The organism is Lacticaseibacillus suihuaensis (genome assembly GCF_054785075.1).
In genome coordinates this window covers 57,672-113,225 of the sequence record NZ_BAAGBJ010000005.1, presented here as the reverse complement: position 1 = coordinate 113,225, position 55,554 = coordinate 57,672, and the positions used below count along the sequence as shown (strand labels likewise).

The 55,554-nt window shown below is 64.0% G+C and carries 51 protein-coding genes, 1 tRNA gene and 1 pseudogene (2 of these 53 running past the window's edge); 16 read left to right on the top strand and 37 right to left on the bottom strand.

Annotated elements, in window-relative coordinates; all coding sequences use genetic code 11:
* Together ACYVRZ_RS06155 and ACYVRZ_RS06150 are read right to left on the bottom strand one after the other, a co-directional pair.
* Positions 1-313, bottom strand: partial view of an RNA degradosome polyphosphate kinase gene (locus tag ACYVRZ_RS06155; protein WP_461225676.1) — the start only. Its footprint begins 1,862 nt before the window's first position; 313 of the gene's 2,175 nt are visible here — the first part of the coding sequence; its start codon is at positions 311-313; its stop codon lies beyond the left edge, outside the window.
* The gene (locus tag ACYVRZ_RS06150; RefSeq protein WP_461225674.1) at positions 313-1,842 is read right to left on the bottom strand and encodes a Ppx/GppA phosphatase family protein; all 1,530 of its coding nucleotides are present in this window, start codon (positions 1,840-1,842) and stop codon (positions 313-315) included. The genes ACYVRZ_RS06155 and ACYVRZ_RS06150 overlap by 1 nt, the downstream gene beginning before the upstream one ends.
* 337 nt (positions 1,843-2,179) lie before the next feature.
* On the opposite strand from ACYVRZ_RS06150, the gene ACYVRZ_RS06145 reads away from it, so the two are divergent.
* Positions 2,180-3,097, top strand: a complete 918-nt coding sequence (locus ACYVRZ_RS06145) for an aldo/keto reductase (protein WP_461225672.1) — start codon at positions 2,180-2,182, stop codon at positions 3,095-3,097.
* A gap of 65 nt (positions 3,098-3,162) precedes the next feature.
* Here ACYVRZ_RS06145 and lepB read toward each other — a convergent pair whose 3' ends face one another.
* From lepB to trpS, 5 genes are all read right to left on the bottom strand, one after another.
* Complete coding sequence (gene lepB / locus ACYVRZ_RS06140) at positions 3,163-3,771, bottom strand: signal peptidase I (RefSeq protein WP_461225670.1); 609 nt, start codon at positions 3,769-3,771, stop codon at positions 3,163-3,165.
* A complete protein-coding gene (locus tag ACYVRZ_RS06135; protein ID WP_461225668.1) occupies positions 3,768-5,156 on the bottom strand; it encodes an MATE family efflux transporter in 1,389 nt (462 codons plus the stop codon). Before ACYVRZ_RS06135 ends, lepB begins: the two co-directional genes overlap by 4 nt.
* 1,210 nt (positions 5,157-6,366) lie before the next feature.
* The gene (locus tag ACYVRZ_RS06130; RefSeq protein ID WP_461225666.1) at positions 6,367-7,209 is read right to left on the bottom strand and encodes a TPM domain-containing protein; all 843 of its coding nucleotides are present in this window, start codon (positions 7,207-7,209) and stop codon (positions 6,367-6,369) included.
* Positions 7,210-7,217: 8 nt separating this feature from the next.
* Positions 7,218-7,805, bottom strand: coding sequence for a LemA family protein (locus ACYVRZ_RS06125; protein WP_461225664.1), 588 nt, complete (start codon positions 7,803-7,805; stop codon positions 7,218-7,220).
* A 163-nt stretch (positions 7,806-7,968) separates the two neighbouring features.
* Positions 7,969-8,985: a tryptophan--tRNA ligase gene (trpS, locus tag ACYVRZ_RS06120; RefSeq protein ID WP_461225663.1), complete on the bottom strand. Its 1,017-nt coding sequence runs from the start codon at positions 8,983-8,985 to the stop codon at positions 7,969-7,971.
* Positions 8,986-9,750: 765 nt separating this feature from the next.
* Between trpS and ACYVRZ_RS06115 the strand changes: the two genes are divergently transcribed.
* Both ACYVRZ_RS06115 and helD read left to right on the top strand, forming a co-directional pair.
* Positions 9,751-10,989: a glycosyltransferase family 2 protein gene (locus ACYVRZ_RS06115; RefSeq protein WP_461225661.1), complete on the top strand. Its 1,239-nt coding sequence runs from the start codon at positions 9,751-9,753 to the stop codon at positions 10,987-10,989.
* A gap of 720 nt (positions 10,990-11,709) precedes the next feature.
* Positions 11,710-13,998, top strand: coding sequence for an RNA polymerase recycling motor HelD (gene helD / locus ACYVRZ_RS06110; RefSeq protein WP_461225659.1), 2,289 nt, complete (start codon positions 11,710-11,712; stop codon positions 13,996-13,998).
* Between the two features lie 41 nt (positions 13,999-14,039).
* Here helD and ACYVRZ_RS06105 read toward each other — a convergent pair whose 3' ends face one another.
* The 4 genes from ACYVRZ_RS06105 to ACYVRZ_RS06090 all read right to left on the bottom strand — a co-directional run bounded on the left by ACYVRZ_RS06105 (position 14,040) and on the right by ACYVRZ_RS06090 (position 17,360).
* Complete coding sequence (locus ACYVRZ_RS06105; RefSeq protein WP_461225657.1) at positions 14,040-14,525, bottom strand: helix-turn-helix domain-containing protein; 486 nt, start codon at positions 14,523-14,525, stop codon at positions 14,040-14,042.
* Between the two features lie 202 nt (positions 14,526-14,727).
* A complete protein-coding gene (locus ACYVRZ_RS06100) occupies positions 14,728-15,384 on the bottom strand; it encodes a B3/B4 domain-containing protein (RefSeq protein ID WP_461225655.1) in 657 nt (218 codons plus the stop codon).
* Positions 15,385-15,480: 96 nt separating this feature from the next.
* On the bottom strand, positions 15,481-16,155 hold the full coding sequence (locus ACYVRZ_RS06095) for a CPBP family glutamic-type intramembrane protease (protein WP_461225653.1): 675 nt from the start codon (positions 16,153-16,155) through the stop codon (positions 15,481-15,483).
* A gap of 791 nt (positions 16,156-16,946) precedes the next feature.
* The gene (locus ACYVRZ_RS06090; protein ID WP_262315635.1) at positions 16,947-17,360 is read right to left on the bottom strand and encodes a MarR family winged helix-turn-helix transcriptional regulator; all 414 of its coding nucleotides are present in this window, start codon (positions 17,358-17,360) and stop codon (positions 16,947-16,949) included.
* A gap of 68 nt (positions 17,361-17,428) precedes the next feature.
* Here ACYVRZ_RS06090 and ACYVRZ_RS06085 point away from each other — a divergent pair, with 68 nt between their 5' ends.
* From ACYVRZ_RS06085 to ACYVRZ_RS06075, 3 genes are all read left to right on the top strand, one after another.
* Complete coding sequence (locus tag ACYVRZ_RS06085) at positions 17,429-18,070, top strand: HD domain-containing protein (RefSeq protein ID WP_461225650.1); 642 nt, start codon at positions 17,429-17,431, stop codon at positions 18,068-18,070.
* A gap of 84 nt (positions 18,071-18,154) precedes the next feature.
* A tRNA-Thr gene (locus ACYVRZ_RS06080) sits at positions 18,155-18,227 on the top strand.
* A gap of 95 nt (positions 18,228-18,322) precedes the next feature.
* On the top strand, positions 18,323-20,839 hold the full coding sequence (locus ACYVRZ_RS06075) for an excinuclease ABC subunit UvrA (protein WP_461225648.1): 2,517 nt from the start codon (positions 18,323-18,325) through the stop codon (positions 20,837-20,839).
* Between the two features lie 245 nt (positions 20,840-21,084).
* Here the strand turns inward: ACYVRZ_RS06075 and ACYVRZ_RS06070 are convergent, their stop codons facing one another.
* From ACYVRZ_RS06070 to ACYVRZ_RS06060, 3 genes are all read right to left on the bottom strand, one after another.
* Complete coding sequence (locus tag ACYVRZ_RS06070) at positions 21,085-22,077, bottom strand: aldo/keto reductase (protein ID WP_461225646.1); 993 nt, start codon at positions 22,075-22,077, stop codon at positions 21,085-21,087.
* A 77-nt stretch (positions 22,078-22,154) separates the two neighbouring features.
* On the bottom strand, positions 22,155-22,964 hold the full coding sequence (locus ACYVRZ_RS06065) for a Cof-type HAD-IIB family hydrolase (RefSeq protein WP_461225644.1): 810 nt from the start codon (positions 22,962-22,964) through the stop codon (positions 22,155-22,157).
* A gap of 384 nt (positions 22,965-23,348) precedes the next feature.
* Complete coding sequence (locus ACYVRZ_RS06060) at positions 23,349-23,693, bottom strand: hypothetical protein (RefSeq protein WP_461225642.1); 345 nt, start codon at positions 23,691-23,693, stop codon at positions 23,349-23,351.
* Positions 23,694-23,873: 180 nt separating this feature from the next.
* Between ACYVRZ_RS06060 and ACYVRZ_RS06055 the strand changes: the two genes are divergently transcribed.
* On the top strand, positions 23,874-24,128 hold the full coding sequence (locus tag ACYVRZ_RS06055) for a DUF2187 domain-containing protein (protein ID WP_461225809.1): 255 nt from the start codon (positions 23,874-23,876) through the stop codon (positions 24,126-24,128).
* 76 nt (positions 24,129-24,204) lie between these two features.
* Here ACYVRZ_RS06055 and brnQ read toward each other — a convergent pair whose 3' ends face one another.
* The 3 genes from brnQ to ACYVRZ_RS06040 are packed head-to-tail and all read right to left on the bottom strand — an operon-like array spanning position 24,205 to position 27,108.
* Positions 24,205-25,536 carry a branched-chain amino acid transport system II carrier protein gene (gene brnQ, locus ACYVRZ_RS06050; protein WP_461225640.1) on the bottom strand — a complete coding sequence of 444 codons (1,332 nt, stop codon included), beginning with the start codon at positions 25,534-25,536 and terminating at the stop codon, positions 24,205-24,207.
* Positions 25,529-26,275: a histidine phosphatase family protein gene (locus tag ACYVRZ_RS06045; protein ID WP_461225638.1), complete on the bottom strand. Its 747-nt coding sequence runs from the start codon at positions 26,273-26,275 to the stop codon at positions 25,529-25,531. Before ACYVRZ_RS06045 ends, brnQ begins: the two co-directional genes overlap by 8 nt.
* 23 nt (positions 26,276-26,298) lie before the next feature.
* On the bottom strand, positions 26,299-27,108 hold the full coding sequence (locus ACYVRZ_RS06040) for a Cof-type HAD-IIB family hydrolase (RefSeq protein WP_461225636.1): 810 nt from the start codon (positions 27,106-27,108) through the stop codon (positions 26,299-26,301).
* Between the two features lie 106 nt (positions 27,109-27,214).
* Between ACYVRZ_RS06040 and ACYVRZ_RS06035 the strand changes: the two genes are divergently transcribed.
* Positions 27,215-27,688 (top strand): ribonuclease H family protein, encoded by a 474-nt coding sequence (locus tag ACYVRZ_RS06035; RefSeq protein WP_461225634.1) that lies wholly within the window; start codon positions 27,215-27,217, stop codon positions 27,686-27,688.
* A 63-nt stretch (positions 27,689-27,751) separates the two neighbouring features.
* On the opposite strand, the gene ACYVRZ_RS06030 is transcribed toward ACYVRZ_RS06035, so the two are convergent.
* A complete protein-coding gene (locus ACYVRZ_RS06030; RefSeq protein ID WP_262315625.1) occupies positions 27,752-28,651 on the bottom strand; it encodes a LysR family transcriptional regulator in 900 nt (299 codons plus the stop codon).
* Positions 28,652-28,780: 129 nt separating this feature from the next.
* Between ACYVRZ_RS06030 and ACYVRZ_RS06025 the strand changes: the two genes are divergently transcribed.
* From ACYVRZ_RS06025 to pepT, 3 genes are all read left to right on the top strand, one after another.
* The gene (locus ACYVRZ_RS06025) at positions 28,781-29,968 is read left to right on the top strand and encodes an aminotransferase-like domain-containing protein (protein ID WP_461225631.1); all 1,188 of its coding nucleotides are present in this window, start codon (positions 28,781-28,783) and stop codon (positions 29,966-29,968) included.
* A gap of 249 nt (positions 29,969-30,217) precedes the next feature.
* Complete coding sequence (locus ACYVRZ_RS06020; protein WP_461225629.1) at positions 30,218-30,586, top strand: DUF6483 family protein; 369 nt, start codon at positions 30,218-30,220, stop codon at positions 30,584-30,586.
* 1 nt (position 30,587) lies between these two features.
* A complete protein-coding gene (gene pepT, locus ACYVRZ_RS06015) occupies positions 30,588-31,820 on the top strand; it encodes a peptidase T (protein WP_461225627.1) in 1,233 nt (410 codons plus the stop codon).
* A gap of 61 nt (positions 31,821-31,881) precedes the next feature.
* Here the strand turns inward: pepT and ACYVRZ_RS06010 are convergent, their stop codons facing one another.
* From ACYVRZ_RS06010 to ACYVRZ_RS05985, 6 genes are all read right to left on the bottom strand, one after another.
* Positions 31,882-33,351 (bottom strand): MFS transporter, encoded by a 1,470-nt coding sequence (locus tag ACYVRZ_RS06010; RefSeq protein ID WP_461225625.1) that lies wholly within the window; start codon positions 33,349-33,351, stop codon positions 31,882-31,884.
* Positions 33,352-33,908: 557 nt separating this feature from the next.
* Positions 33,909-34,559, bottom strand: coding sequence for a DNA alkylation repair protein (locus tag ACYVRZ_RS06005; protein WP_461225623.1), 651 nt, complete (start codon positions 34,557-34,559; stop codon positions 33,909-33,911).
* Entirely contained in the window at positions 34,552-34,863 is a 312-nt protein-coding gene (locus ACYVRZ_RS06000) for a hypothetical protein (protein WP_461225621.1), read from the bottom strand. Before ACYVRZ_RS06000 ends, ACYVRZ_RS06005 begins: the two co-directional genes overlap by 8 nt.
* A 325-nt stretch (positions 34,864-35,188) precedes the next feature.
* Positions 35,189-35,998, bottom strand: a complete 810-nt coding sequence (locus ACYVRZ_RS05995) for a putative ABC transporter permease (RefSeq protein WP_461225618.1) — start codon at positions 35,996-35,998, stop codon at positions 35,189-35,191.
* Between the two features lie 11 nt (positions 35,999-36,009).
* Positions 36,010-36,747, bottom strand: a complete 738-nt coding sequence (locus ACYVRZ_RS05990) for a sulfite exporter TauE/SafE family protein (protein WP_461225616.1) — start codon at positions 36,745-36,747, stop codon at positions 36,010-36,012.
* Positions 36,748-36,881: 134 nt separating this feature from the next.
* Entirely contained in the window at positions 36,882-38,171 is a 1,290-nt protein-coding gene (locus ACYVRZ_RS05985) for a hypothetical protein (protein ID WP_461225614.1), read from the bottom strand.
* A gap of 139 nt (positions 38,172-38,310) precedes the next feature.
* Here ACYVRZ_RS05985 and ACYVRZ_RS05980 point away from each other — a divergent pair, with 139 nt between their 5' ends.
* Positions 38,311-38,529, top strand: a complete 219-nt coding sequence (locus ACYVRZ_RS05980) for a hypothetical protein (protein ID WP_461225612.1) — start codon at positions 38,311-38,313, stop codon at positions 38,527-38,529.
* 156 nt (positions 38,530-38,685) lie between these two features.
* Here ACYVRZ_RS05980 and fusA read toward each other — a convergent pair whose 3' ends face one another.
* The 3 genes from fusA to rpsL form a co-directional block, all read right to left on the bottom strand.
* Positions 38,686-40,773, bottom strand: coding sequence for an elongation factor G (gene fusA, locus ACYVRZ_RS05975; RefSeq protein WP_461225610.1), 2,088 nt, complete (start codon positions 40,771-40,773; stop codon positions 38,686-38,688).
* 93 nt (positions 40,774-40,866) lie between these two features.
* Complete coding sequence (gene rpsG / locus ACYVRZ_RS05970) at positions 40,867-41,337, bottom strand: 30S ribosomal protein S7 (RefSeq protein WP_225048035.1); 471 nt, start codon at positions 41,335-41,337, stop codon at positions 40,867-40,869.
* Positions 41,338-41,385: 48 nt separating this feature from the next.
* Positions 41,386-41,808, bottom strand: a complete 423-nt coding sequence (gene rpsL / locus ACYVRZ_RS05965) for a 30S ribosomal protein S12 (RefSeq protein WP_225048034.1) — start codon at positions 41,806-41,808, stop codon at positions 41,386-41,388.
* Positions 41,809-42,179: 371 nt separating this feature from the next.
* Here rpsL and ACYVRZ_RS05960 point away from each other — a divergent pair, with 371 nt between their 5' ends.
* A complete protein-coding gene (locus ACYVRZ_RS05960; RefSeq protein WP_461225607.1) occupies positions 42,180-42,584 on the top strand; it encodes a hypothetical protein in 405 nt (134 codons plus the stop codon).
* Here the strand turns inward: ACYVRZ_RS05960 and ACYVRZ_RS05955 are convergent.
* Entirely contained in the window at positions 42,566-43,465 is a 900-nt protein-coding gene (locus ACYVRZ_RS05955) for a DMT family transporter (protein ID WP_461225605.1), read from the bottom strand. The genes ACYVRZ_RS05960 and ACYVRZ_RS05955 overlap by 19 nt on opposite strands.
* A gap of 238 nt (positions 43,466-43,703) precedes the next feature.
* The gene (locus tag ACYVRZ_RS05950; protein WP_461225603.1) at positions 43,704-44,564 is read right to left on the bottom strand and encodes a hypothetical protein; all 861 of its coding nucleotides are present in this window, start codon (positions 44,562-44,564) and stop codon (positions 43,704-43,706) included.
* A gap of 123 nt (positions 44,565-44,687) precedes the next feature.
* Between ACYVRZ_RS05950 and ACYVRZ_RS05945 the strand changes: the two are divergent.
* Positions 44,688-45,725: pseudogene (locus ACYVRZ_RS05945) on the top strand (LLM class flavin-dependent oxidoreductase); the annotation flags it as partial.
* 175 nt (positions 45,726-45,900) lie between these two features.
* A complete protein-coding gene (locus tag ACYVRZ_RS05940) occupies positions 45,901-46,587 on the top strand; it encodes an NADPH-dependent F420 reductase (RefSeq protein ID WP_461225601.1) in 687 nt (228 codons plus the stop codon).
* 59 nt (positions 46,588-46,646) lie between these two features.
* Here ACYVRZ_RS05940 and ACYVRZ_RS05935 read toward each other — a convergent pair whose 3' ends face one another.
* The 6 genes from ACYVRZ_RS05935 to ACYVRZ_RS05910 form a co-directional block, all read right to left on the bottom strand.
* The gene (locus ACYVRZ_RS05935) at positions 46,647-47,345 is read right to left on the bottom strand and encodes a hypothetical protein (protein ID WP_461225599.1); all 699 of its coding nucleotides are present in this window, start codon (positions 47,343-47,345) and stop codon (positions 46,647-46,649) included.
* Entirely contained in the window at positions 47,342-47,653 is a 312-nt protein-coding gene (locus ACYVRZ_RS05930; protein WP_461225597.1) for a hypothetical protein, read from the bottom strand. The genes ACYVRZ_RS05935 and ACYVRZ_RS05930 overlap by 4 nt, the downstream gene beginning before the upstream one ends.
* Positions 47,643-48,167: an RNA polymerase sigma factor gene (locus tag ACYVRZ_RS05925; protein ID WP_461225595.1), complete on the bottom strand. Its 525-nt coding sequence runs from the start codon at positions 48,165-48,167 to the stop codon at positions 47,643-47,645. The genes ACYVRZ_RS05930 and ACYVRZ_RS05925 overlap by 11 nt, the downstream gene beginning before the upstream one ends.
* A gap of 343 nt (positions 48,168-48,510) precedes the next feature.
* Positions 48,511-50,058, bottom strand: a complete 1,548-nt coding sequence (locus ACYVRZ_RS05920) for a DEAD/DEAH box helicase (protein ID WP_461225593.1) — start codon at positions 50,056-50,058, stop codon at positions 48,511-48,513.
* Between the two features lie 589 nt (positions 50,059-50,647).
* Positions 50,648-52,036, bottom strand: coding sequence for a UDP-N-acetylmuramoyl-tripeptide--D-alanyl-D-alanine ligase (locus ACYVRZ_RS05915; protein ID WP_461225591.1), 1,389 nt, complete (start codon positions 52,034-52,036; stop codon positions 50,648-50,650).
* 104 nt (positions 52,037-52,140) lie between these two features.
* The gene (locus tag ACYVRZ_RS05910) at positions 52,141-52,884 is read right to left on the bottom strand and encodes a hypothetical protein (protein WP_461225589.1); all 744 of its coding nucleotides are present in this window, start codon (positions 52,882-52,884) and stop codon (positions 52,141-52,143) included.
* A gap of 461 nt (positions 52,885-53,345) precedes the next feature.
* Between ACYVRZ_RS05910 and ACYVRZ_RS05905 the strand changes: the two genes are divergently transcribed.
* Complete coding sequence (locus tag ACYVRZ_RS05905) at positions 53,346-53,936, top strand: SMI1/KNR4 family protein (RefSeq protein WP_461225587.1); 591 nt, start codon at positions 53,346-53,348, stop codon at positions 53,934-53,936.
* On the opposite strand, the gene ACYVRZ_RS05900 is transcribed toward ACYVRZ_RS05905, so the two are convergent.
* Positions 53,923-54,579, bottom strand: a complete 657-nt coding sequence (locus tag ACYVRZ_RS05900; RefSeq protein WP_461225585.1) for a hypothetical protein — start codon at positions 54,577-54,579, stop codon at positions 53,923-53,925. The genes ACYVRZ_RS05905 and ACYVRZ_RS05900 overlap by 14 nt on opposite strands.
* A 355-nt stretch (positions 54,580-54,934) precedes the next feature.
* Positions 54,935-55,554: the 3' portion of a hypothetical protein gene (locus ACYVRZ_RS05895; RefSeq protein ID WP_461225583.1), read on the bottom strand. 469 nt of this gene lie beyond the right edge of the window; 620 of the gene's 1,089 nt are visible here — the last part of the coding sequence; the start codon falls outside the window, past its right edge; the stop codon is at positions 54,935-54,937.

Below are 55,554 nucleotides of genomic sequence, written 5' to 3'. Positions count from 1 at the left end.
GCGACCAGGTGGTGTACTGCTTTTCCACCATCGCGTGGGCGGCCTTGGCGATGTGTTGCAGCTGCGTCGCCGGGGTCATCCCCGCCGCGTCCGGCGTGTTGTAGGCCACCGCGACCATTTTGCGCAGTGAGGCGACCCGGACGTTGAAGAACTCGTCCAGGTTGCTTTGGGTGATGCCCAAAAACCGCACCCGCTCCAGCAGCGGGTTGTTGTGGTCCCGGGCCTCTTCCAGCACCCGGTCGTTGAAGGCCAGCCAGGACAGCTCCCGGTTGGTGTAGTACTTGGGGTCGGTGTAAGTCGCTTGCTTTGCCATTAGACGCGCGTCCTTCCTTTCAGTTCGATCGGCAGCCCGAACACCGCGGCGAAGAACTGGCCCTTGCGCCGCAGCGTCCACTTCTCAAGCGCCACGTCGTCGTTGGCCGTGGCCGACAAAAGCACCCGCGTCGGCTGCACCGACACGCGGATCTTTTGGATTTTCTGCTGGCGGGAGGCGTCCAGCGAATCGGCCACCCGCAGCAGCGCCGAGAGCTTGGCGATCACCAGCCGCCGCCTGGAGTTGAGCTCGCGCAGATCCGACAGGTCGGTCTGCGGCGTGTCGCTCGAGTGGTACCGCGCGATGGTCGCGACCATGCGCTGCTCGGCGGCGGTCAGCCCCATCAGCTCGGAGGCCTGAATGATGTAATCGGAGTGTTCGTAGTGCTTGTGGGTGTCGACGTAGCTGCCGATGTCGTTGACCGTCGCCGCAATCTGCAGCAACAGCCGCTCGCGCCGGACCAGCCCGTGGAGGCGGCGCAGCCGATCAAACAGCTGCAAGGCGAAGGTCACCGTCGAGTCGCGGTGCTTGATGTCGACCTGGTAGCGCTCCGACAGGTTTTGGGCCGAGATTAGGATTTCCTTGGTCGGGTCGATGGTCACCGCCGGGCTGTTGGCGGCGACGGCGGTGTTGATCTCAAGCCCGTCGATCAGCTTGAGGTTGGAGATCCAAAGCCGCGACGACTTGAGCACCTGCACCAGGCGGTAAACCAAAAGCACCGTCGGCAGCACCTGCGCCGTTTGCGTCGGCGTCAGGTCGTACTGGTCGCTCAGGTACTGATCGGAGGCGTGGGTGACCTCGTGGTAGATCAAGGCCAACCCCTCCGAATCGGTTTCCACCGTCACGTCGCCGGTGGGAATCAGGGTCTCAAACATCGACAAGGCGCTGCCCATCAGCACCAGGTTCGGGTAGTGAATGTCTTTGGGCAGCAGGCGCATGAAGTCGACCAGCCGCGAATCGATGTAATCGCGCATCACCGCCACGTAATTGGGAACGCTGCGCTGCAGATCGCTCATCACCTCAAACACGCGCAGCGGTCCGATCGACAGGTTGCGCGAGAAGCCGAACTCGCCTTGGGTGAAGGCGGTCAGTTCCACCGAACCGCTGGAGATGTCGATCAACAGCGTCCCGTCTTGGGTCACCGCCTCGAAGTTCGGGAACTTCGCCAGCACCGCCTGGGTGCGGTAAAACGACTCCTGAGACAGTGTCAGGGGCTGCAGCTGCCAGCCGGTGCGGCTGAGAATCTGATCCCGCACGAACTGCGCGTTATGCGCCTCGTAGAAGCTGTGCGAGCCGACCACCGACAGCTTGGTCACGCCGTAATCGGCGAAGACCCGCGCGATGGCGGCCAAGGCGGCCACCAGCGTGTCGACCGTGTCCGGCTCGATCTGGTGCGTGGCGAAGATGTCCTCGCCGATTGCCACCGGGTACTGCCCCCGCTCGATTGTCTCCATGGTGCGAAGGTTCGTGATGCTAAAAAGTGTGCTTTGGGCGCCAATCACCACAAAGCCCTGCTCAGTCGCTGCCATATTGCCCCTCCTATCTAACTAAAGCCATTCTACCACGCATTGCCGCCGTGCGTCGGCCCCAGGTGACGCCCGGCGCTGTTGGGCGACCACCTACGCTGAGCGGCCACTGGCGCTGTTGGGCAACCGGTGACGCTGAGCGGCCACTGACGGTCGCCGGGCCCCACCGAGCGTGGCCCGGTCGCGACCGCGTTCGGCGAGGTCGTTGCAGCGCCTGACCGGCCGGGTGACTTGAGTGGTCGGGGCATCACAACTTTTGGTGGCGGCCGCCGCAACCTGCGCCACCGGCGTCTTGCACCCGTTTTCACGTTGTGCTACGCTAGCCGCGAGGTGATAACTTATGAAAATGATCGACCTGGGCCAAAGCGGCCTGAAGGTATCCGCCATCGCGCTGGGCGTGATGCGCATCACCGGCCTCGACTTGGCCGGCGCCACCAACCTGCTGGAAGCGTCCCACGACGCCGGCATCAACTTCTTTGACAACGCCGACATCTACGGCGACGGCAAGTCCGAGACCTTGTTCGGCCAGGCGCTGAAGAGCGCCAACTTCAAGCGCGAGGACGTCATCGTCCAAAGCAAGGCCGGCATCGTGTCGGGTCAGCGTTACGACTGGTCCCACGACCACATCATCGAGGCCGTCGACGGCAGCCTGCAGCGCCTGGGCGTCGATTACCTCGACGTGCTGCTGCTGCACCGGCCGGACGCCTTGTTCGAGCCCGAAGAGGTCGCGTCTGCCTTCGACGAGCTGCACAACAGCGGCAAGGTTCGCAGTTTTGGCGTGTCCAACTGCAACCCAAGCCAGATTGAGCTGCTGAAGTCGGCCGTAAGCCAGCCGCTGGTCGCCAACCAGCTCCAGTTCTCCCTGATGCACACCGGCATGATCGACTCGGGCATCCACGTCAACATGACCGACGACCGCTCCATTGACCACGACGGCGGCATCCTCGAATACAGCCGCCTGCACAACATGACGATTCAGGCTTGGAGCCCTTACCAGTACGGGTTCTTCGAAGGCGTCTTCATCGACTCGCCGAAGTTCCCGAAGCTCAATGCCAAGCTGCAGGAGCTGGCCGACGCCTACCACACCAACAAGAACGCGATTGCCTCCGCCTGGCTGGTGCGGGTGCCTGGCACCCAGGTGATTGCCGGCACCACCAACGCCCACCGCATCCAAGAAATCGCCGAGGCCGGCAACATCCGGTTCAAGGCGCAGGAGTGGTACGACCTGTACTTCGCGGCCGGCAACGACCTGCCGTGATGGTTGGAACCAGGCATCAAAAGAGCCTCAGCTGCCGCTGAGGCTCTTTTTTGGTCCGGTCAGCTCTACCACGTCTGCACCTTGTTCAGTGGCCAGTAGCGCCACTTGACGACGCCGATGATGCCGGCTTGGGTCACGAAGCCGAAGTTGCGGCTGTCGTAAGACACGCGGCGGTTGTCGCCCATCACGAAGTAGGCGCCGGCCGGCACGGTGGCGCGGTGGGTCGCCTTCAGGGTGGCCAGTGTGAAGTCATCGGTGAAGTGGCCGCTGGTGGTCACGTGCTGCTGCTTGGCCCAAAGCCGCACCGAGGCGGCCATGAACTTGGCCTTCAGGTACGGCTGGGCGACCTGCTTGCCGTTGATGTACAGCCGCTCGTTTTTGACCCAAACGAAGTCGCCGGGCAGGCCGATCACCCGCTTGATGTAGGTGCGGTCCGGGTCATCCGGCCCGTGCAAAATCACGATATCGTTGCGCTTGATGGTCGCGCGTCGCACCGCCACCACGCGGTCGCCGGGGTGCAGCGTCGGCTCCATCGAGGTGCCGTCGATCACGTTGTTGGTGAGAAAATGACCCAGCAGCGCCTGGCCGCCCAGAATCACCAGGGTGACCAGAATCAAAACCCCCATCAGGCGCAGGAGGGCAATCAGCTGCCGCCAGGCCTTCTTGTCCGTCACGGTCGCGCCTCGGGGCGGTCGTCTAGACCCGCTTCCAAGGCGCCGCGCTGCGCGTCCTCTTTTTGCCTAATGGTTCGCATCGTGCGGAAGTACATCGTGATCAACACGCAGACGGAGCCGATCCAGGCCAGCGGGTTGGCCATCGAGGCGCCGGCGAAGCCGAACTGGCCGACCAGCACGATGCCGGCGAAGGCCCGCATCGCCAGCTCGAAGAACCCGGCGACGGTCGGCACCAGCGTGTGGCCCAGCCCCTGCAACAGGTTGCGCATCGTGAACAGAATCGCGAGCAGCCAGTACATGCTGGCGTTGTAGTGGAAATAAGTCTGCGCAAGCGCGGTGACCGCCGGCTGGTTCGGGCCGAGAAACAGGTTGACCAGAGGCTTGCCGAACACGATGATGAGCGCCCCGAGGGCCGCGGAAATACCGACGTTCAAGGCCAGCGTCTGGTGGACGCCCTGGCGAATGCGGCCGTACTCCCGGGCCCCGAGGTTTTGGGCCGCGTAGGTCGCCATCGCCACCCCGAAGGACGACGCCGGCAGCGTGGCGAGCTGATCGATCCGCCCCGCCGCGGTGTAGGCCGCCACGGCGTTGGTGCCCAAGGTGTTGAGCATCACCTGCAGGATGACGGAGCCGATGGCGATGATCGACATGGAAAAGCCCATCGGCAGGCCGACCACCAGGTGGTGCTTGATCTCGTGCCAGTCGATGGCGAGGTCCTCGCGCCGCAGGTTCAGCATCGGGATTTTCTTTTTAATGTAGACCCAACACAGGATGGCCGAGACCACCTGCGCCGTCACCGTCGCCCAGCCGGCACCGGCCACGCCCCAGTGAAAGCCCAAGATGAAGAGGAACTCCAGCGCAATGTTGATGATGGTCGCGATGATCAGGAAAAACAGCGGCGTTCGCGAGTCGCCGAGGGCACGCATCATGTTGGACAGCAGGTTGAACGCCATCGCCGCGATGATGCCGTAGAAAATCACCCGGATGAAGGCCACCGAGTCGTTCAAAATCTCCGGCGGCGTCTGCATCAAAGTCAGGATCGGCCGGGTCAGCCCGGCGGCCAGCACGGTCAACAGCAAAGAGATTCCAAGCGTAATCCAGACGCTGGTGCCGAAGCTTTTCCGCACCGCCTTGGCGTCCCTGGCCCCGTAGGCCTGCGCCGTCAGCACGGACAGCCCCGCCGTGGTGCCTTGGGCAAAGCCGATGATCAAGAAGTTGACGCTGCCGGTCGCGCCGACCGCGGCCAGCGCCGCCTTGCCGATGGTGCGACCGACGATCAAGGCGTCCATGAAACTGTAAAGCTGCTGAAAGACGTTCCCAATCAGCAGCGGAATGGTGAAGAAGAATACCAGCTTAAGGGGGTTCCCCTTGGTCAAAGTACGCAACGCTTGCCCTCCTGTGTGTGACGTCGCGAGGTCTTGCCTCGCCTGAAAGATTCGATTCTCGGTACACCTTATCACACTTGACCGAACCAAGGGACCCCCTGCCGCCAAAAAGATTGCAATTGTCGCGCGGCTAGGCGGTTGGTGGCGCTGCCGCAAGGACGACACCGGCCGCGGGGCGGCCGGCTGGTGATTGGCGGCTGGCGGGGTGGTCTAGGGCGGATACCCAACCGCTGAGCCGTTCTAGGGGGCAAATGCCACCGCACCACGACTTCGCAATCGCACAAAAAAAACGCCCGGCACAATCGCTTGTGCCGGACGCGCCGAAGCCACCGCAGACGTGAAATCCGCGGCAGCCTCGGTCTTCTTGCTAATCACTTGCGTCCTTGTGCTGTCGTCCCCCGTCAACCGCATTGCTGCGCGGTACCTTGGGACAAGCCCCCTGTCAGTCGGTGCCGCAGCTACCTCGCAAGCGAGTAGGCACCGGACTGTGCGGCAGGCGGATGGTGGTCCACACCCTGGTGGTCGGCCTCAATCGGAGGAGGCCGTTGCACGAAAACGTCGACGTTGTTGCCTGGTTCGGCATGGCATGGGTGGGGGTACTGGGAATGCTTATGTCCCGGACCTTCCCCCTAAGCAGTAGAGTTGCAAGCGCTGCGGCCGCGGCGTTTTCCCTGCCCGTTGACAATCATCTGAGTCTAGTGTAAGCCCTGCCAATTTGGCCGTCAAATTTTATGCTCACGCTGCAGGCGCGATTTTCCCCGTCCCGCTAAATACGCTCGGCTTGGCTCCGGGTCGTCGAGCTCCGCCGAGCAACGCGGGAGCGGCTAGCTACGCCGCGTCACTTGGGGCTAAGTGCGGGTCCCAAGCGCCACGGCTAGGCTACCCGTCCCGCTAAATACGCTCGGCTTCGCTCTGGGTCGTCGAGCTCCAGCCGGCAACGCGAACACGCCTAGCTCGGGCCGGCACTCGGGGCCAAGCCCAGGCCCCAAGCGCCAACCCAACGCTACGCGGTTCGCTAAATGCGCCGGCTTACGCTCTGGGTTCGTCGAGCTCCAGCCGGCAACGCGAACACGCCTAGCTCGGGCCGGCACTCGGGGCCAAGCCCAGGCCCCAAGCGCCAGCCCAACGCTACGCGGTTCGCTAAATGCGCCGGCTTACGCTCTGGGCACCAAAAAGGACCCATCCGTGGATGAGTCCTTGGCTGTCTCAATCAGACGTCTGCGCCGCCACCGCCGGAGCTGCCACCGCCCCAACTGGAGCCGCCCCACGGGCCACCGCCGCCGCGGCGCGAGCTTGACAGCAGAGTGTCCAGCAGCCACCACAGCCACCAGCCGGAACCGGAGCCGCGGCCACCACGGCCCCCGCGACCGCCACCGCCCAGGCCGAGGAAGATTACGACCAGCACGACGATGAAGAATAAGCCGATGATTCGCACCAGCAGGTTGGATCCGCTGTCGCTGCCGCGGTCCGCTGTCGCCTGGCGGTAACTGGCCATGCGCGCGTCGGACACCGTGTTTTGGTCCTTGGGGAACTTGTACTTCTTGTCGATCACGGTCGCCACGGCGTTGAAGACGTTGGTGATGGCCTTGTTGACGCGGCTGTCGGACTTGGCCTTGATGTCCTTGAGGTTCTGGTTCAGGATGCGGCCGGCCAGCGCGTCGGTCAGCGTGTCTTCCAGGCCGTAGCCGACCTCGATGCGCATGTTGTGAGCCCCGTCGTTGTCGGCAAAAACGATCAAGACGCCGTTATCCGCGCCCTTTTTACCGATACCCCACTTGGCGAACAGGTCCGGGGCGTACGCACCGACCGCGTCGCCGCCGGTCGACTTCACCACCGCCACGCCGATCTGCGGCCGTTGGCTGGTGGTCTGGTAATACTGGTTCTTCTGGTCGATCAAAGACTGGTTGGCGGCGTCCAACAGCCCCAGCCCGTCGTAGTAATAATGCGCCGCCGGGCGAGCCGGCAGCGTCGCCGCCTGGGCCGGCTCCGGCCGCAACAGCCCAAGCGCCAGCGGCAGTAACAGCAACCAAAGCCACCACGCGCGTTTTGTCATCGCGGGCCTCAGTCGGTCAGGTCAACCGTCGGCGCCTTGTACGCGCTCGGGTCGGCCTTGAACGTCGCCTTTTGGCCCAGGCCCATCATGTTGGCGAACAGGTTCTTCGGGAAGGTGACGACGCTTGAGTTGTAATCGCGGACGTCATCGATGTAGCGCTTGCGCTCGACGGCGATGCGGTTCTCGCTGCCTTCAAGCTGCGTCATCAAGGTCGAGACGTTGCCCGAGCTCTTGAGGTCCGGGTAACTTTCCTGAATCACGTTCAGCAGGGTGCCGACGCTTTGGTTCAGCTTGGCATCGGCATCGGCCTTGGCCTTGGTGGAGCTGGCGCTGCTGTATTCGCTACGCGCCTTGGCGATGTCGTCGAACACCTGCGTCTCGTGTTTCATCTGCCCCTTGACGGCGGCCACGAGGTTCGGGACCAGGTCGGCGCGGCGCTGCATCACGTTTTCGACTTGGCTCCACTGCGCTTCCACGGTCTGGTTCTGCTTGGCCAGCCCGTTGTAGGTGGTGACGCCAAAAATCGCCACGAACAGCGCGATGACCCCGATCACAATGCCGGTCACGGCGACCGGACTGAGCTTTTTGTTTTGCATACTTTTCTCCTTATTGGTCCTCAAGTATCCCCATTGTATCATGCCGCCGTGACCCGGCATCAGTCCCAAGCATGATTTGCGGTCAGCAAAGCCGGCCCCCGACGCTGGAAACGGCGTCGAAAGCCGGCGAGAGGGTCGCGGTCACCCGCCAAGCGAGTGCTCGCTACTTGAAGTAGTTGAAGCCGATGGCGTCTCGCACCTCGGCCAGGGTCTGGTTGGCGACCTCGTTGGCCTTGGCCGTGCCGTCGATCAGAATCTGGGCGACCTGATCCATGTCCTTGGCGTAGGTCTCGCGCCGCTCGCGAATCGGCGTCAGGATGCCGTCCATCACCTCGTTGAGGTAGCGCTTGATCTTGACGTCGCCGAGGCCGCCGTGCTGGTACTGGGCCTTGAGCTCGGCCACCTTGGCTTTGTCCGAATCGAAAATGTCGAGGTAAGTGAACACCATGTTGCCCTCGACTTGACCCGGGTCCTCGACGTGGATGTGGTTGGGGTCGGTGTACATCGACATGATTTTTTGCCGCACCACGTCGGCAGAGTCGGCCAGGTAGATGCCGTTGTTCAGCGACTTGCTCATCTTGGCGTTGCCGTCGATGCCCGGCAGGCGGCCCTGGCCCTTCGGCGGGAAGTAGCCCTCGGGCTCAACCAGCACCTCTTTATTGTAGGTACGGTTGAAGGTGCGAACGATTTCGCGGGTCTGCTCGAGCATCGGCTCCTGGTCGTCGCCGACCGGCACGGTGTCGGCCTTGAAGGCGGTGATGTCGGCGGCCTGCGAGACCGGGTAGATCAGAAAACCGGCCGGCACGGACTCGCCGAACGCCTTTTGCTTGATCTCGGTTTTGACCGTCGGGTTGCGGTTCAGGCGCGACACGGTGACCAGATCGAGGTAGTACATGGTCAGCTCGGTCAAGGCCGGAACGCCGCTTTGCACCAGAATGGTGGACTTGGCCGGGTCGATGCCGACGGCGAGGTAGTCCAGCGCGACTTCCATCAGGGAGTTGCGGATTTTCTCCGGATTGCGGGCGTTATCGGTCAAGGCCTGGGTGTCGGCGATCATGATGAAGTTGTTGTACGCGCCCGAATTTTGCAGCGCGACGCGGTTTTGCAGGCTGCCGATGTAGTGGCCGATGTGCAGGCGGCCGGTCGGGCGATCGCCGGTCAGAATCGTATGTTTGGTCATGTTTTCTCCTCCTATTTGCAAAAAAGGCCGCCCTATCCCAAGGATAGGGCGGCTGAGCGCGGTACCACCTATCTTGCCGCATTGCGGCCTCTAAGGCTTAAGGCGCTCCCACCGTGTGTCTCACGCGAGCCAATTCACCCAAGCGTTGCGTCGCCTTCCCAGTCCCGGCGGCTTCCTGACCAACCACTTGCGCTACTCATCGCGTTCACTGACGTCTGCCTTCATTCTAAGGGGGGCAGCCGGAGGTGTCAAGCGCTGCCATGGCCGACCCGGGCGGCCCGACGCGCCGGCAACGTCGGGGCGTGGCGGCAACGAAAACGGCGACCCGGGGCGTGGCGGCGGCGAGAACGGCCGGCCGGCCCATCGCCGCGGCGCCGCCGGGTGATGCCGCACGGGTCGGCCGCGGCTTGCCCCCCCGCCCCTGCGGCCAGTGCCGCCATCGCTCACGGCCTGAACGACCTACCTTAGCGCCGGTCAGTTGGCCGGTCCAGGCGTTAATTGGCCGGGCCGCCGTCGAATTTCTTTCGGCGGCGGCATTAAATATTTTATAATTACTTATGAAGTCAATAATCACCGTCAAAGGAGGACCCTATGCCCCTGTCGCTTGCCCCAGGCCCGGCCAATCCGTTCCCCATTCCCGGTGGCATCATCAGCCCCTGGCTCGAATCGCTCGGCCTTGCGCTTTTGCTGATTGCCGTAGCCTCGTTTTTGATCCTACTCATCACATCCCGCGGGTCTTAGACCGCCAACTAAGGAGATGGTGCCATGTTCCACCTCATGATTTTGTTCGTCGCAGGTCTTGCAACCTTCAACTTCGCCCGGATTTTCACCTCGCTGGCCGTGGCCAACTTCGCCAAGGCCAAAAAACTCCGCGCCGCCAAGCGCCAAACGCTGCCGACCGCCGGCATCGCCGTGGTCATCCCCGCCTACAACGAGGAGAAGGACATCGAAAAATGCGTCCGGTCCGTCGTCGCCAACCCCTACCCGCACAAGCAGGTGATCGTGGTCGACGATGGCTCGACCGACGCCACCGCCGCCATCCTCGACCGGCTGGTCCAGGAGTTCACCGACCTGGTCGTGGTTCACCAGCCCAACGCCGGCAAGGCCCGGGCCCTGAACAACGGCATCATGAACTACGCCGAGCACGAGCTGGTGATGGTGCTGGACGGCGACTCCGCGTTGGCCCCCGGCGCCTTGGCGGCCATGGTCGCGCATTTTGAGGCCGACCCGACGCTGATCGCCGCGGCCACCAACGTCGTGATCGAGGCCGCCCACAACGTGATCGAATACACTCAAAAGCTCGAGTACCTGATCGGCAACAAGTACAAGGAGGCCGAACCGGCGCTGAACCTCGAGTACATCGTCGGCGGCATCGGCTCGACCTTCCGCAAGAGCGCGTTGAAGGAAGTCGGCGGCTACAGCACCGACTCGATCACCGAAGACATCGACCTGTCGATGAAGCTGATTCACCACTTCGGCAACCAGCACTACCGCATCGATTACACCGACGACGTGGTCTGCTACACCCCGGCCGCTCACAGCTTCGCCGACCTCAAGACCCAGCGGCTGCGCTGGAAGTACGGCCGGTTCAAGGCGCTGGCCAAGAACCGCCGGCTCTTTTTCTCCCGCGACTTCGCCAAGTACAGCCCGACTTTGACCTGGTGGAAGCTGCCCAAAATCGTCTTTTTCGAGGAGCTGATGATGCTCTTGGAGCCGGTGTTCTTGTGCCTGATGGCCTACCTGCTCTACTTGTACAGCGACCTGACCACGATGTCCGGCACCGCCATCGTCTACGCCTTGGTAGCGTTCACCGCGATCTTCGCCGATGCCCACCTGCCGCGCCGCGAACGGCTGCAGCTGTTGGTCACCGCGCCGTTCACCATCTGCCTGCTGTACATCGTCAACGTGGTCGACTTCGTGTCCTTGATCAAGTGCCTGGGCAAGTCGCGCGAAATCGTCTTGAACACCAACCAAACCTCGGCGTGGGAACACATCGAACGCTGACCAGACGCCTGCAGAAATGCGGGCGTCTTTTGGTACCCAGAGCGTAAGCCGGCGGGTTTAGCGGGACGGCTAGCGCAGGGCTGGGGCTTGAGGCCCGACCTTGGCCTCAGGCACCGGCCCTAGCTGGACGCTCCCGCGTTGCCGGCTAGAGCTCGACGACCCAGAGCGGAGCCGAGCGTATCTAGCGGGACGGGTAGCCTAGCCGTGGCACTGGGGACCCGCACCTGGTCCCAAGTGACGCGGCGTAGCTAGCCGCTCCCGCGTTGCTCGGCGGAGCTCGACGCCCCAGAGCGTAAGCCGGCGGGTTTAGCGGGACGGCTAGCGCAGGGCTGGGGCTTGAGGCCCGACCTTGGCCTCAGGCACCGGCCCTAGCTAGCCGCTCCCGCGTTGCCAGCTGGAGCTCGACGACCCAGAGCGTAAGCCGGCGGGTTTAGCGAACCGCGTAGCGTTGGGCTGGCGCTTGGGGCCTGGGCTTGGCCCCGAGTGCCGGCCCGAGCTAGGCGTGTTCGCGTTGCCGGCTGAAGCTCGACGACCCAGAGCGTAAGCCGGCGGGTTTAGCGGGACGGGTAGCCTAGCCGTGGCGCTGGGAACCCGCGCCTGGTCCCAAGTGCCACGGTTGGCGACGCAATCGCGATTCCGCTTTACATCTGCGCCCAAAACGCCTAGACTTGATGAACCAAATTATGCGCGGCGGATTGAACCCGCCGGTCGGGAGGGCCTATGCAGGAACAGACGAAGCAGCAGGAACAGGCACGTGTGGACTGGGTGCGTGAGCAGATGACCGCCCGGCTGGCCGAAGTGAAGGCACAGCAGGCGACCGCTCATCAAGAAACCACCCGCGTCGAGCAGGCTTACGGCGAGGCCACCCGTGTCAACATCACCGAAATCGACGACCGGATGGAGACCAACGCGGCCGTTCAGCAGCAGAAAATGATGGTCGCCCGGGCCGTGGAGAACGAGACAATCCTGCAACACGAGGAGGACCGGCTGACCCGGCTTTTGCCGGCGCCGTACTTTGGCCGCATCGACATTCAGCAAGACGGCGAGCGAGAGACGCTTTACATCGGCACCGGCACCTTCATCGACGGCCAGGACCGCTTCCTGGTTTACGACTGGCGAGCCCCGATCGCCAGCGTCTACTACAACGGCACTTTAGGGCCAGTGACCTACCAGGCGCCGGTCGGGCCGATGACCGTCACGCTTGAGAACAAGCGGCAGTTCACCATCGAAGGCGGCCGCATCACCAACGTGTTCGACACGGACGAAACCGTCGGCGACGCGGTGCTGCAGGCGGTGCTTGGGGCCCAAAGCGACGCCTTGATGCAAAACATCGTCGCCACCATCCAAAAGGAGCAAAACGACATCATCAGAGACACCACGGCCGACGTCCTGGTGGTGCAAGGCGTCGCCGGTTCGGGCAAGACCTCGGCGGCGCTGCAGCGCGTCGCCTACCTGCTGTACCACAGCCGCAAGACCTTGGACGCCGATCAGATGGTGCTGTTTTCGCCCAACCAGCTGTTCGCCAATTACGTCTCCGCGGTGCTGCCGAGCCTCGGCGAAAAAAACACGCGCCAGGCCACGCTTTACGAGTTTTTCGCCAAGCGCTTCTCCGGGCTGCACGTCGAGACGCTGTTCGAGCGGTACGAACGCGACCTGATCGGCCTGCCCGAGGCCGCGCAGCGCATCCGCCGCTTCAAGGAGCAGTCCCGCTACCTGGATCTGATCGACGCCTACTTGAAGCGGCCCGAGCGGGTGCCGTTTTTCGTCGACATCACGCTTAACGGCGAGGTCTTCTTCTCGGCCAAGACGATTGCCAAGATCTACGCGGCCCAGCCGGCGACCGCGACGGCCGCCAACAAGTTCCTGGACACCAAAAACACGCTGATTCGCCGGCTGAAGCTGCGCATCGGCATGGCGCTTGGCGACGACTGGGTCCAAGCGCGGCTCGGCAGCATGTCCGAGGAGGAGGCGCGGCGGCGGCTGGGCGGCCACCGCTTCGCCAGCGCCGACGCCGAGGCGACCTTTTTGGCCCGGCAGCTGGTGGAAGAGGCCGACGCCCCGGTTTACGACGCGATCTACAACGACTACTTCCTCGACGCCTATCAGGAGTACGGGCGCTTCCTCGACGCGGCGGTCGCCCCGGTCGCACCCAAGGTCTGGGCCGTCGCCGTCGCCGCCTACCGCGCGGATCTGGAGGCGCATGTGCTGCGGCTGGAAGACGCCGCGCCGCTGTTGTGGCTGCGCGACGCCCTGACCGGCGGCGGGGCCAACCACCGGATGCAAAACGTGTTCATCGACGAAATGCAAGACTACAGTGAGGTGCAGCTGCGCTACCTGCACCACGCGTTCCCCAAGGCCAAGCTGACGCTTTTGGGCGACGCCAAGCAAGACGTCTTCTCAAGCGGCTACCAGGCCCTGGACCTGCGCCGCGAGCTCGGCCGCATTTTTCCCGGGCTGCGAGTTCACCAGGTCGACCTGATGCGCAGCTACCGCTCGACGCGGCCGATCACCGAGTTCGCCAAGGCGCTTTTGCCCGACGGCTCCCACATTCAGGCCTTCAACCGCGACGGTGCCAAGCCGCGCCTGATGGTGCTGCCGCGAGCCGGCTACCGCGACGCGCTAATCGCCACGGTCACGCGGCTTTTGGCCGCCAACCACACCGTGGCGATCCTGACCCGCGACGCAAGCACCGCCGCCAAGCTGTTCGCCACGCTGCAGCTGGACGTGGCGGTGACGCTGCTGACGCCGGCCGACCACCAGATGCACACCGGCTGCGTGATCCTGCCGGTGTACCTGGCCAAGGGGCTGGAGTTCGACGCGGTGGTCGGCTTCGATGTGTCGGCCAAGACCTTCGCGGCCAAAGGCGACGGCGACGTGCTTTACACGCTTGCCACCCGGGCCTTGCACACCCTGGTGCTGATCGCGCTGGACGCGGTCAGCCCGTTGATCGCGGCACTGCCAGCCGCGCTGTACGACCGGGTGCCAACCACCACTCCCGCAACGACTTAACACCAAAGGGCCGCCTCGCGATTGCGAGGCGGCCCTTGTCGTCACCGGCGCCACCGCGGCCGGCCGTAGCTGACCGGGCGACCGGGCCGCACCGCCAACCACCGGCGACCTGACAATTTGGTCAAGACGGTCCGGCTCCGCTCAACCGTTGCGGCACTGAGGAACAGTAAGATAAAGCCGACGCACTTGGCCCCCCACCCCATGGCAAAAGGCGACGGCCACGGCAGGGTCAGCAGAAGCATTAAGGCCGCAAACACGCCGTAGCAGGCCCAATACACCCACCGGCTGTCGGCCACCAGCCGTTCGCGCTTAGCGAGCACCGCTCGCATGGCGGCGTCCCCTTTCAGCAGCGCATCGAGGCTGACGCCCAAAGCGTCCCCGATGCGAACCAGCGACGCCAGGTCCGGGTAGCTGCGACCGTTCTCCCAACTGCTGATGGTTTGCCGTGCAACGCAGCACGTCGTCGCCAGTTGGGCCTGAGTCAGCCCCTTGGCGCGACGTGCCGCCGCCAGTCTTTCTCCAAACATCTCGCCACCTCCACTGACTTCAGTCTACGAGATTCGTCGCGACTTGCCCAGGTTATTTCCCGGGAAATAACGGCTAAGAATCTCGGCGTCACAAAAACCCTGCGCGTTTGCGCAGGGTCCTGACTTCAAAGCCCGTCGCCACCAGCCGGTGACAACGGGCAAATAGTTGTATCAACCAATCGCCGCCGCGGTTCGCGGCCGCTCAGCCGACGGCCACGGCGCAGACGTCGCGGCTGTCAAGCGTCGTCAGCGCCAGCGTCGTCAGGGCCGAGACGAAGGCGGCCGCATCGACTTGCGCTTGCGGCGCGTAGGCGATCAGCAGAAAGTCGGTGGTCGCCGGCGTCACCATCGCCCGGCGCGAATCGCTGGTGGGGCTGCCGAATGGACCGGCCGCGTCGGCGGCGACAATCAGGTGAGCCAAGTCGATGCTGCCCTTGCCGATGCCGGGGTAGCTTTGGCCGGGCTCACCGACCGTCACCGTCAGCGGCGCGGTCAGCGCGGTGCGGTCGTACAGGCCGCAGCTGACCCTGAAGCGCAGCGACAGGTAGTTGTTCAGGTCAACGGCGCGGTTGACCTGGTACAACCCCTTGCCTTGGGCAATGCGCCGCCACAGTGCCTCTTGCGACGGCCGGTAGCGCGACGGGTCCTTGCCCAGGCGCTTGTAGACCGCTCGCATGGCGGCGATGGCCGGGTCTTGGGCGACGGCGGCCGGCGTTTCGTACGGGCAACCGGCGATCAGCGGCGTGAGGGCCGTGGTCCAAAGTTGGGCGGCGTCTTCGGCGTTCGCGCCAGAGAAGGTGAAGGCGAACGGGGTAAGCCCCGCGGCGGCGACGTTTGAATTCAAATTGATGTACATCATGATGTCCTTTCAGCGATTGACTTAGAATCAGGCAATGGCTGGGGTCGGCACATCGTTTTCAAAAAGCGGGGCAAGCAGCATAGCGACGCTCCTTTCTCACAGGAACAAGGCGACGAAATTGTTCAAAAAATGCAGGCCGATGTCGTAGCGCAGGTCTCGGGTGTAGGCGTAAGTCGCGGCGAACACCCCACCCATGGCGACGTAAATCGCGAGGTTCAGCGGATCGTCGAACCCGGTGTGGGCCAGGCCGAACAGCAGCGCCGACAATGCGCTGCTGGCCACCCGCCAGCCAACGCGGTCCTGGTGCGGCAGGCAGTGCATCAGCAGGCCGCGAAACAGGAGCTCCTCGGCCGGCGGGGCCCCGACCACGGTGATCAAAACCATCGGCAAGGGCGACTGCTGCATCATTTTGATCAGGTCGGTCTGGTTCTCGGCCTCCGGCGTCACCTGCCAGCTGACCAGAAGGCTTGACGCCACCTGGATCAGCACCAACGCGGCGACCATCAGCGCCATGTACCGCGCGACCGGCCAGTCGAGCCGCCGCAGCCCGTAGACTTGCGGCGACTCGGTCTTCAAGAAGCGCTGGTAGACCTGCCACACGGCCAGCAGCAGGCCGCCGAACAGCACGGTGAACCACACCGCGTTGGCCAGTGCGGTCTGCGGCCGAATCAGGCTCGGGGCGAGCACGAACGCCGCCACCAGCTGGTACAAAATGAACAGGCCGCCGACAATCAGCAGCCGGCCGACCGTGCGGCCAATCTGATGGCGCATGGGCGTCACTCCCTTCGGTGTTACTAGTAACTATACACCAGTCTGCGCGAATCTGCCGTTCTGCCCTACCACCCCGCGGCCAAAATGTGTTAGGATGGGCGAACGCCTCGCCGCAAGGCACACCAAACCACCCGACCACATGAGGCGGTCGGGCGGTGGCTGGGTGAGACAATGGTGGTAGGAAACGGGCTTCACCCGGCAACGCGAACCCGATTAGCTTGAACTGGCTCTCGGAGCCAAGACCGCTCCAAGTGCCAGTCCTACGCTACTCGGTTCGCTAGACCCACCGTGTTCCGCCCTCTCCAAAACGGGCTTCACCGAGCATCGCGACGCGGCTAGCTACGCCGTGTCGCCTGGGCCAAGGTCGGGCCCAAACGCCGCGTCTAGGCTACCCGTCCCGCTAAGCGTTCGGCTCCGCCCTCTCCTAAACGGGCTCCACCCGGCAACGCGAACCCGATTAGCTTGAACTGGCTCTCGGAGCCAAGACCGCTCCAAGCGCCAGTCCTACGCTACTCGGTTCGCTAAACCCGCCGTGTTCCGCCCTCTCTTAAACGGGCTCCAAAGCGCATCGCGTAGTCAGCTGGCTACGCACTGACGTCGAGGCATAACCCGCCTCAACGCCAGCGCTAGGCCACCTGCTCCGCTAAACCCGCGCTTTTCCGCCCTCTCCTAAACGGGCTTCACCCGGCAACGCGAACCCGATTAGCTTGAACCGGCTCTCGGAGCCAAGACCGCTCCAAGCGCCAGTCCTACGCTACTCGGTTCGCTAAACCCGCCGTGTTCCGCCCTCTCTAATCCATCAGCACCTCGTTCGCCGTTTCCAGCAGCTCGATTAGTTGGTCGAACTGCGTCTGGCCCATGCCTTCGCGCAGGCGGTTCATCGGCTCGAAGTACGTGGGACTCAAGGCGGCGACCTCGGCCTCGCCGGCCGGGGTCAACGACAGGGTGAAGCTGCGGTTGTCGCGAACGTCCATGGTTTTGGTCAGCAACCCGTCGTCGATCAGGGGGTTGAGCATCTTGGTGATGGCGGCCTTGGTCAGGCCCATGGCGTCGGCCAGGGCCGACGGGGTCGGCGGCTGGTCTTCCGCGGCCACCCAGAACAGCAGGTTTTGCTGCGACAGCGGCCGCTTGGTGTCGTCAATGGCGGGACTGAGGCGGTTGAACTGATTCAACGTCTGATTCATCTGCAAGTGTTTGAGTTTCATAGCGACGCCCTCCTTAACTTAATTGTACCGGGGTGCAGTAGCGGAACTCAACGAATTAGGAGGGTACGATGAACGAAAAAATGCTTTGGGCACACGCCCAACACATCCTGGCCCAAGACGCCTCGGGCCACGCGATGGATCACATCACGCGGGTGGTCGCCACCACCCGCAACCTGCTGGCCCAAACACCGGCGGCCGACCCAGCGATTGCCGTGGCGGCGGCGCTGTTGCACGACACCTACGACGACAAGCTGGTCGCCTCGGTGCCGGCGGCCAAGGCCGCGACCGCCTCGGTGCTGACCGCGGCCGGGGCGACGGCGGCGCAGGCCACCGCGATTTTGGCGATCATCGATCACATGAGCTTCAAGGCCAGCCTGGCCGGCCGGCAGCCGCTGAGCCTCGAGGGCCAGCTGGTGCAAGACGCCGACCGGCTGGACGCGATCGGCGCCATCGGCATCGCCCGGACGATGATGTACGGCGGGGCTCACGGCAGCCGGCTGTACGACCCGGCGATCCGACCGCGGGAGAAACTGGACGCGGCCGGTTATCGGAGTACCGAAAGCACCATTTTGAACCACTTCGACGAGAAGCTCCTGAAGCTCGCTGCCCTGATGAACACGCCGGCGGCCAAGCGCCTGGCCGCCCATCGCCAGGCCGTGATGCAGGACTTTCTCGCCGAGTTTCACGCCGAGTGGGACGGGCAAAGTTAAGCGACCACAAACTTTTTCGGTCAAAGGGTTGCACCCCACGCGGAAATATTGTATATTAATCAGGCAGTTGTTTTACGACAACATGCCGTCTTAGCTCAGTAGGTAGAGCGCATCCATGGTAAGGATGAGGTCGCTGGTTCGAATCCAGTAGACGGCAGAAGCTAGAAATACACGCGTGAATCCCGCTGAATTCGTTCAGCGGGATTTTTGTTGTGGTAGTATGGAATAAAAGTAAGCAAAGAAGGCCGCGTTATGAATCCAACAGACATCATCGTCAAGGGGGCTCACGTCAACAATCTCAAGCACCTCGACGTCACCATTCCGCTGCACCAGCTGGTCGCCATCACCGGGCCCAGCGGCGCCGGCAAGTCGTCTCTGGCCATGGGGGTGCTTTACGCCGAGGGCATGCGCCGCTACGTCTCGGCCCTGTCGACCTACACCAGGCGCCGGTTGGGCCAGGTCGGCCACGCCCAGGTCGATTCGATTCAGCACATTCCAAGCGCCATCGCGCTGCGCCAGCGGCCGGTGGTGCCGGGCATTCGCTCGACGGTCGGCACCACGACCGAGGCCCTGAACGTGATTCGCCTGGCCTTCTCGCGGCTGGGCTCGCCGCGCTGCCCCAACGGCCACCAGCTGCCGGCGACGCTTGAGATCGCCCATGCGATGGACGTCGCCGGCAAGGACGCGACGCTGACCTGTCCGGTTTGCGGGGCGGTGTTTCCGCTGTACGGCGCCGAGAGCTTCGCCTTCAACTCCGTCGGCGCCTGCCCCACCTGCGACGGCACCGGCCAGGCCAAGCACCTGGACGAAACCAGGCTGATTCCCGACCCAACCAAAACCATCCGCGACGGCGCCGTGGCCTCCTGGCGGCTGCCCGGGCGCAACTTCATGCAGATCGTCGCCCAATACGCCGGCATCGACATCGACACGCCCTTCCAAGAACTGCCGCAGGACCAGCAGGATTTTGTCTGGCACGGACCGCGCAACCATTACGCGATCAATATTCCGTCCAAAACCGGGAAAATCTTCCACATGGACAACGCCGTCTACGAGAACGCCTACAACGCGGTGCTGGACTCGATGGCCACCACCACCAACGAACGCGCGATTGCGCGGCTCAACCGCTTCTACGTCTTCGGCCTGTGCCCGACCTGCCACGGCACCCGCTTTGACCCCAAGCTTTTGACCCAGCTTTTGGCCGGGCAGACCATCGCGCAGGTCTCGGCGATGACGCTGGCCCAGCTGAGCGCCTTCATCCCCCAGGTCTACGCCGCCTTGCCAACGGCCATGCAGCCCTTGGCCCACGACATTTTGCGGGAGCTCGCCGGCATTCTCAAGCCCTTGATCGACCTGGGGCTCAACTACCTGAGCCTGGACCGCGCCGGCGCCAGCCTGTCGACCGGCGAGCTGCAGCGCATCCAGCTGGCCCGGACGCTTCGCACCCAAACCACCGGCGTCTTGTACGTCCTCGACGAGCCGTCGATCGGGCTGCACCCCGCCAACGTGGCCGGGCTGATCGCCGTGATGCGCGGCCTGGTCGCCCAGGGCAACTCCGTGGTGGTGGTCGACCACGACACCGCCATCATCGAGGCCGCCGATTCGGTGCTCGAAATTGGCCCGGTCGCCGGCGCCGGTGGCGGTCGCCTGATCAACCAAGGTACCCCGCAGCAGCTGGCGGCGGCGCCGCATTCGTTGATCGGCCCCTACCTGACCGGCACCGCGCAGCTGCGCGTTCGGCCCGAGGCGGCACCTGCGTCCAAGACGTTCGGGCTGACGGTGACCGACCGCTTCAACCTCCACAACCTCACCGCCGCCTTTCCGGTCAACCGGCTGTCGGTGGTGTCCGGCTTCTCCGGCGCCGGCAAGTCGACTTTGGTGTTCGATGCCTTGGTCCCGGCTTTAACCGCGACCCGCAGCCAGCCGGCGCCGGCCTTCGTGCGGGACCTGCACCGCGGCGGTCTGCGGCGCGTGGTCGCCATCGACGCCGCCCCGGTGGGTAAAAACATTCGGAGCACCGTGGCAACCTACACCCCGATTCTCGACCACCTGCGGACGCTTTTCGCCGCGCAGCCGGCCGCCCAAGCGGCCGGTTACACCGCCAGCAACTTCTCCTACAACGTCACGGCCGGCGCCTGCCCGACCTGCGGCGGCACCGGCAGCATCAGCCTGGACATCCAGTACCTGCCGGACATGCAACAGACCTGCCCGACTTGCGGTGGCAAACGCTACAACCCGGACGTTTTGCAGGTGACCTGGCACGGCTACTCGATTGCCGACCTGCTGGATCTGGATGTCGATCACGCGCTGACCGTTTTGGCCGATCAACCCGCCGTCGCCGCCGCCTTGCAGACGCTGCACGACATGGGGCTGGGCTACCTGCACCTGGGTGAAAGCACCCCGAGCCTGTCCGGCGGCGAGGCCCAGCGCCTCAAGCTCTCCGCTCACATGGGCCGCACCCAAAAAGGCACCTTGTTCGTCTTCGACGAGCCGAGCGTCGGGCTCCACCCGCTGGATATCAAGACCCTGCTGGAAGTGTTCCAGCGGCTGATCGACCAAGGCGGCACGGTCTTGGCCATCGAGCACGACCTGGACGTGATGGCCAACGCCGACTACCTGCTGGACCTCGGCCCGGAAGGCGGCAGTCGCGGCGGCCGGATTGTCGCTTCCGGCAGCCCGGCCGCCATCGCCCAAAGCAGCGGTCACACCGGCGAATTTCTCGCCGCTCACCTCGCCCAGTTCGGCCTGGCTGAGGCCAAATCAGTTAAATAATGTTATCGCGGCGGCCGCACCTATCATTCGCGCCGTCGATGCACTCTCTTGCGACCTCGCACCGCCTATCGATTAACTGCAAATAAATTTTGTTACTCAGACAAAAGCACCCCGGACCCGGCAGTCAGCTGCCGGTGTCCGGGGTGCTTTTGACGTCATTCTGGCGCAAGCGCCAGCGGGAGACCCGCCCAGCCTACTAAGAAGCGGCCGGCCCTGCCGTGGCGGTCTGGCTCAGTGCCTGGTGCTTACAGCGTCGTCAGCCGGTCGATCGCCGCCAGCTCGTCGGCGGTGAAGGCCAAGTGATCCAGCGCCTGCAGGTTGTCTTGCAGGTGAGCCGTGCTGGTGGTGCCGATCAGCACCGAGGCAACGATTGGGTCGCGCAAAAGCCACGCCAAGGCCATCTGAGCCAGCGTCTGGCCGCGGCCCTGGGCCAGGTCATTGAGCTGGTTGAGGCGTTGCACCACCGCCGCCTTGCCGTTAGCGAAGGTCTGCTGGTTGGTCGGGTGAATCTTGAAGGTGTCCGGAATGCCCGCGAGGTAGCGGTCGGACAAAAGGCCTTCCGACAGCGGCCCGTAAGCGACCAGGCCGGCGCCGGCGCGGCGCAGCGTGTCGAGCAGCCCCGAGGTCTCGACGTCGCGGTTGAACAGGTTGTAGCTCATCTGGTCGACCACGAACGGGGTGCCGAGCGCCGTGAAGCGGTCGATCGCCTCTTGAGCCTGCGGGGTGTCGAAGTTCGACACGCCGATGTACAAGGCCTTGCCGGCTTTGACCACGTCGTCCAGGGCCCGCACCGTCTCGGCGACCGGCACTGTGGCGTCGAAGCGGTGGGCGTAAAGCAGGTCGACGTAATCCAGGTTCAGGCGGCCCAGCGAGTCGTCGATGCCCTGCAGAATCGCCTTGCGACTGGTGCCGGTGCCGAACGGGCCGGGGTGGATCTCGTAGCCGATTTTGGTCGCGATTACCAACTCGTCGCGGTACGGCCGCAAGTCGCTGGCCAGCACCTGGCCGAGCAGCGTCTCGCTGGAGCCGAAGTCGCCGTCGCCGTAGTGGTTGGCCACGTCGAAGTGGAACACCCCGCGGTCGAACGCGTCCAGAATCACATCGCGCCGCGCCGCGTACGGGTCGGCCGAGCCGTAATGCTGCCACAGCCCCAGGGCGATCGGCGGCAGCACCAGGCCGCTTTTGCCCAGCGGCCGCGGGGTCACGCCGTCGTATCTCGTGTCATTCGCTTTGTACATTGAACTCATCCTTTCCGGGCCGCTTCGGCCCAGCTAAGCGTCTCACGCCTGGCCTGCGCTTGCAACTTTAAACCCACTCAGGCGAAAAAGTGGTTCAAAAACTGCGCGACGCCGTCCTCCTTGTTGCTGGCGGTTTGGTACCGCGCCGCCGCCTTGACCGCCGGCACCGCGTTGCCCATCGCGACGCTGATGCCGGCGGCCTGAAGCATCCCCAGGTCGTTGAGCCCGTCGCCGAACGCGATGGTGCGAGCCGGTGGAATGCCCGTTTTGGCCTGCAACTCGGCGATCGCGTTGGCCTTGTCGACCTGGTGCGGGATCAGCTCCAGGTTGGTCGGGTCGCTGGCCGACACCGCAAGCGCCGGCTCGCGCTTCAGCTTAGCGGCCACGGCGGAAAGCGCAGCCGGATCGTCCAGGGAAAAAACAATCGCATTGGCGATGACGGCGGCGCGTTGGCCAAGCGCCGCCGCGTCGAGCTGCGCGACCCCGACTTGGGCGCTGTCCGGCGCGAAGTGCGTCAGCATGTCCTGAATGGCCTGGGCCGGCGGCGTGGTGTAGTACACCATGTCGTCGGTGAAGTACAAGGCGGCCAGGTCGTGTGCCGCACAGGCGGCCTCGATCGCGGTGATCGCCTGCTGGCCCAGCAGGTGATGCACCCGCGAGCCGCCGAAATCATATACGGCGCCGTTGGCCGCGATAATCTCCGCCCCGGGGCCGATTTGCGCCGCCATCAAAGCTGCTAAATTATACATGCGCCCGGTGGCGAGGTAAAACAGGTGGCCGGCCACCAAAAGCCGGTTGACCGCGACCTTGGTACCAGCCGATATCGTCGCGGCGTCGTAGGCCAGGGTGCCATCGACGTCGCTGACAATCAGGTATGGGTTGTCCATCGTGTGCCTCCTTTTCGTGCTTCCTTTAGCCTACCACTCAGACCCCGGTTTGGGCACGGCGAGTTTTCACGCGTCCGGCTAAACCCGCGCTTCGCTCTGGATCGTCGAGCTACGCGGCGCAACGCGGCTGCGGCTAGCGACGCCCCGGCGCTCGGGGCCAAGCCCGGGCCCCAAGCACCACGGCTAGGCTACCCGAGCCGCTAAACCCGCGCTTCTTCGCTCTGGGTCGTCGAGCTTCGCGGGGCATCGGCGACACGTCCAGCTAGGGCCGGTGCTTGAGGCCAAGTTCGGGCCTCAAACCCCAGCCCCACGCTGGCCGCTCGCCTAATCGCCCCGCTTCGCTCTGGGACAAAAAAAGCGCCCCGCACCGCGAGGCGTGAAGCGTTAGCGTCCTTGGGCCACCGCGGCGATTTCGCGGTCGAACCAAGTCTGCCACGGAATGTCGGGAATGCCGTTCGCGTTGAAGGTTGACTTCAGGACCTTCAGCAGCGCAATGAAGTTATCGCTGCGGTTTTGAACCAGGCCCTGCAACTTCTCGTCGTGAAGAAAGTTCACGTTATCAACCAGCCACTGATTGATATCCGCGATGTGGCCACTGGTATCGATCTGCGCGAACAGGTCGAGTCCCTCGTGCTGGTACTTATCCAAGTAAAATTTGGCGAACGATTCCACCGCTGCATGCTGTGCGTCGGGGGTCAATTCGCTGATGGTCAACGTTCCATCTGCCATTGTCGACAGCCGTCCTTTCGTGTATAAGGTTCCTCCCTAGCATATTCCTGTGCCCGGCTGTTGGCAAATCCTAACGAAACGTTAAGAAAAGCGATAAATCACTTGATTTATCCAATCGCTTGTTATACTATGCTCCCTATCAATTGAAGACCCATTGAGTCGTGAAAGGAAATGATTCTGTTGAAGAAGGAAGACATCCACCTCGGCGACACCTTAACCGTGAAGGTGAAGGAGGACATGGAGCGTCCATTCACCGGCACCGTTCAGAAGGTCTACGAGAACTCGGCGCTGTTGACCATCACCGATTACGAATCCGCCGACAAGCAAAACGCCGCGGAGCTGAACTTCAAAATCGTAATCAACTTCAAGGCGATTGTGAAGAACCTGGGCGGCGGCCGCCCGAACCCAGAACCGGCCGAAGCGGAAGAGAAGTAGCCAGCCGCCACGCTTGGCGCATTAATCTAGACATGAAATACGGCCCGAGGCGCTTTGCCCCGGGCCGTTCGTGTCTTCAGGCGGCGCGGTGACGGGCCAGACCCAGCCCGACCACCAGGCCGATGGCGGCGGGAACGCACCAGCCCAGCCCGACCGCAAATCCCGGCAGATGCGCCGCCAGGGCCAGCAGCTGGCCGACCCAGCCGCCTTGCCAGGCCGCCGGCAGCGCGTTGAGCCCATCCAGCAGGGCCGGCCCCGCCGTCGCCAGCATCACCGTGCCGAACAGCCAGCGCGACTCGCCGAGCCACGGACTGGCCAGCGCCAAGGCAATCAGCACGATGGCCAGCGGGTACAGCGCCATCAAAGCCGGCGTCGACACCGCCAACAGCCGGTCGAGCCCGACGTTGGCGAACACCAGCGGTACCACGGTCGCCACCCCGATCACCAATTGGTAAGGCAGCCGCGGGAACAGCGCCTTGAAGGTGTCGCCGAACGCCGTAATCAGCCCGATCGCCGTTTTGAGGCAGGCCAGTACCACAATGATGGCCAACAGCACGTTGCCGAAGTCGCCGAAGTAGGCATGGGCGACGTTGGCCAGAATCGGGCCGCCGTTGGCCGCGCGACCAAAGCGAGCCAAGGCGTTTTGACCCAGCAGCGCCAACAGCACGTACACCACGCCCATCAAGGTCGCGGCCAGCACCCCGGCGCGAATCGTGGCCCCGGCCACCGCCTTGGGGGCGGTCACGCCCAGGCCGCGAATCGCATCGACCACGATGATGCCAAATGCTAAGGCCGCCAGCGCGTCCATCGTCGCGTAGCCGTCGGTGAAGCCCGTGGTCACAGGCTGGCTCTGGTAGCCGGCGACCGCGGCCCCGGCGCCGCCCAGCGGCTTGAACACCGCGGCGGCCAGCAACACTCCAAGCGTCACCAGGAAGGCCGGCGTCAGGAATTTGCCGACGTAGGTCATAATCTGGCTCGGCCGCCGGGCGAACCACCACGCCGTCCCGAAGAACAGCACCGAGTAGGCGGCCAACGCCCAGTGCGTTGACCCCGGTGCGACGAACCGCACCAACCCGACCTCATACGAAATCGACGCGAGCCGCGGCAGCGCGAACGCCGGGCCGATGCACAGGTACAAGGCGATGGTGAAGACATACGCGAACGGCCGCCCGACCTTGGCGGCCAGCTCGAACACCCCATTGCTGCCGGTCAGCCCGATGGCCGCAACGCCGAGCAGCGGCAGCCCGACCCCGGAGGCCAAAAAGCCGACCATCGCCCAGGGCAGGTTGGCCCCGGACTGCTGCCCGACGAACACGGGGAAAATCAGGTTGCCGGCCCCGAAGAACAGGCCGAACAGCATCGCCCCGATCACCCACAGCTGCCGTGGCGTCGGCTTCGCGCTACCCATGCCGCAACCCTGCGGCCGAACCCGCGACGCCGTTGCGGCGAGCGGTCGCACTGGCCGCCGCGGCGACGCGCCGCCCCGCCGCCACCAGGCTCAGGTCGTCGAAGGCGCCGACGGTGAAGCGCGAGCCGTCCCAGGACACCCGCGTCACGCTGCAGTTGTGCAGCATCTCCTGGCCGTGGGTGTCAAAGCCCAAAAGCGCCAGCCACATCAGAACCACCGTGCCGTGGGCGACCACCAGCACGTTTTGGCCTGGGGCCTGACCCACGATGTCGCGCATCGCGGCGTCGAAGCGCCGCTGCACCATCGCGTTATCCTCCGCCCCGTTGGCCCCGGCGTTGGCGGCGTAGGTCGCGTCGGCAATCTGCGCCAGGCTCAACCGGTGGTCCAACAAGGCCTGGGTAAAGTCCGGCAGGCCGAAGACCGCCTGGGCGAAGTCATCGGTCAGCTGCCCCTCGAACTTGCCGTAATTCTCCTCCCGCAGCCCGGTGTGAAGCGTCAGCGCCAAGTGCGACTGCCCCGCGGCATCCAGCGCATGCCGGGCGGTGTCGGCGGCGCGGGTCAGGTCGCTGGCCCAGGCCGCATCGAAGTGGACCCCCGCTCGCGCCAGGCCGCGGCCCAAGGCATCGGCATCGGCCACCCCTCGGGGCGTCAGCGCGGAGTTGGCCATCCCCTGAACCCGGTCCTGCCGGTTGTACTCGGTTTGGCCATGCCGCACCAGCCAGATTTCTGTCATCGTCATTGTCCTTTCCAAACTTGCGCGAGCTACAGGTGCAGGTACCGCACCAGGAAGTTGGCCACGCCTTGGTGGTCGTTGTCCGTCGGCGTGACGGCGTCGGCCGCCGCCAGAATCTCCGGCCGCGCGTTTTGCATCGCGACGCCGACGCCGGCGTATTGGATCATGTCCAGGTCGTTCAAGTCGTCGCCGAACGCGACGATGTCTGGCTGGGCGATGCCGTAAGCGCCGGCGACATAGGCCAGGGCCCGGGACTTCGACGCGTTGCCGGCGGTCACCTCAAGGGCGGTGTTCTCGCCGCTCCAGGCCCCCCAGGTCTTGGCGGTCAGCTGCGGGAACCGCGCGGCCACCGCCGCGGTCAACGGCGTCAGGTCGCGGTCAGCGATGAACATGGTGACCGAGATCGGCGCCTGGGTCAGCCCCGCCGCATCCAGCAGCGCGGTCGGGTGCGGCAGGTCGGGCAAAAACGGCACGTTGACGTAGCCGTGATCGGCTCGCAGCAAGCGCTTGCCCTCCGCCACCATCACCTTGATGTCAAAATCGGCCTTGAGCTCCCTCAGCGCAAGCGCCGTGGCGATCGGCATGGTCACCGCGCGTTCGGCGGCCCAGTCGCGGTGCGGCACGTGAATCAAGGCGCCGTTGAAATTGATCATCGGTCCGGTCAACCCGAGTTCGTCGTAGAGGTCCTCCGAAATCGCATCGGGGCGACCGGTGGCGATCACCACCAGGTGGCCGGCGGCGGTCGCCGCCTGCAGCGTCTGGATGGTCGGTGCGGCCAGGCGACCGGCGCGGTCCAGCGTGGTGCCGTCGAGGTCCAAGGCAATCAGTTTGCGTGGCATGGCGAGACTTCCCTTCAGTATGGCTTGGCCTCAATTTTAGCAGATAATCCCCGATTTGCCCAAACGCGTGTCAGCAGGTACACTGGTAGCGTTACGGGAGGTAAACATGGCAGAAATTCAACTTTACACCGACGGCGGCAACCGCAACACCGGCAACGTCGCCGGCGGCAGCGTTCGGCCCACCGACAAAAGCGCCTGGGCCGCTTTGCTCATCTACGGCGCGCACCAGAAGATGCTGACCGGCGGCGAGTTCGGCCGCACCAACAATTACATGGAGATCACCGCCGTCATCGAGGGCCTGACCGCGCTCAAACGCACGGACCTGCCGGTGACCGTCTACTCCGACTCCGCCTACGTCATCAACACGATGACCCAGAAGTGGTACGTCAAATGGCGCCAAAACGGCTGGCAAAAAGGCGGCAAGCCGGTGATCAACGCGGAGCGGTGGCAAAAACTCCTGGCCCAGGTTGACCGCTTCGACGACCTAACCTTCCAAAAGGTCAAGGGCCACGCGACTAACCAGCACAACAACGAGGTCGACGCCGCGCTGAACAAGACGATGGACCACCTGACGCGGTGAAGCGGCAAGCCGACTTAGCCAGCGACCCTCGGCCGGCGACTGATTGAATCAGTCGCTGTTTTTTTATTCTCCAAACAGGCAGGCCTTGCCGTACTCGCGGCGCAAGAAGGCCTTGATCACCGTCAGCATGTGGGCGACCGACGGTGATTTTTGCGTGGTCGGGTTCATCACCAGGCACAGCGTCCGGGCGAAGGGCTGCGACAGCGGGTAGACGTTGACGTCACCGGTCAGCTTGGTCAGGGCCAGCCGCGGCAAAATGCCCCAGCCCAGGCCGGATTCGACCATCGACAGAATCGACTGGTCATCGATCGAGTAGTTCAGCGAGTTGGTCGAAACGTGGTAGCGGTCCAGCGCCGCCTTGGTGTCGCGGTCGTAGTCGCCGCGCTGCAGGATGAAGGTGTGGCCGTCCATGTCGGCGCCGGTCATGTCACGCCCGTTGGCCGGCGTGAAGGTGGTCGGCGTCAGGCAGTAGATCGGATCCTCGATCAAGGGCGTCACCACCAGGCTGTCGTCGGCCGGCAGCAGCGAGAAGCCGATATCGATGGCGCCGGTTCGCACCTGGGCGACGATGTCGTTGAAGCTGCCTTGCATCACGCTGACGTCGACGTCGGGGTATTGGCGCTTGAAGTCCAAAATGATCGGCGCCAGCCAGTTGGTCGACACCGACGAGAAGGCGCCGAGCCGCACCCGCCCGGTGTTGAGCCCGTTGATGTTGTCGGCAATCTGGGTCAGCTGGTCCTCGAGGTTCAGAATCGACTGCACGGTCGGCAAAATGGCGGCCCCGTCCGGCGTCAGCTCGACGCCGGTGCGGTTTCTGATGAACAGCGGAAATCCCAGCGCCGACTCCAGCTGGCTGACGCTGTGGCTGACGGCGCTTGGCGTGACGTTGAGCTTGTTGGCCGCCTGGATGAAGGTTCCCTGCTCGACCACGGCGCGAAAAACCTCGTAACTGAAATTGCTCATGTTGGCTCCCTTCCGGCGGTGTGACCGTTTTAGATGAATCACGTTCACTCACCGCTGAACAAGTTGAAGTTTACTTCATCATAGGAGCGGGTTACGATAAAGTCAATCAATAGAAACGGAGTGAGCGGCATGAAATTGGCAGCGAGACTTGAGGCTTATCAGACCAACGGCTTGGACGGTGTTTTGGCCGCCAAGGACGCGCAGACCATCGCCTTTGCCGGCGGGTACCCCGACCCGGCGCTTTTCCCCCAGGCCGAGCTTGCGGCCGCCTGGGCCCAAAGCGCCAGCGAGACCACCCTGCAATACGCTGGACCGACCGGCGACTTGGCGCTGCGCCGCCAGCTGGCCCAGCGCATGAGCCAAGACGCGGTAGCCTGCACCGAATCCGACCTGATGCTCACGCAAGGGGCCCAGCAGGCGCTGGACCTGATGGCCAAGCTGCTGCTGGACCCCGGCGACGGCCTGGTGGTCGAGGGGCCGACCTACATCGGGGCCCTGTCGGCCTTTGATGCCTACCAGCCGACCTACTACGAGGTGCCGGTGCAGCGAGACGGGATGGACCTGACCGCCTTGCAGCAGGTGCTGGCCACCCGCAAGGTCAAAATGATCTACACCGTGCCCGACTTCCAAAACCCGACCGGCACCGTGATGTCGTTGGCCAAGCGCCGCGCCTTGGTCGCCCTGGCCAACCGCTACGACGTCGTGATCCTGGAGGACGCGCCGTACCGCCAGCTGCGCTACCGCGGCGTTCAGCTGCCGCCGATCAAGGCCTTTGACACCGAAGACCGCGTCGTGTTCGTCTCGAGCTTCTCCAAAATCCTGGCGCCGAGCCTGCGCCTGGGCTGGCTGGTCGCCAGCCCAAGCCTGATGGCGCCGCTGCGGGCCCTCAAAGGCGGCTGCGACCTGGAAACCAGCGGCCTGACCACCGCGGCGGTCGCCGCCTACCTGCAGCGCAACGACCTGGACCGCCACATCGCCCGACTGCGGGAGGTGTACAGCGCCAAAATGGCCCGGATGTATACGGACTTGGCGGCGGCGCTGCCGGCCGGCTTCACCCTGACCCACCCGGAAGGCGGCTTCTTCCTGTGGCTGACCGCCCCGCAAGGCTTTGACATGATGGCCTTCGCCCAGGGACCGCTGCGCGACGCGAACGTGACGGTGGTGCCGGGCAGCGGCCTGAGCCCCTTCGGCCACTTCCAAAACGCGGCGCGGCTGAGCTTCACCGGCGCCAGCCTGGACGAAATCGACCGCGGCTGCCAGCGCCTCTGCGCCGCCTTGACCGCGGCGGGACAACCGGCCCAGCTCGCGGCGCGGTAGCGTAGCTGCCGCGCCGCGCGGCTACTCGGCTTGCCTCGCCGTCCGGTCGCTGGCTTGCCCCGCCGTGCAGCTGATTGATCTGCCGCGCCGCGCGGTCCCGCACCCCGTACCTGCACCGCCTGTCAGCCGCATCTGCCCCGACCGTGACCCTCATCCGCAGGTGCCGCGGCGGGGCTTTTTTGGCGCGACGTCTCGGTTGAATTTTGCGATGCATTGGCTTACGCTGTGAGTCAAAAGGAGGCGTTCCCCATGCAAGAAGAAACCGATCCGCTGCTGCGCCAGATCAAGGCGCTGGCCCGGGGTCTCGGCGCGATGCTCGGGGCCAGCGGCGGCGAGCCGAGCCACGAGGTCGTGTTCCCCCAAGAGGACGCACGGCGGCTGCCACACCAGGCCGAGCTCGAAGCGGCGATTGAAGCCGGCGACTTGCACGGCGCCACCCGCGACCTGTTCGCCCGGCGCTACGCGGTGCCAGAGGCGCAGTTCATCGCCCTTGGCACCTGGTTTTTCACCCGGCTCAACGCGTTGGACGACGCGGCCCTGACCGCCGCCGACTACCGCCGCGAGGACATCGCCGCCGGCCTGACGCTTTTGTCGCGCATCCAGGCGGGGGAGGCGTGACATGACCATCGACTTAACCGCCATTCAACGCGACTTCACCCGCTACGTCACGATCGACACCCGCTCCGACGCTGCCTTGGCCGACCGCATCCCCTCGACGCCGGGCCAAACCGTGCTGGCCAAGCTGCTGGTTGACCAGCTCCAGGACCTCGGCCTCGCAGACGCGACGCTGAACCCGGCCGATGGCTTCGTCACCGCCACGCTGCCCGGCACCGCCCCGGAACCGGTCATCGGCTGGATCGCGCATCTGGACACCGCCGACTTTGCCGCCGACCACGTCCGGCCCCAGTACCACCCCGACTACCAAGGCGAGCCGATCCGCTGGGCCAACGGGCTGAGCCTGACGACGACCCAATTCCCGGCGCTGCAGCGCTTCTTCGGTCAGACACTGGTCACCACCGACGGCACCACGCTGCTCGGCGCCGACGACAAGGCCGGCATCGCCGGGGCGATGGCCGCACTTCGCGAGCTACTGGCCCATCCCGAAATCCCGCACGGCCCGATTCGCCTGGGCTTTGGTCCCGACGAGGAAATCGGTGCCGGCGCCGACCGCCTCGACGTCGCGGCCTTTGGCGCCGCCTTCGCCTACACCCTGGACAACGGCGAGCTCGGCCAGATTGAAGACGAGACCTTCAACGCGGCCGAGGCGACGGTCACCATCCGCGGCCGCGCCGTTCACCCAGGGGACGCCAAGGGGTTGCTAGTCAACGCAATCACGCTGGGCGAGCGGCTGGATGCGGCGCTGCCGGCGGCCGAACGCCCGGAAAACGTAGCCGGTCACGACGGCTTTTTCATGCTCGACCAGTTTCGCGGCGGCGTCGCCGAAACCACGCTGACCTACATCCTCCGCGACTTCACGGCGGCGGGGTTCGCCAGGCGCAAGGCCCTGCTGCGCCAGGCCGTCGCCGCCTTGAACGCCACGCTTGACGAGCCGCGGCTGAGTCTGACGCTGCACGACCAGTACAAGAACCCCAAGCCCGTCTTGGACCGCGACCCCACGCCGCTTCGGTTGGCCGAGGCCGCGATTCGCCAGGCGGGGCTGACCCCGCACTACGCCCCCTTCCGCGGCGGCACCGACGGCAGTAAGCTGACCGCCGCGGGGCTTTCGGCCCCCAACCTCTTCAACGGCGGCCTGAACTTCCACGGGCCCTTCGAGTGCGTGTCGCTTGAGGCGATTGCCACGCTGGCAACGGTCCTGGTCAACGTCGCGCGGCTGAGCCCGACGCTGTCGTAACACCAGACGCCAAAAACGGCTTCCCCCAGTTATTGGGAGAAGCCGTTTTTGACGTCCGTGCCTAGGCCAGGGCCTTGGCCTCGCGGCGCTGGGCCCAAAGGTTGATCACCAAGGCGACCAGCATCAAGGCCAGCGCCAGCAGCATGATGCGGTGCAGCCCGTTGTGCAAAATGTCGCGCATCTGCGGCAGCAGCCGGGCCGGCAGGCTTTTGACGCTGGCGGCGTCTGACAGCTTGTTGAGCATCGCCATCGTGATGGTACCGTGCGACCGCCGGACGCCGGCAAACAGCGCCTGGTTCATCAGCAGGCCGAAAATCGCGGTGGTGAAGGTCTGGCTGAGCATCCGAATCAGGAAGGAGAAGGACGTGGCCACCGGCATATCGGCCGGGTCAACGTCTTGTTGCACCTTGACCTGCAGCTCGTTGAAACAGCCCCCATTGCCAAAACCTTCCAGTGCCCCGGCGACCAACAGCACCCAGTACGGCGCCTTGACGCCGGCGAAAACCAGCACCACGAAGGCCAACGTCAGCGGCACGATGTTGAGCGTCAGCACCTGGTGCGGCGAGAAGCGCCGCCGAAGCGCCGGCACCGCCTCGGAGCCGATGATGTCTGTGACCGAGCTTGGAATCTGGGTCGCGCCGCCGATCAGCGCGGTGGTGCCGAGCAACGCCTGGGCCCACATCGGGCTGTAGGTCAAAAAGCCCATGAACGCGCCCCAGATGATGGTGAACAGTACGAAGTCGACCACCAGCGGTCCGTTGCGAAACAGCCGCCCCGGCACGATCGGATCGGCGGCCGCTCGCTCCACTTTAATCAAGGCGGCGAAGCTGGCCACGGCGACGGCCAGCGGCAGCAGGATCAGCCACGGGCTGGTCAGGCCGACCAGCTCCAAGGCCCCGAGCAGGCTGACCAGCCCGATCACCATCAGGCCGGCACCGAGGTAGTCCGTTTTGGCGCGGCTGGGGGTCACGGTTTCGTGGGTGTAAAAGACCTGAACCAGAATCGCCGACAACAGTCCGATCGGCACGTTGATGTAAAACACCCAGTGCCAGGTGAACAGGTCGACGATCGCGCCGCCGACCAAGGGCCCGATAATCGTCGCCGTCGAGTAGAACGCGCTGACCAGCCCCAGCACCTGCATGCGCTTGCGCGGATTCTCGTAGAGCTTAGCGTAGATGATGTAAGGCAGGCTGATCATGCCGCCGTTGCCGATGCCGGCAATCGCCCGGGCGAGGATCAAAAACAGCATGTTCGGGGCCAGCCCCTGCAAAAAGCTCCCGACCACGAAGAACGCCGCGGCCAGCTGGTAGGCCTTTTTGTTGCCGACCCGCTCGCCCAGCTTGCTCCACACCAAAGTCGACACCGCGGTGCCGAGCAGGAAAATGGCGACGATCCACGCCATCCACTTGAGCCCGTGCAGGTCGGCGATGATGGCCGGCAGCGCCGTGGTGACAATGGTGCCGTCCAGGCCACTCATGGCGTTGGACAACAGCAGCGCGATGGTGACAATCAGGGTGTTGCGTTTGGACAAGATGCTCGCTTCTCTCTGCGTGAAAATTTGACGTACCTATCCATTCAACACCTGTCAGTCGCCGGACGCAAGCCGCCACGCCAAAAACGCCCGGCGCAACCGCAATTGGTTGCGCCGGGCGCGGCGAAGCCACCGGACGCAGTGAATCCGGTGGCCGCGCCTGATTCGGTTACGTGACTGGCTTCTGCTTACCGTGGTGGCTCACCACCGCTCTGGTCGGGACCGCAGCTACCTCGCGTTGCGAGTAGGTCCCAGCCTGGTGCGAGCGGCGGGTTGGTGAAATCCTATGCCCTGGTATCTCCTCCTAAGTTGAAGGGGTTGCACTAAAACTCTTGAGTTTGAAAGCCGTGTGGCAATACACTGCGGCTTGGCATGGGTTGGGTACTAGAGGCGCTTGCGCTCCGGATCGTTCCCCTATGCGGCAGAGGTGCCAGCGCTGCGGCCGCAGCGCCATCCCCGCACGTGACTGATCATTCACGGGTAGCTTAACACCAGACCGATTTCTCGTCAAGCAACTCGACTCGCCCCGTTCAACCGCGTGACGCGACCAGCTGACCTCACAGGAACTTGCTGCCTTCTCGCGTCGCCAGGCGGCTCAGCGAATGCGTTGCCAGGAAGTCTCGCACCCACTGCGGGTCGGTTTTGCTGTACTGCCGCAGGGCCCAACCAATCGCCTTTTGGATGAAGAACTCGTCCGTCTGCCGGTCGTGTAGAATCGCCGCCGTCAGCAGGTCGCGGTCGGTGTTGGCCTTTTCCATCAGCTGCAGCGTGATGGCGACGCGCCGCTCCCACATGGCCGGGCGTTCGGCGAACATCTCGTACAGCGGGTGGCGCCAGTCCTGGTGCCGGGCCAAGGCGGCGCCGTAGACCCCGCGCCACGCGTCGACCGTGTCCCACCAGGGCTTCTCGGTCACCAGCGGCCTTAGCGCCAGCAGGTCGGCTAGGCTCAGCCGCGGCGCGACGGCCAGCGCCAGGTCGACCGCAACGTACTGGTACTCCCGCTCCGGTCGGGCATAGAGTTCCTGCACCCGAGCCAAAACGGTCGGCACCGGCCGCGTCTTGGCGGCCTGCAGCCACGGCCGGCTTTGGGCTCGCCGGGCCACGCTTTGCACCCCCAGAAACGGGAACTGGTTTTTCATGTAGGCCGCCATCTGCGGCGCCTTGACCGGGTCGCCGACAAGCGTCATCACCGTGCGTTGCTCAGTCATCGTCAACCACCACCGCCACCACCGGCGTAGTCAGCCGCGTCGTGACGGCGCCTTCCCCCAGCGGCTCCAGGATCAACACTGCCGGTTGGCCAATCCGCGCCTTGATGCCGGCCAAAAAAAGCCAGTCGTCGTCTCGCCGCAGCGCCGCGTTGGCGTTGTGCCGCCGCACCCGCCGCCGCCCACTGGGCAAAGCCTCGATGTCGTATTCACTGCCGGAGGCCGTCAACAGCCGGTAGTGCCCGGCCGGGGTGCGATCGCTCAGCCCGTCTCGGGCGGGGTTGGTGCCGAAATCTTCTGTCGTCATGGGTACCTCCAATGGTCGGGCCCAATGCCCAACCCAACGCTAATCGTCCGGCTAATAACGCGCCGCTGCGCTCTGGTTCGTCGAGCTCCTGTCGGCAACGCGGGAGCGTCTAGCTACGACGCGTCACTCGGGGCCAAGTGCAAGCCTCTAGCGCCGCGTCTAGGCTATGCGTCCCGCTAAACCTGCCGACTTGCGCTCTGGTTCGTCGAGCTCCAGACCGCTACGTGGGAACGGCTAGCTACGCACTGCGACTCGGGGCCAAGTGCAGGCTCCAAGCCGCAGTGCTGGGCTACTCGCCCCACGCAGGCGCGGTCTTGCGCTCTGGCTACTTTTTCCGCCGCTTCCTCAACACCTCCGCCAGGGCCGCGATGTCCTTGGCCGAGGTCGTCGTGTCGTTCAGGCGCAGGTTCGGAAAGCTCTTGAGGATGCGCCGCTGGACGTAGCTCAGGCGCGGCAACTTGGCCCGGGCCGCCGCGTCCTTTCTGTACTGCTCAAGCCACGGGTACTCCTGCTCCAGCCGGTCGCCGGCCGCCGCCGCGGCCGCGGCCAGCGCCTTTTTTTGCGTCTCGATGGCGTCGCCGATGCGCTTGGTCGCCGCGCCGAACGCCAGCATGTTGGCCAGCGTGAAGCCCAGGTCGAACATGAACAGCGCGATCAAAAGGAAGCTGGCGAACATGCCGTACGTCGTGTCGACGCGACCGACCACCTGCGAGACCAGCGGGTGAACGTACTTGACAATCACCACCATCCCCAACCCCCAAAAAGCCGAGATCGGCAAGGCGACGCGGCCGTTGAGGTTCAGCGGCACGTTGCTGTAATCCCACCACCGCGCGTGAAACAGGGCCTCCATCAGCCAGCTGGTCACGTACTCGATGATGGTGATCACGATCGCCGACAGCAGGTACAGCGCGACGATGTTGTTTTGAAACGGGGCGATGGCGGCCAAGACAGCGGTCATCGCGAAGCCGTAAACCGGAATCCACGGGCCGTTCAGGAAGCCGGAGTTCACCCAGCGGCGTTTTTGCACACTGACGAACCCGCTTTCCCAGACCCAGCCGACGAAGGCATAGGCGAAAAAGTAGAGAATCCAGCTTGAGAAGGCTTGCTCGAGTCCGAGCAGCTGTGGTGAGTGCATGTACATCCTCCTTACGCGCGTCGCAGCAGTGCGGTCAGCAGATAGTAGGCGCCGCTCAGGCCGATGAACACGTAGACCAGCCGGCTGATGGCGGCGACATCCAGCCGCACCACGATGCGGTTGGCAATCAGCGTCCCGAGCAGGCCGCCGACAAGCCCCAGCGCCACCAGCCGCAGGTCCCCCAGGTGCAACACCCCGCTGGCGAAGCGAATCGTGGTCACGTAGAGGGTGTCGAGCATGAAGAAGGTCTGAATCGACGCGAGGTATTCCGCCTTGGAGTCGGCCAAGGTCAGGAAGTACAGCGCCATCAGCGGTCCCCCGATGCCGAACAACCCGTTGAAAAAGCCCGACACCACCATGAACACCAGCGCCACCCAGGTTGCGAAGCGGTGCGTCCCGGCGTCGCGGCGGAGCGTGAAGTAGGTCGCAATCGCGATCAAAAGCGCCCCGAGCAACGCCTTGAGCGTCGGCACCGGCAGCCTAGTCCCCAGATGCACCGACCAGGTCGCCACCGCCGAGTAAATCAGGAACGGCACCGGCAGCCGCCGCCACTTCAGCGCATGCCGGTAGCGCCAGACCATCATCACGTTGGCCACCACCATCGTCAAAGTCGACACCCCGGCGCTGCGGCCGATCGGCAGCAGTGCCGGCAGAAAAATCATCATCATGATGCCGGAGCCAAACCCCGTGACCCCTTGCACCAGCCCGGCCAGCGTCCCCGCCCCGAGCATCACCCATATCCAACTCATGACCCCATCCCATCCGGCTCTCGCCTGTTGCTTCCATTGTAGCAAACTTCGGCGCCGGATGCGGTTTCACTCGCCTGCCGGGTTCAGCCCGGCGAGGCATCAAAAAAACGGGACCGCGGCCCCGTGTTTTCGCGCTATGCCGCGGCCTTGCGCGGCCCCTGGCTGCGCCGCCAGTAGCCCCGGGTCCGGGATCGCAGCAGGAAGGCCCCGAACACCCAGGCCGCCACGCCCCAGCCGACAAACACCAGCCACACGGGCACCAGGCTGACAATCCCGCGAAACTGCTGGTCCTGGGCGAACAGCGCCGGTGGGTTGGTGTAAAAGGCCGGCGTGAGCTTTTGCACCGCCGGCGGCAGCAGTTCCATCAGGTGCAGCGGCACCGCCAAGAAGGTCAGCGCATCCAGCGCCAACAGCAGCAACAGGTTACGCACCACCTGCGAGAAAATAAAGGTAAAGCCGCTCAGCACGAACACCCACAGCATCAAAAGCAACAGCTCGCTGCCGATGTACTGCCACACCGGCGAGATGTAAGCCGTCGAATGCGCCACCGTCACCAGCGGGTAGAACCAGCTGCCCCAGATGTGGCCCGGCACAATCGCGTTGGCTGCGTTGCCCAGTAGCGTGAAGCCGATCGCCACAGCACCGATCAGTGCGACTGTCACGGCCGCTCGGGTGACGATCATCCCGAGGTCCCCGCGCGGTGTCAGCCGCATCAGGTTCTCAGTCCGATGGCGGCGGTCGAAGTTGAAGACGCTGGCGAGCACCAGCGTGGCGTAGGTCAAGAACAGCCACACCAGGGCAGTGCCTGGATTAATTTTGTACCAGACGTGCATCCCGCCGTTGAGCCAAAGCCTTTTCCAGACATAACTGCCGTATCGGCTGAAGACATTGTACGTGGCAACGGTCGAACTCTGCGTGTCGTCAGAGGTCAGCGGGTGATTGACACCGTGCTGAGTGGCATATCTGAGGCGCTTGGTCGCTGACTCCCACGCCGTCACCTGTCCAGATATGTAAGGACCGCCAAGCAAATCGTAGAGCTCATGGCGGTAGACCAGCTCGGGATACCGCGTGATGACGTCCAGCAGAATCCGGTCGACGGCCAGGTATTGATGTGCGAGCAGCGGTGCCTTGATTGCCCGGACCGCGGCCAACGCCGCACTGGACGCCTTATTGGCCACGGTCTTGTTCTGCGCCGCCAGTGCCAGAACCGTCGACTTCTGCGCCGTCACCATCTCGTGATGTGCGGCCGCGGCGGTTCGATGCTCGTAATCGGCGTGACGCATGCCGTCCGTGTACGAGTAGGTCGTCTGCAGAATCCCCAGCTGATGCCCCAAGGGAACACAAAACAGCAGCGTCAGCGCCACCAGCCCGGCCATGTGCAGTAGCCAGGGCTGCTTCTTCAGTTCGAGCCGGAACAGTCCCATCCCCTGCCTCCTAATTTTCCATTAATCATATTCTAATCTTGCGCCAGCCACCTCGCAATCCCTAATCGGTCAAAATGTTTGACGCTTACATACCGCGGTGATAGGCTTACTTTGCCGATCGCAAAGGGGAGGAATCGTCATGGGGCTCACCTACAAACAATTGCTGTTGTACCGCCTGATTGCCGTCGCCGTGTTCGCCTTCGCCGCCGGCTACACCGCCTACCAGGGCCGCGCCGAGTTCCGCACCGTCGGGCCGCACGGCTGGCTGTGGGTGCTGCCGGCGCTGCTGTGGCTGGCGCTGACCGCCTACCATGCCGTTCGCCTGTGGCGCCTGGCAACGGCCGCCGAACGGCACTGACCGCGTCGACCTCACCTGCGCCCAGGCGGCGAGCCACCGGACCGCCACCGACCGGGGGGTCCGGCAACCCGACGTCATCCCAAACCGAAGCCGACCACACAAAACAGCCCTCGCGAGCAGAAACTCGCGAGGGCTGAACTTGTGAGGAGCAGTGGCTTACTGGCCGCCGTTCTTCTTGATGATTTCTTCTTGGATGGACTTCGGCGTTGCTTCGTAGTGGTCGAAGGTCATCGTGAAGGTCCCACGGCCCTGGGTCGCGGAACGCAGGGTGGTGGCGTAACCGAACATTTCGGCCAGCGGCACCATCGCGTTAACGACTTGGGCGTTACCACGGGCTTCCATGGCTTCAACGCGGCCGCGACGAGCGGTCACTTGACCCATGATGTCGCCGAGGTAGGCTTCAGGCGCCACGACTTCGACGTGCATGATCGGTTCGAGGATCACGGCACCGGCCTTGGCAGCGGCTGCCTTCAGCGCCATCGAGGCCGCAACCTTGAAGGCCGTTTCGTTAGAATCGACTTCGTGGTAGGAACCATCGTACAGCTTGGCCTTGACGTCGATCAGCGGGTAGCCGGCGAGGACCCCATTGGCCATCGCGTCCTTCAGACCTGCTTCAACGGCTGGGATGTATTCACGCGGAACCACACCACCGACAATGGCGTCTTCGAATTCGAAGCCCTTGCCTTCTTCGTTCGGGGTGAATTCAACCCAAACATCACCGTACTGACCTTTACCACCGGACTGACGAACGAACTTACCTTGGGCACTCGCGGTCTTGGTGAAGGTTTCACGGTAGGCAACTTGAGGTTCGCCGACCTTAGCTTCAACCTTGAATTCGCGCTTCATGCGGTCAACCATGATGTCCAAGTGCAGCTCGCCCATGCCGGCGATCAGCGTTTCACCGGTTTCCGGGTTGGTCTCGGCACGGAAGGTCGGGTCCTCTTCGGAAAGCTTTTGAAGCGCAACATCCAGCTTGTCCCGGTCTTCCTTGGAGTTAGGCTCGATGGAAACCTGGATAACCGGTTCCGGCACTTCAAGGGATTCGAGGATCAGCGGGTGATCAACATCGGTCAGGGAATCCCCGGTCGTCGTGTTCTTCAGGCCGATCGCCGCAGCGATATCACCGGAGAAGACTTCTGGGATTTCCATCCGGGTGTTACTGTGCATCTGCAGCAGACGGCCGACACGTTCGCGGCTGTCCTTGGTTGCGTTCAGCACGTAAGAACCCGCCTGCAGCGTCCCGCTGTAGACACGGATGAAGGTCAGACGGCCAACGAACGGATCGGTGGCAATCTTGAAGGCCAACGCAGCGAACGGCTTGTCGTCGCCGGCGGTCAGCTCAACGGCGTCCCCGGTGTCCGGATCCGTCGCGTTGTAAGGCTTCACGTCCAGTGGGGATGGCAGGTAGTCAACGACCCCGTCAAGCATCATCTGAACACCCTTGTTCTTGAAGGCAGAGCCGGCAAAAACAGGGTAGAATTCCAGGGCCAGGGTTGCCTTACGGATGGCAGCCTTCAGCTCGGCGATGGAGATCTCCTCGCCTTCCAGGTACTTGTCCATGATGCCGTCATCGACGTCGGCCACGGCTTCAACCAAGGCGTTGTGGGCCTCTTCGGCCGCTTCCTTGTATTCGTCCGGGATGTCGACAACGTCCCATTCGGAACCCAGTTCGTCTTCGTCGTACAGGTCGGCCTTCATCTCGAGCAGGTCGATGACGCCTTCGAAGTTGTCTTCGGCGCCGATCGGCAGCTGAACGGCGTGAGCGTTAGCGCCCAGGCGATCGTGCAGGCTTTCAACGGAGAACTTGAAGTCCGCACCGATCTTGTCCATCTTGTTGACGAAAACCAGACGCGGAACGGAGTACGTGGTGGCCTGACGCCACACGTTTTCGGTCTGAGGTTCAACCCCAGCCTGGGCGTCCAGAACCGTTACCGCACCGTCAAGGACACGCAGGGAACGCTCAACTTCGATGGTGAAGTCCACGTGCCCTGGGGTGTCGATGATGTTGATTCGGTTGTTCTTCCAAAAAGCGGTGGTGGCAGCGGACGTGATCGTGATCCCACGTTCTTGTTCCTGGGCCATCCAGTCCATCTGCGAAGCCCCTTCATGGGTTTCGCCGATCTTGTGGATCTTACCAGTGTAGTACAGAATCCGTTCAGTCGTCGTGGTCTTACCAGCATCGATGTGGGCCATGATCCCGATGTTACGGGTCCGGTCTAACGGAAATTCACGCTTGTTGGCCATGTGAATGTGTTGCTCCTCTCAATTTTGTTGTATTTTCGGATAAAAGAATTGGCTACTATATGCCAGCATTCGGATATAATAGCCAAATCAGTCTTACCAACGATAGTGTGCGAACGCGCGGTTAGCGTCAGCCATCTTGTGCGTGTCTTCACGCTTCTTGACTGCGGCACCGGTGTTGTTCGCGGCGTCCATGATTTCCCTTGCCAGACGGTCGTCCATGGTGTGTTCGCCGCGAGCACGTGAGTATTGAACGATCCAACGCAGACCCAGGGTCGTGCGACGGTCCGGACGTACTTCGATCGGGACTTGGTAGTTGGAACCCCCGATACGACGAGCCTTGACTTCAAGGACAGGCATAACGTTCTTCATAGCCTGTTCGAAGACATCCAAAGGTTCGTTGCCGGTTTCCTTCTTGATGATATCGAATGCGTCGTACAGAATGGTTTGCGCCTTACCGCGCTTCCCGTCGATCATCAAGTGGTTGATCAGACGAGTGACCAGCTTGGAGTTGTACACTGGATCGGGTAAAACGTCGCGTTTTGAAACATTGCCTTTACGTGGCATGCTGATAGCCTCCTTATGGGTAGTTTAACCGCCAAAGCGGCTGATCGTTTACTTCTTAGCAGCCTTAGGGCGCTTAGCACCGTACTTGGAACGGCTCTGCATCCGGCCGTCAACACCAGCGGTATCGAGGGCACCACGGATGATGTGGTAACGAACCCCTGGCAAGTCCTTAACACGGCCGCCACGGATCAAGACAACACTGTGTTCCTGCAGGTTGTGGCCAACACCTGGGATGTAGGCGGTGACTTCGATCAAGTTAGACAGACGAACACGCGCGTACTTCCGCAAAGCGGAGTTTGGCTTCTTCGGTGTCATCGTCCCCACACGAGTAGCGACCCCACGCTTTTGAGGAGCAGGGTTATTGGTAAGAGACTTCTTCTTGCTGTTGTAACCGAAGTTCAGGGCTGGAGAGTCCGACTTCGTTACCTGAGATTTACGACCTTGACGCACCAATTGGTTAATGGTAGGCATTCAAAGTTCCTCCTTCCTGATTATAGGTATCTTTTCAAGTCCACACATCCAGGCGGTTCATTTTTCTTCATAAAAAAATGGCCGACCCAGGCGCGGAGTGGCAATTCACCAGACCGCACCCGGGGCAAACCCGAACACACTGGAAAAAAGCACCTTTGATAGTGTACTATCTTCCGACGCAGGGTGTCAAGGGCTGATGTTGCAAAAGCGCGAGGAAAATGCGGCAGGCGAGGTGACTTCGCGCGGTTGCCGGTGAGATTGTATATCGGCCGGCCACACCACGACGCCACCAGAGTGAACGCCGCGGTCCGGACAAAGCCGCTTGCGTAATCTCCAGTGACGCATTCTCACACCCACTGGAGGTGGTTGCCATGTCCCTGGTCACCCTCGCGACCGGCCTGGGCCTGCTGGTGTTCGGCCGCTGCGACTGGCGGCGCCGCAGCGTTCCCGCCTGGCCCTTTGACCTGTGGTTGCTGGGTCTTTTGGGGTTGGCCCAGGCGACCGGTTCGCCGCTGGGCCTCGCAGTCGGGCTGGGCTGGCTTGCTGGCCTGCTGGCGCTGCGCCAGGCCACCGGCGGCCTCGGCGACGCCGACGTGCTAGCGATCGCCGCCATCGCGACGCTTCAGCCGCTTGAGTGGGGGCTGTGGTGGGTGCTTCTCGCCTGCGCGACGGCCGGGCTGCACCACGGGCTGCGCCGGCCGGCCACCCTGCCGCTATTGAGCCACCTGGCCGTCAGCTTTTGGCTGATGTTAGCGCTTCACTTGTTTCTATTATAAAGGCGCCAGGTGTGACGCCAGCCGACCTGCATCACCACCAGCGCTAGCAGGATCAGGGCCCCGCCGATCAGCAGGTTCAGCGTGAAGGGTTCAAAGCCCAGCGCCACGGAAAACAGGCTGCCGAACAGCGACTCGGTCATCAAGATCAGCCCGGCCGGCGTCGGATCGGTGTGGCGCTGGCCGACCACCTGCAGCGTCTGGGCGCCAAACGACGACAACAACCCCAGTACCAGCACCGGCCACAGCCCCGCCTGCCAGTCGATGGCCGCATAGGCGTGACGCTCGAACAGGCCGGACCAGGTCAGCCCATACACCGCCTGGGTGGCGCCGAGCATGAAGGCCAACACCCAGGGGCTCGACTCGGCCGGGGCCGTGCCGAAGTAGACGATCTGAAGCGCGTAAAACACCGCCGACGCCAGCGTCAGCAGGTCGCCGAGGTGTAGGCTCAGCCCCTGGCCGAAGACGTTGGTCAAGACCGCCATGCCGATTACGCAGATGGCGATTGCCACGTAGCTTTTGCGTTCCGGCCGCTGCTTGAACAAAAGCCAGCAGATGAACGGCACGAACAGCACGTAGATCGCGGTCAAAAACGCGTTATTGGCCGGCGTGGTGTAGGCCAGGCCGATGGTCTGCAGCTGAAAGCCCAGGAAGTTGATGGTGCCGGCGATCAGGCCGACGACCAAATCCTGGCGCGTCATTTTGGCCAGCGCCTTGTGAAACAGCAGCCCGGCCAGCCCGGCGTAGATCAGGCCGCGAATGCCGTTGATCAGCCCCGCCGGCATCCCCGCGTTGGTCGCCAGCTTCGTAAACAGGTAGCCGGACCCCCAGATCATCGCCGCCACCGCCAGCATCGCGTTAGCTCGCGTTTTCGTCACCGTCATGTCGCACCTCCCGAGTCATCGGGATTAACTTTACCGATAACCGCGGCGCTTTTCAATGCAGGCGACTAAAATCCCGCGGCCAACGGCGCGAAACAGTCGCCGGTGCCGGCACGTCGCCCGCGGCCACAATCCGGCGGTGAACCGACGACGCTGGCGACGCGATACGGCTGCGAACCGGCGCTGGCGCCGCGACCTGGCGGCGATGCAACTACGAACCGGCGGCAAACCGGCGCTGGCCTCACCGCGGCCGCACCCGGGCCGCTGGGGCAACCCCCAGTAGCGCGACGTGCCACCACAGCCAGGCGATGCCGGCCCAAAAATCCGCGGCGGCGACCGTCACCTGCAGCCGGGCCAGCGTGGCGTAAGGCAGCCAGGCCAGCGCCGCCTGGTTGGGCGTCACCACCTGCCACCACGGCGAGCACGGCCGCACGACCAGAGTGCCGGCGGCGGGGGCCACGGCGGTCGTCTGGGGCCAAGCGTTGGAAGCGGCCACGCCGTCACGTGCCCTCGCAACCGGCGCCGCGGTCACCCCGGCGGTCGCGGCCACTTCGTCTGGATTGCCTGGCTGGTTCCCCTCACCGGTCGCTTGCGCGGCCATGCCGGAGCCGGCCTGCACCACCTGGGCCGCCGTATCGGCAAGCAGCGCGGCGATCAGCCCCTGCGGCCAATCCGGAAAGACCGCGGCCAACGCCGCCACCTGCCGCGCTTGCCACGCCGTTGCGGCCGCGGCCACCGCAGCCACCGGATACGCCGCCGGCAGTCGGGCCCCGACCACCACCAGGCCGCCGTGAGCCTGCAGGGACTGGGCCGCGTTGGCCTTGGGCTCAAGCGGCGACCAGGCCAGCTGGTACCAGCGGCCGCCGCAGCCAAAGCCGGTCAGCGTTCGCGACGCGAGCCGGGCCTGAAGTGCCGTCGATGCGCAAAGGCGCAGGTGAAAAAAGCCGTAGCCGCCAGGCGCCTGTTGCCCCACCCAGGCCCCGCCGCCGCTCGCCGGTTGCGCCTGACAGCGGGTGCCATCCGCGAACCCCAGGCACAGCGTTCGACCGCGGGTCAGCTCCCGCCGGCCGAATGTCTTCACCACGTTTTGAGTCATGCTCATCCCTCCCGTCCCCCTCACAATGCCACGCCGGGCGATTGCGATGCAAGAAAGTCGGCTTGCGGGTTGCATTTTTCCGTTGGCCTTCGTATACTTACTTTTAGTAAGGAAAAGGAGGCAGTATCCATGACAGATTACGCATTCGGCCTGAACACATTCGGCGACCTGGCCTTCGCCGACGACGGCACGGCACTTGAGGCCGGCGAGACCTTGCGCCAGGTGGTCCAAGAGGCGCAGCTGGCCGACGAGCTGGGCATCGACCTGTTCGCCTTGGGCGAGCACCACCGCAGCGAGTTCGCGATTTCCAGCCCCGAAGTGGTGCTCGGCGCGATGGCGCAGGCCACCCGCAACATCCGCCTCGGCACCGCGGTCACGGTGCTGAGCTCCGACGACCCGGTGCGGGTCTACGAGCGCTTCGCCACCCTCCACGCCTTGGCCAACGGCCGCGAGGAGATCATGCTGGGCCGCGGCTCGTTCACCGAGTCCTTCCCGCTGTTCGGCTACGACCTGGCCGACTACGACGCGCTGTTCGTGGAGAAAAACCGCCTCTGGGACAAGCTGCGCCACGGCCAGCCGGTGACCAACAAGGGCGACTTCACCACGCTTTTGGACGACACCCAGGTCTATCCCAAGCTGCCGAAAGGCGAGCGCATTCCGACGGTGCTGGCGGTCGGCGGCTCGCCCGAGTCGATTCTGCGTGCCGTCACCTTCGACTACCCGATTGTCATCGCCATCATCGGCGGTGAGCCGACCCGTTTTCGCCCCTACGTCGACCTGTACCGCCAGGCGCTGCGCCAGTTCAAGAAGCCGCGCCGGCCGCTGGGGATGCATGCCCACGGCGTGATTTTGGAGGATGAGGACCGGGCCAAGGCGGTCGGCTGGCAATACATCAAGGCCGAGATGGACCGCATCGGCATCGACCGCGGCTGGGCGCCGATGACCCGCGACCGCTTCGAATTCGAGACCGGCCGCGGCGCCTATTACGTCGGTACCCCGGACCAGGTCGCCGCCAAAATCGCCCGCAACATGCAGGCACTGGACATGCAGCGCTTCGATCTGGTCTACGGCACCGGCGGCCAGCTACTATCCGACCGCCTGGCCACCATCCACAACTACGGCGAAAAGGTGATCCCGCGGGTTCGCGAGATTCTGGCCGGCGCGGAACCGCAGGACGTGGCCCCGCAATGCGCCGCGACCGCGGCTGAGGCGACCGGGGCAGCGCGGTCGGCTGCAACCACCGACGCCCCGGCCGCAGCCGCTGCGCCCCAACCAACCGCGACCGGTACGACCGGCGACGCCAAGCCTGATGCCGCAAAGCCCGGTGACACGGAGGTCGCGCATGACTAGGCCGGTGATCGGCATCCTGGGCGCCGGCAAGCTCGGGACCACGCTGGCGCGGCTGACCGTCCACGCCGGCTACAAGACGTTGATTGCCAGCCGCAAGCCGGTGGCCGCCCTCCAGTGGATCATCGACACGCTGGCGCCAGGCGCCGATACGGTCAGCGCCAGCGACCTGACCCAGGCCGCCGACATTGTGATTTTGGCGATTCCGCTCAGCCAGATTCCGGCGCTGGACCCCCTGGCCCTGGCCGGCAAAATCGTTTTGGATGCGGCCAACTACTGGGCGGATGTCGACGGCAGCACCAACACCTACTCCAGCCTGACGGAGGGCTCATCCGAGGTCACCCAGCGGCTGCTGGCGCAAAGCCTAGTGGCCAAGGCCTTCAACCACATGGGCTACCACGACCTCGAAATCGAGGTCACGCGCCACGCCGCCGAACCCAGCGCGATGGCCTTTGCCACCGACCACGACCAGATTCGCCCGGCGGTGAGCGAGCTGATTGCGACGCTCGGTTTTGCCCCGCTGGACCTCGGCCCCCTGCGCTTCGGCCTGCTGCTGGAACCCGGCAGCCCCTTGTTCGGGCTCGCCGAGCCGGTGCCGGCCTTCCAGGCGGCGCTGGCCAACGTCTACGAGAGCCCCTTTGGCCGCCACGTGATTGCGGCCCGGGGCCAGCGGATTCAGTAGGCCCGACACGAAGAAGCCTTGCCCCGTTTTGCGACGGGCAAGGCTTTTTTTGGGTGCATTCACCAGGTCACGTGCAGCTTGCCCTGGGCGGCGCGGCTGGTCAAAACCAGCGTGAGGCGGGTGCCGACCGGGTAGCGGGTCAGATCCACAGTGTGGTTGTGGCCGAGCGGCAGCGTCACCGGCCGACCGCTTGCCGGCTTCAGCGTGAGCGTGGCGCGGCCCTTGGTCAACGAATCGCTGACGGCCAGTTGCGTCGTCGCCTTGGTGCGGGTGAAGTGTTGCGACTGCTGGCCGTTGAGGTACCAGAAGTTCATGCGCCAGTCGCCGGGGGTGCTGGTCTGCAGGCTGCACAGCGAGATGTCGGCCTTGGCCAAAAGCGCCGGGTGCCGCACCGCATCGACCGCGACGTCGACCGTCAGGCTCAAAGCGGTCAGCACCACCACCCCGACCCACACCAGCGGCCGCCGGTTTGCCGGCAGCGGCAGCGCCGGCGGCAAGGTAGCGCCGCAGTGAACGCAAACCGGTTTGCGGCGCAGCGTCGGCCGGTGGCAGACCGGACAGTCGCGCATCGCGCGGCGCCGCCCGACCAAAAGGTACAGCAAAAGTCCGAGCAGGCTGGGGGCAAGAATCACCACCAAGGTCCAGGCCAGCGGCGCAATCAGCCGGGCCGTCGCGTCAACGTAGGTCCACCAGCCCAGACCCAGCTTGGCTAGCGGCCAAAGAATTGCCAGAGCGACAATCATTATCATCAGCGTCATCGCGGTTCCGCCTTTCGCATCGCGCCGCCGAGCAGCGCCAGCACCCCAAGTCCCGAGCCCAGCACCACCGCTGCCGCCAGCCAGAACCACTGTGGGGCCACAAAGCTTGGTCCCAAAAGCCGCCAGCCCAGCCACAGCACGAGACTGCCTTCAACCATCATCGCCACCACCAGCGCCGGCAGCAGCCACCGGCCGCGGCGCGACGCGCGGTCGAGCCGCCGCATCAGTTGGGCCTGAAGCGCCGGCGGCACCGGCTCGCGGCTTTGCAGTCCCTGCTTCAGCATTTTGTCCAAGTCGTCATCGTTCATAATGGCATCGCTCCAATCCTGTCTGCAGCTTGCGCCTGGCCTGATGCAGGCGACTTTTGACCGTTCCTACGGGGATGTCCAGGCACTCGGCGATTTCGCCGACGCTCAGCTCCCCCATGTAAAACAGCAGCACCGGCACCCGCAGCGGCTCCGGCAGCTGCGCCACCAGCGTTCGCACCAGGGTCGCCGCCGCGTGTTGCTCGCTGATGGCAACGGGGTTCTGGCCGCCTGCGACGGTGGCCAGCGCCTCATCCGGGGCCGCTGGGGCGATGCGCCGCCGCCTGGCGAACTTACGCCGCGAATCCTGCCACAGCCGCACCGCCACGGCCATCAGGAAGCCTTGCGGGTTGCGCGTCAGATCGACCGGCGTGGTCATCGTCAGAAGCCGCAGGAACGTCTCCTGGTACAGGTCGCCGGCCGCATCCGCCGAGTGCGTCAGGTGCTGGCAAAAATGATACAGGCTGGCGCCGTGCTGCTCCGCCAGCCACGCGACGGTCTGCTGAGTGTTGCCCATGCCCTGCCTCCTTTCCTTTCACCCCGTTATCCGCGCAACTCGCCTTCGGGTTCAAACTTTATTCAACGCGTCGCAGTCGCCGTTGTCCATCCCCAAAACGGTGCTGGCCGCAACGCTTGCGACCCGCGGCAATGCTTGCGGTACAGGGCACCGGTCACGGCACCCGGCACCAGCCACGTCACCCGGCACCAGCCACGTCTCAAGGCACCACTTGCGGTACAGGGCACTGAACTCGCCTCAAGGCACCAAAAAGGCCGAACCCCCGATTGCGCGGGGGTTCGGCCTAATTGTTCAGTGCTGGATGTGTTCGTGCCTGGTGCCTTCAAGCGTCAGGCCGAGCGGTTTAGTGCTTCTTGTAGCCGCCCTTGGCGCTTTGCCGCTCGGAGCGCTTCTCGGAGTAGCGCCGGCTCTTGTCGTAAGGACGCTGGCTGTCGCGGTTGCTGTGGCCGCCGCGGTGGTCGCCTTCGCGGTGATCGCCGTTGCTGCGGCCCTTGTAGCCGTTGCCACCGCGCGAGTTGCCGTTGCCGCGGCCCTTGTAGTTGCCGTTGCCACGGGAGTAGCCGCCGCGGTGAGGCAGTGGCCGTTCCGGCGTGATTTTGACCGGAACACTCGAGGCGTCGTCCGGGCTGACCGCCTTGAGGTAGGCCGCCGCCAACTGAAGCGGGGTGAACTCCTCGAGCAGGCCTTCCGCCATCGGCTCGTACTTCTCGTAATCATCCGCCGCCACCTGGTTCTTGATCGTCTCAAGTCCGGTGGAGACTTGGCCCAGGAAGGCTTCCTTGGCTGTCGGCGGCTGAAGCGGCATCATCCGCTTCTTGGTCAGGTCCTCGATGGTCCGCAGGTAGCCGACCTCGTTAGGCGTCACGAAGGTCACGGACATCCCGGACTTGCCGGCACGGCCGGTCCGGCCGATGCGGTGAACGTAGGAATCCGGATCCTGCGGCACGTCGTAGTTGTAGACATGGGTGACCCCGGAAATATCCAGGCCCCGGGCCGCAACGTCGGTGGCGACCAAAAAGTCGAGCTCGCCGCCCTTGAACTGCTTCAGGACGCTCATGCGCTTTTGCTGCGTGAGGTCGCCGTGAATGCCTTCGGCGCGGTAGCCCCGGGCCTTCAAGCCGCGGGTCAGCTCGTCGACGCGGCGCTTGGTGCGGCCGAAGATCAGGGTCAGCTCGGGTGCCTGAACGTCGAACAGGCGGGTCATGATGTCGAATTTCTCAAAATCCTTGGCGCGAACATAGTACTGCTCGACGGTGTCGGCGGTCAGCTCCTTGGACTTGATCTTGACGGTGACCGGCTCGTGCATGAAGGTGTCGGTCAGGCGCATGATCGGCGCCGGCATGGTGGCGGAGAACAGCAGCGTCTGGCGCGTCTCCGGGGCGGTTTTGACGATGCTTTCGATGTCTTCGATGAAGCCCATGTCGAGCATTTCGTCGGCCTCGTCCAAGACCAGGGTCCGCAGGTTGCCGAGCTTCAGGGTGTGGCGGTTCAGGTGGTCGAGCAGACGCCCTGGGGTGCCGACAACGATCTGCGGGTGATCGGCCAGGCCGCGAATCTGGCGGCGAATATCCGCGCCACCGTAGACGGCCTGAACCTTGACGTGCTTGTCGGCGCCAAGTTTGTAGAGTTCTTCTTGGGTCTGGACGGCCAGCTCACGCGTCGGCGAAATCACCAGCGCCTGAACGTTGCGGTCCGTGGTGTCGATTTCCTGCAAAATGGGCAGGCCGAACGCGGCGGTTTTACCGGTCCCCGTCTGCGCTTGGCCGATAACGTCCTTGCCTTGCAGCATCAACGGGATGGTCTCTGCCTGGATCGGCGTGGCTTCCTCGAAGCCGGCGCGTTCGATCGTTGACAGCAGTTCCGGTGCTAAACCGAGTTCATTAAACTTCAAATAGGTTCCTCCTTGATTGTGCGAAAAGCCGCGTTCAACCAAGGCCTCCCCGGGTCAATGACGGCTATTTTCTGAAAAGTGTCCTAACCATCTTAACATTAGTGGTGGGGGAACACAAATGCCAGAGCGGAGCATGGCGTATTTAGCGAACCGACTAGCGTAGCGGTGGCGCTTGAAGCGGTCCTTGCTTCGAGTGACACCGCTAGCTAATCGCGTTCGCGGTGCCTTGCAAAGCTCGACGACCAGAGCGGAAGCCGGCGAACTTAGCGGGACGGCTAGCCTAGCGCCGCAGCTTGGGACCCGCACTTGGTCCCGAGTCGCGGTGCGTAGCTAGCCGCTCCCGCGTTGCCGGCTGGAGCTCGACGACCAGAGCGAAGAAGCGCGGGTTTAGCGGGACGGCTAGCGTAGGGCTGGGGCTTGAGACCCGCACTTGGCCTCAAGCGCCGGACCTAGCTAGCCGCTCCCGCGTTGCGCTTCGGAGCTCGACGACCAGAGCGGAAGCCGGCGTATTTAGCGGGACAATTGGCAAGTAAACTTCGGTCGCCACGCCCAAACAGGCCCCGCTCAGCTGAGCGGGGCCTGTCCTATCTCACCCGCGGTCCCCTTCGATCAGGGCAGCGAGGACTTTTTCCAAGTGCAGGCCGTGACTGGCCTTCAAGAGCACCATGTCGTCATGACCGACGTCGTCCATCAGGGCCGTGATCAGGCGCGGCTGCTGGTCCTTGGGGAAGTAGTGCAAGTCGGCGGCCGGGTACTTGGTCGCCAGGGCATCCGCCAGCGGCCGAATCTCGTCGCCGTAGAGGTAGACGACCTGGACCTTGGCCGGGTCCAGCGCCGCGGCGACGCTTGCGTGAAGCTCCGGGCTGGCGGCGCCGAGCTCGAGCATGTCGCCCAAAACGGCAATGCGCCGGCCGGCGACCGGGAACTCGCCGAAATCGCGCAGCACGGCCTTCATCGCCGTCGGGTTGGCGTTGTAGACGTCGCTTAGAATCTGCTCGCCGTCGTCTCCGGTCACCCATTGGGTACGATTCTTCGTGATTTTGAAGCTGGCCAGCGCCTGCTGGATGGCCTCGGGCTTGACGTGGAAGCGCCGGCCGACCAGAATGGCGGCCAGGGCGTTAGTCACGTTGTACTCGCCCATCACCGGAATGGTGAAGCGCAGGTCAGGCCAGCGCGACAGGGAAAAGTCGGTGTGGGTCTCGAAGCTCTCGATGTCACGGGCGAACAACTGGTTGTCCGGATCCAGGCCGAAGGTGCGTTGCTCCTGCGGGACGCTGGACGCACGGTCGCGCAAAAGCGGCTCGTCGCCGTTGTAGACGAACAGACCGTCTTCCTTGAGCCCGTCGACCACCTCCATCTTCGCGTCGGCGATCTTGTCGCGGGTCTTGAAGAACTCGATGTGAGCCTCGCCGATCATCGTGATCACCGCGACGTCGGGCTCGACTAGGACGCTTTTGTCGTGCAGCTGGCCGGGCCGGTCCATGCCCATCTCGACCACCAGAACCTCGGTGTTAGTGTCCATGGCCAGAATCGTCATCGGCACCCCGATCTCGTTGTTGAAGTTGTCCTTGGTCTTCCAGACGTGGTACTGCGTGGCCAAAACGGCGGCGGTCATGTCCTTGGTCGTGGTCTTGCCGTTGCTGCCGGTAATCGCCACCACCTTGGGGTTGACCTTCATCATCAGGTAGTAACGTGCCAGCGCCTGCAGCGCCGCCAAGGGGTCTGGCACCACCAGCTGCGGCACCCCGGTCGCCAGCGGCGCGTGGTCGGCGCTAACGAAGGTCGCGGCCGCGCCTTTTTTCACCGCGTCGGGAATGAACGCGTGGCCGTCTCGCGCGTCGACCAGCGGCACGAACAGGTCGCCGGGCACCAGATCGCGCGTGTCGAACGCCACCCCGGTGATGGTCGGGCAGCTCACCTCGGGCAGGGGGCAGGTGGCCCCCACCACCCGCGCGATCTCGTTAAGCTTCATCTTCATTACACTACACTCCTGTCTATCCATTCGTCGCATTGCGCGGTCAAAAGCGCCCTAACGCCTGGCCGAAGCCGGCGGTAGAGCGCCCAAAGCCTTGGAACTGTGAATCATTGCCGCCACTCGATGCGCCAGGAATCGGTCGAGCGAACCAGAATCAGGTCGCCGAGCCGCACCACCTGGTCGGGCGTGAACGCCTGGTCGGGAACGAAGCGGTTGCGGGGCCGGGCCAGCGGGATTTTGACCTGGTCGCGGGAGAAAATGCCCCGGGAAAAATCCATCAGCACTCCTTCCTCAAAGGCGCTGTAAAGCATGTCGATCACCGACTTAGGCACCGGTGCGAAGTGCTGAACCCCCAAGCGCAGCCAGAACGGCTGGTCGTTGGCGGCCAGGCGCAGGTGCCGGACCAAGGCGGCCGACAGGGTCGCTGAGAACAGATCACGGCGCCGGAAGTACATCGTGACCATTTCGTTGTTCAGTGGCAGGTACACCAGCTGATTTTGCAGCTTGTAGTAGTACGGCGGTTGGATGTGCGTCTTGGCGTGGCCCAGGTACAACAGCTCCGCAATCTCGGTCGGCAGAAGCTCGCGCAGGTAGCTGCCGTGCTTGTAATCCAGCCAGCAGCGATCCCGCGCCTTTTTACTGCGCAAAAAGGCCGTCACCGCCTCCGCGCCGCTGATTTCGTTGAACCCAGTGTGGGGGTCAATGAACTCGTCTTGATCGACCGGCGGCAGCAAAAGCAGGTGCCGAAATGGCGTCGCAGTCGCCTCCAGCACATCGCTGGCCGACAGCCCTGCGGTTAAAAATAGATGCGCCAATGGCTCGTAATGCACGTAAATCACTGTATTGCGCAACGCTTAGACTCCTTATCCGTTCTATCGTGATTATATCGCAAAATGAGTGGGGATGCTGAGAATTAGAGCGTGGAGAAGCGCGGTTAGCCGGCCGGCTAGCGTCAGGCTGGGCATTGAGCCCGGGTTTGGCTCAGTGTCCGGCCTGAGCTAGCCGCGGCGGCGATGCGCTTCGGAACGCGTTTAGAGCGTGGAGAAGCGCGGGGTTAGCGGGACGGGCTGCCTAGCCGTGGCAATTGGGCCGGCACTTGGCCCAAATGACGCGGCGTAGCAGGCCGCTCCCGCGTTGCGCTTCGGAACGCGTTTAGAGCGTGGAGAAGCGCGGTTAGCCGGCCAGACAGCGTCAGGCTGTGGTCTCCGGGCCCCGGGCTGGTCGCAAAACATCCCGCTTCGCCTCGCCCGGTTGCATCCCCCGCTGCACTTCGCTATCATGGCGCTGAAGACGACCACCGAGGAGGAAGCACATGATCAATTGGCCAGCCACCATTCCCGCACTGCCGCTACCCAACCTGCCGGCCGACCCGCGCATTCCGCAGGCCTACTTCGATCTGATTGCCCAGGGGCAGTGGCCGCGGCGCTTTTTCGTGACCACGAACGAGCCGACCTCCGAAAGTCTGACCGGGGTCTCGGTTCATGCCTTCCTGACGCCGGGGCCGCGGCCGCTCACGCCTTTGACGCCGGACCAGGTGCCGTTCGCGCAGGACGGTAGCCAAAGTTTTTGCTTCGACCTGGCGCATGGCGGGGTGCGGTTCGTCGACAGCGAGGTTGATCAGTGGCTGACGGTGGCGCCAAGCTTGACGGCGTTCGTGGCGCAGCTGACCTGGCAGCCGCCGCAGCTGGCCGCGCCGGTGTCCGACCAGGCGTTCTACCACGCGCTGATGGTGGCCACGGACGCACAGCTGCCGGCCCTGTTCGACCTGGCTCGCGAGGAGAAGCGCGATTACCTGGACTGGCTGCCGTTTTTGCCGGCCAAAAGCGCCCGGGCCGAGGCGGCGTTCGCCCTGCATTACATGCCGCTGACGCCGGCTCAACGCAAGCGACTCAGCGCTTGGTGAACATGAAGGTCTCAAGCCACCGCGGATCGCGCCGGACGCCGAAGATCGTGGCGATGCCCAGCAGCACGGCGCCGAACACGTCGGCGAAGAGGTCGCCCATCGTGTCCATCAGCGCCGCGCGACCGGCCAGCAGCGTGTGGCCGCTGGCATAACGCTGCATGTTTAGGCCGAACAGCCCGTCGCCGGTGAACTCGTAGAACTCCCAGAAGACCCCCAGCAGGACCCCGAAGCTGACCGCAAAAATGGCCAGCAGGCGCGGGTCTATTTTTGACCGCTGGGACTTGGGCGTCAGCGCCATGAAAATCGCCAGCCCCAGGCCGCCGAGCAGCGCCGCGGAGAATAGGTGGAGAAACTTGTCCCAGTACGGAATGTTGTAAAACTGCATCCCGGTTCCCAGCAGCACCGACGCGAGAATGAAGCACTCGTAGATCACCTTGAGGAGGCTCGGGAAGCCGAAGTGAAACAGCCGCTCCAACCCCATCGGCAACAGCGCCAGCACGATGCCGGCAACCACCTGGCCGGCGAGCATCGCCTGACCGGGGTACAGCGGGTGGCCGGCCAAATACGCCGGAACGCAGATTGCCAGGTAAATCAGGCCACCGGCGACGTTGAGTCCGTACAAACCCTTCAATAACTTAGACATCTCGCCACTCCTTTCGACCGGTCGCCTTGCCAGACACCGGCACTCACCTTCAGTCTACCGGCCCCAAGGCAGCGGTGCAAGTGACGTCGCCTTGGAGGCGCTCGCCGCACCTCGGGGCGAAGCCCACGCCCCAAGCCCCGGTGGTAGGCTAGCCGTCCCGCGAAATGCGCCGGCCTTCGCTCTTGGGCAAAAAAAAACCACCATCGCTGGTGGAAAAGTTTGGGGGAACTTTTTTGGGAGTGTAAGTTAATGTGTAAGCATAAGGCCGATTACCATTGCCTTAATATGGTTCTATTGTAACGTGTATATCTTGGTAAAAGGATTCAACATTTGTAAAAATGCTTTCCAGAATCTGTCACGCCAGCTTTTGGGCCCGGGCCCGGCGCCACTGCGAAAGCTGCGGCCAGAACCACCACAGCAGGCACAGCGCCAGCACCACCAGCGGCATCCCCAGGCTGTTGGCGAACTCGAAGTAACCGTAGCGCGACCAACTGATGCCAAAGCCGAAGCCGTACAAAACGGCCAAGGCGCTGAACACCACCTGAAGCGGTCGCACCAGCACCGCCGCGTCGTGCTCCAGCGACAAGTGGGTGAAGCCCCAGGCCCCGACCCAAGCCAGCCCTCCGGCCAGCAACGCCATTGCGACCAGCGTCGGCCAGTAGAACCGCCCCGGCGTGGCCAACGCCCCGCCGAAGCTGTTGTAGCTGACGTGATCCACCAGCTGCGCGTATAGCCCCTGGAGATTGCAGAAGGTTGCGGTCACCGTCCACAGCAGGATGACCGTGACCGCCCCGACCTGCCACAGCCGCCCGGCGAACATCGCAAGCGTGGTGGCGACGACGTAGGTCGCCAGCGCCGCTACGGCGTCGTACAAAAGCAGGCCAAAAATCTCAAGGCCGGTGGTGTTGATGTACTGGACCGGAATGTTGGCGTAAAGGCCACCCATCATAATCGCCTGGCCGACAATCACGCTGC

What these genes read in the sequence shown, in the direction of transcription:
- ACYVRZ_RS06000 (WP_461225621.1), bottom strand. Translation starts at nt 34,863, where the DNA reads ATGACGACAGAAGATTTCGGCACCAACCCCGCCCGAGACGGGCTGAGC.
- ACYVRZ_RS06065 (WP_461225644.1), bottom strand. Translation starts at nt 22,964, where the DNA reads ATGGACAACCCATACCTGATTGTCAGCGACGTCGATGGCACCCTGGCC.
- ACYVRZ_RS06040 (WP_461225636.1), bottom strand. Translation starts at nt 27,108, where the DNA reads ATGCCACGCAAACTGATTGCCTTGGACCTCGACGGCACCACGCTGGAC.
- ACYVRZ_RS05905 (WP_461225587.1), top strand. Translation starts at nt 53,346, where the DNA reads ATGATCAATTGGCCAGCCACCATTCCCGCACTGCCGCTACCCAACCTG.
- ACYVRZ_RS06095 (WP_461225653.1), bottom strand. Translation starts at nt 16,155, where the DNA reads ATGCGCCATCAGATTGGCCGCACGGTCGGCCGGCTGCTGATTGTCGGC.
- ACYVRZ_RS05930 (WP_461225597.1), bottom strand. Translation starts at nt 47,653, where the DNA reads ATGAACGATGACGACTTGGACAAAATGCTGAAGCAGGGACTGCAAAGC.
- ACYVRZ_RS06150 (WP_461225674.1), bottom strand. Translation starts at nt 1,842, where the DNA reads ATGGCAGCGACTGAGCAGGGCTTTGTGGTGATTGGCGCCCAAAGCACA.
- ACYVRZ_RS06070 (WP_461225646.1), bottom strand. Translation starts at nt 22,077, where the DNA reads ATGTACAAAGCGAATGACACGAGATACGACGGCGTGACCCCGCGGCCG.
- ACYVRZ_RS06035 (WP_461225634.1), top strand. Translation starts at nt 27,215, where the DNA reads ATGGCAGAAATTCAACTTTACACCGACGGCGGCAACCGCAACACCGGC.
- ACYVRZ_RS05935 (WP_461225599.1), bottom strand. Translation starts at nt 47,345, where the DNA reads ATGACGCTGATGATAATGATTGTCGCTCTGGCAATTCTTTGGCCGCTA.
- rpsG (WP_225048035.1), bottom strand. Translation starts at nt 41,337, where the DNA reads ATGCCACGTAAAGGCAATGTTTCAAAACGCGACGTTTTACCCGATCCA.
- ACYVRZ_RS06025 (WP_461225631.1), top strand. Translation starts at nt 28,781, where the DNA reads ATGAAATTGGCAGCGAGACTTGAGGCTTATCAGACCAACGGCTTGGAC.
- ACYVRZ_RS05955 (WP_461225605.1), bottom strand. Translation starts at nt 43,465, where the DNA reads ATGACGGTGACGAAAACGCGAGCTAACGCGATGCTGGCGGTGGCGGCG.
- ACYVRZ_RS05980 (WP_461225612.1), top strand. Translation starts at nt 38,311, where the DNA reads ATGGGGCTCACCTACAAACAATTGCTGTTGTACCGCCTGATTGCCGTC.
- ACYVRZ_RS05915 (WP_461225591.1), bottom strand. Translation starts at nt 52,036, where the DNA reads ATGAAGATGAAGCTTAACGAGATCGCGCGGGTGGTGGGGGCCACCTGC.
- ACYVRZ_RS06020 (WP_461225629.1), top strand. Translation starts at nt 30,218, where the DNA reads ATGCAAGAAGAAACCGATCCGCTGCTGCGCCAGATCAAGGCGCTGGCC.
- ACYVRZ_RS06105 (WP_461225657.1), bottom strand. Translation starts at nt 14,525, where the DNA reads ATGTTTGGAGAAAGACTGGCGGCGGCACGTCGCGCCAAGGGGCTGACT.
- ACYVRZ_RS05950 (WP_461225603.1), bottom strand. Translation starts at nt 44,564, where the DNA reads ATGAGCATGACTCAAAACGTGGTGAAGACATTCGGCCGGCGGGAGCTG.
- ACYVRZ_RS05900 (WP_461225585.1), bottom strand. Translation starts at nt 54,579, where the DNA reads ATGTCTAAGTTATTGAAGGGTTTGTACGGACTCAACGTCGCCGGTGGC.
- ACYVRZ_RS05995 (WP_461225618.1), bottom strand. Translation starts at nt 35,998, where the DNA reads ATGCACTCACCACAGCTGCTCGGACTCGAGCAAGCCTTCTCAAGCTGG.
- ACYVRZ_RS06145 (WP_461225672.1), top strand. Translation starts at nt 2,180, where the DNA reads ATGAAAATGATCGACCTGGGCCAAAGCGGCCTGAAGGTATCCGCCATC.
- ACYVRZ_RS06125 (WP_461225664.1), bottom strand. Translation starts at nt 7,805, where the DNA reads ATGCAAAACAAAAAGCTCAGTCCGGTCGCCGTGACCGGCATTGTGATC.
- ACYVRZ_RS06075 (WP_461225648.1), top strand. Translation starts at nt 18,323, where the DNA reads ATGAATCCAACAGACATCATCGTCAAGGGGGCTCACGTCAACAATCTC.
- ACYVRZ_RS06115 (WP_461225661.1), top strand. Translation starts at nt 9,751, where the DNA reads ATGTTCCACCTCATGATTTTGTTCGTCGCAGGTCTTGCAACCTTCAAC.
- fusA (WP_461225610.1), bottom strand. Translation starts at nt 40,773, where the DNA reads ATGGCCAACAAGCGTGAATTTCCGTTAGACCGGACCCGTAACATCGGG.
- brnQ (WP_461225640.1), bottom strand. Translation starts at nt 25,536, where the DNA reads ATGGGTAGCGCGAAGCCGACGCCACGGCAGCTGTGGGTGATCGGGGCG.
- ACYVRZ_RS06005 (WP_461225623.1), bottom strand. Translation starts at nt 34,559, where the DNA reads ATGACTGAGCAACGCACGGTGATGACGCTTGTCGGCGACCCGGTCAAG.
- trpS (WP_461225663.1), bottom strand. Translation starts at nt 8,985, where the DNA reads ATGACCAAACATACGATTCTGACCGGCGATCGCCCGACCGGCCGCCTG.
- helD (WP_461225659.1), top strand. Translation starts at nt 11,710, where the DNA reads ATGCAGGAACAGACGAAGCAGCAGGAACAGGCACGTGTGGACTGGGTG.
- ACYVRZ_RS05940 (WP_461225601.1), top strand. Translation starts at nt 45,901, where the DNA reads ATGACTAGGCCGGTGATCGGCATCCTGGGCGCCGGCAAGCTCGGGACC.
- ACYVRZ_RS06100 (WP_461225655.1), bottom strand. Translation starts at nt 15,384, where the DNA reads ATGATGTACATCAATTTGAATTCAAACGTCGCCGCCGCGGGGCTTACC.
- pepT (WP_461225627.1), top strand. Translation starts at nt 30,588, where the DNA reads ATGACCATCGACTTAACCGCCATTCAACGCGACTTCACCCGCTACGTC.
- ACYVRZ_RS05985 (WP_461225614.1), bottom strand. Translation starts at nt 38,171, where the DNA reads ATGGGACTGTTCCGGCTCGAACTGAAGAAGCAGCCCTGGCTACTGCAC.
- ACYVRZ_RS05990 (WP_461225616.1), bottom strand. Translation starts at nt 36,747, where the DNA reads ATGAGTTGGATATGGGTGATGCTCGGGGCGGGGACGCTGGCCGGGCTG.
- rpsL (WP_225048034.1), bottom strand. Translation starts at nt 41,808, where the DNA reads ATGCCTACCATTAACCAATTGGTGCGTCAAGGTCGTAAATCTCAGGTA.
- ACYVRZ_RS06130 (WP_461225666.1), bottom strand. Translation starts at nt 7,209, where the DNA reads ATGACAAAACGCGCGTGGTGGCTTTGGTTGCTGTTACTGCCGCTGGCG.
- ACYVRZ_RS06090 (WP_262315635.1), bottom strand. Translation starts at nt 17,360, where the DNA reads ATGAAACTCAAACACTTGCAGATGAATCAGACGTTGAATCAGTTCAAC.
- ACYVRZ_RS05960 (WP_461225607.1), top strand. Translation starts at nt 42,180, where the DNA reads ATGTCCCTGGTCACCCTCGCGACCGGCCTGGGCCTGCTGGTGTTCGGC.
- ACYVRZ_RS05925 (WP_461225595.1), bottom strand. Translation starts at nt 48,167, where the DNA reads ATGGGCAACACTCAGCAGACCGTCGCGTGGCTGGCGGAGCAGCACGGC.
- ACYVRZ_RS06085 (WP_461225650.1), top strand. Translation starts at nt 17,429, where the DNA reads ATGAACGAAAAAATGCTTTGGGCACACGCCCAACACATCCTGGCCCAA.
- ACYVRZ_RS06060 (WP_461225642.1), bottom strand. Translation starts at nt 23,693, where the DNA reads ATGGCAGATGGAACGTTGACCATCAGCGAATTGACCCCCGACGCACAG.
- ACYVRZ_RS06045 (WP_461225638.1), bottom strand. Translation starts at nt 26,275, where the DNA reads ATGACGATGACAGAAATCTGGCTGGTGCGGCATGGCCAAACCGAGTAC.
- ACYVRZ_RS06030 (WP_262315625.1), bottom strand. Translation starts at nt 28,651, where the DNA reads ATGAGCAATTTCAGTTACGAGGTTTTTCGCGCCGTGGTCGAGCAGGGA.